At 62.8% G+C, this 57,092-nt stretch carries 54 protein-coding genes and 1 tRNA gene (1 of these 55 running past the window's edge); 35 read left to right on the forward strand and 20 right to left on the reverse strand.

What is annotated here, in order from left to right:
* Nucleotides 1-70: 70 nt before the first annotated feature.
* Complete coding sequence (locus WF331_RS10785) at nt 71-2,257, reverse strand: methyl-accepting chemotaxis protein (RefSeq protein WP_373873685.1); 2,187 nt, start codon at nt 2,255-2,257, stop codon at nt 71-73.
* 368 nt (nt 2,258-2,625) lie between these two features.
* On the opposite strand from WF331_RS10785, the gene WF331_RS10790 reads away from it, so the two are divergent.
* Both WF331_RS10790 and WF331_RS10795 read left to right on the forward strand, forming a co-directional pair.
* A complete protein-coding gene (locus tag WF331_RS10790) occupies nt 2,626-3,321 on the forward strand; it encodes a 3-oxoacid CoA-transferase subunit A (RefSeq protein ID WP_016498874.1) in 696 nt (231 codons plus the stop codon).
* An 8-nt stretch (nt 3,322-3,329) separates the two neighbouring features.
* Nucleotides 3,330-3,971, forward strand: a complete 642-nt coding sequence (locus WF331_RS10795; RefSeq protein ID WP_003251131.1) for a 3-oxoacid CoA-transferase subunit B — start codon at nt 3,330-3,332, stop codon at nt 3,969-3,971.
* Between the two features lie 32 nt (nt 3,972-4,003).
* Here the strand turns inward: WF331_RS10795 and arfB are convergent, their stop codons facing one another.
* The 3 genes from arfB to WF331_RS10810 form a co-directional block, all read right to left on the reverse strand.
* The gene (gene arfB / locus WF331_RS10800) at nt 4,004-4,417 is read right to left on the reverse strand and encodes an alternative ribosome rescue aminoacyl-tRNA hydrolase ArfB (protein WP_023047269.1); all 414 of its coding nucleotides are present in this window, start codon (nt 4,415-4,417) and stop codon (nt 4,004-4,006) included.
* A 196-nt stretch (nt 4,418-4,613) separates the two neighbouring features.
* Entirely contained in the window at nt 4,614-4,862 is a 249-nt protein-coding gene (gene trbK, locus WF331_RS10805) for an entry exclusion lipoprotein TrbK (protein ID WP_284364738.1), read from the reverse strand.
* 90 nt (nt 4,863-4,952) lie between these two features.
* Nucleotides 4,953-5,040 (reverse strand) — tRNA-Ser (locus WF331_RS10810).
* 134 nt (nt 5,041-5,174) lie between these two features.
* Here WF331_RS10810 and WF331_RS10815 point away from each other — a divergent pair.
* From WF331_RS10815 to WF331_RS10850, 8 genes are all read left to right on the forward strand, one after another.
* Nucleotides 5,175-5,846 (forward strand): Bax inhibitor-1/YccA family protein, encoded by a 672-nt coding sequence (locus WF331_RS10815; protein ID WP_003251184.1) that lies wholly within the window; start codon nt 5,175-5,177, stop codon nt 5,844-5,846.
* A 337-nt stretch (nt 5,847-6,183) separates the two neighbouring features.
* Entirely contained in the window at nt 6,184-7,563 is a 1,380-nt protein-coding gene (locus tag WF331_RS10820) for a nucleobase:cation symporter-2 family protein (protein WP_016498869.1), read from the forward strand.
* Nucleotides 7,564-7,737: 174 nt separating this feature from the next.
* Nucleotides 7,738-8,130, forward strand: coding sequence for a sulfurtransferase complex subunit TusD (tusD, locus tag WF331_RS10825; RefSeq protein WP_016498868.1), 393 nt, complete (start codon nt 7,738-7,740; stop codon nt 8,128-8,130).
* Nucleotide 8,131: 1 nt separating this feature from the next.
* Nucleotides 8,132-8,491 carry a sulfurtransferase complex subunit TusC gene (tusC, locus tag WF331_RS10830; RefSeq protein WP_016498867.1) on the forward strand — a complete coding sequence of 120 codons (360 nt, stop codon included), beginning with the start codon at nt 8,132-8,134 and terminating at the stop codon, nt 8,489-8,491.
* Nucleotides 8,491-8,787, forward strand: a complete 297-nt coding sequence (gene tusB, locus WF331_RS10835) for a sulfurtransferase complex subunit TusB (RefSeq protein WP_016498866.1) — start codon at nt 8,491-8,493, stop codon at nt 8,785-8,787. Before tusC ends, tusB begins: the two co-directional genes overlap by 1 nt.
* A complete protein-coding gene (locus WF331_RS10840) occupies nt 8,784-9,119 on the forward strand; it encodes a TusE/DsrC/DsvC family sulfur relay protein (RefSeq protein ID WP_284396147.1) in 336 nt (111 codons plus the stop codon). Before tusB ends, WF331_RS10840 begins: the two co-directional genes overlap by 4 nt.
* Before the next feature lie 11 nt (nt 9,120-9,130).
* Nucleotides 9,131-10,132, forward strand: a complete 1,002-nt coding sequence (locus WF331_RS10845; RefSeq protein ID WP_041167993.1) for a glycosyl transferase family protein — start codon at nt 9,131-9,133, stop codon at nt 10,130-10,132.
* 94 nt (nt 10,133-10,226) lie between these two features.
* Nucleotides 10,227-11,186, forward strand: a complete 960-nt coding sequence (locus WF331_RS10850; protein WP_016498863.1) for a glutathione S-transferase family protein — start codon at nt 10,227-10,229, stop codon at nt 11,184-11,186.
* A gap of 129 nt (nt 11,187-11,315) precedes the next feature.
* On the opposite strand, the gene cysG is transcribed toward WF331_RS10850, so the two are convergent.
* The 6 genes from cysG to WF331_RS10880 all read right to left on the reverse strand — a co-directional run bounded on the left by cysG (nt 11,316) and on the right by WF331_RS10880 (nt 18,960).
* Entirely contained in the window at nt 11,316-12,707 is a 1,392-nt protein-coding gene (cysG, locus tag WF331_RS10855; protein WP_049275343.1) for a siroheme synthase CysG, read from the reverse strand.
* On the reverse strand, nt 12,708-13,988 hold the full coding sequence (serS, locus tag WF331_RS10860; protein WP_016498861.1) for a serine--tRNA ligase: 1,281 nt from the start codon (nt 13,986-13,988) through the stop codon (nt 12,708-12,710).
* A 30-nt stretch (nt 13,989-14,018) separates the two neighbouring features.
* Nucleotides 14,019-14,393, reverse strand: coding sequence for a fluoride efflux transporter CrcB (gene crcB / locus WF331_RS10865; RefSeq protein WP_016498860.1), 375 nt, complete (start codon nt 14,391-14,393; stop codon nt 14,019-14,021).
* Nucleotides 14,390-15,715, reverse strand: a complete 1,326-nt coding sequence (locus tag WF331_RS10870; RefSeq protein WP_028613325.1) for a replication-associated recombination protein A — start codon at nt 15,713-15,715, stop codon at nt 14,390-14,392. The genes crcB and WF331_RS10870 overlap by 4 nt, the downstream gene beginning before the upstream one ends.
* A gap of 12 nt (nt 15,716-15,727) precedes the next feature.
* Nucleotides 15,728-16,351: an outer membrane lipoprotein chaperone LolA gene (gene lolA / locus WF331_RS10875; RefSeq protein WP_041167665.1), complete on the reverse strand. Its 624-nt coding sequence runs from the start codon at nt 16,349-16,351 to the stop codon at nt 15,728-15,730.
* A gap of 62 nt (nt 16,352-16,413) precedes the next feature.
* Complete coding sequence (locus WF331_RS10880; RefSeq protein ID WP_371321160.1) at nt 16,414-18,960, reverse strand: DNA translocase FtsK; 2,547 nt, start codon at nt 18,958-18,960, stop codon at nt 16,414-16,416.
* 382 nt (nt 18,961-19,342) lie between these two features.
* On the opposite strand from WF331_RS10880, the gene aat reads away from it, so the two are divergent.
* From aat to infA, 3 genes are all read left to right on the forward strand, one after another.
* Nucleotides 19,343-20,023: a leucyl/phenylalanyl-tRNA--protein transferase gene (aat, locus tag WF331_RS10885; RefSeq protein WP_016498856.1), complete on the forward strand. Its 681-nt coding sequence runs from the start codon at nt 19,343-19,345 to the stop codon at nt 20,021-20,023.
* Between the two features lie 56 nt (nt 20,024-20,079).
* Nucleotides 20,080-20,787 carry an arginyltransferase gene (locus tag WF331_RS10890; RefSeq protein ID WP_028613329.1) on the forward strand — a complete coding sequence of 236 codons (708 nt, stop codon included), beginning with the start codon at nt 20,080-20,082 and terminating at the stop codon, nt 20,785-20,787.
* 101 nt (nt 20,788-20,888) lie between these two features.
* Nucleotides 20,889-21,107: a translation initiation factor IF-1 gene (infA, locus tag WF331_RS10895; protein WP_002553999.1), complete on the forward strand. Its 219-nt coding sequence runs from the start codon at nt 20,889-20,891 to the stop codon at nt 21,105-21,107.
* Between the two features lie 172 nt (nt 21,108-21,279).
* Here the strand turns inward: infA and clpA are convergent, their stop codons facing one another.
* A complete protein-coding gene (gene clpA, locus WF331_RS10900; protein ID WP_016498854.1) occupies nt 21,280-23,550 on the reverse strand; it encodes an ATP-dependent Clp protease ATP-binding subunit ClpA in 2,271 nt (756 codons plus the stop codon).
* A 30-nt stretch (nt 23,551-23,580) separates the two neighbouring features.
* The gene (gene clpS, locus WF331_RS10905; RefSeq protein WP_016488124.1) at nt 23,581-23,943 is read right to left on the reverse strand and encodes an ATP-dependent Clp protease adapter ClpS; all 363 of its coding nucleotides are present in this window, start codon (nt 23,941-23,943) and stop codon (nt 23,581-23,583) included.
* Nucleotides 23,944-24,173: 230 nt separating this feature from the next.
* Between clpS and cspD the strand changes: the two genes are divergently transcribed.
* Nucleotides 24,174-24,440: a cold shock domain-containing protein CspD gene (gene cspD / locus WF331_RS10910; protein ID WP_016498853.1), complete on the forward strand. Its 267-nt coding sequence runs from the start codon at nt 24,174-24,176 to the stop codon at nt 24,438-24,440.
* 70 nt (nt 24,441-24,510) lie between these two features.
* On the opposite strand, the gene icd is transcribed toward cspD, so the two are convergent.
* Nucleotides 24,511-25,767 (reverse strand): NADP-dependent isocitrate dehydrogenase, encoded by a 1,257-nt coding sequence (gene icd / locus WF331_RS10915; protein ID WP_016498852.1) that lies wholly within the window; start codon nt 25,765-25,767, stop codon nt 24,511-24,513.
* 412 nt (nt 25,768-26,179) lie between these two features.
* On the opposite strand from icd, the gene WF331_RS10920 reads away from it, so the two are divergent.
* From WF331_RS10920 to WF331_RS10975, 12 genes are all read left to right on the forward strand, one after another.
* Entirely contained in the window at nt 26,180-28,405 is a 2,226-nt protein-coding gene (locus tag WF331_RS10920) for an NADP-dependent isocitrate dehydrogenase (RefSeq protein ID WP_016498851.1), read from the forward strand.
* Between the two features lie 204 nt (nt 28,406-28,609).
* Entirely contained in the window at nt 28,610-29,050 is a 441-nt protein-coding gene (locus WF331_RS10925; RefSeq protein WP_016498850.1) for an NUDIX hydrolase, read from the forward strand.
* 57 nt (nt 29,051-29,107) lie between these two features.
* A complete protein-coding gene (mnmA, locus tag WF331_RS10930; RefSeq protein WP_340622889.1) occupies nt 29,108-30,232 on the forward strand; it encodes a tRNA 2-thiouridine(34) synthase MnmA in 1,125 nt (374 codons plus the stop codon).
* The gene (hflD, locus tag WF331_RS10935; protein ID WP_016498848.1) at nt 30,229-30,855 is read left to right on the forward strand and encodes a high frequency lysogenization protein HflD; all 627 of its coding nucleotides are present in this window, start codon (nt 30,229-30,231) and stop codon (nt 30,853-30,855) included. The genes mnmA and hflD overlap by 4 nt, the downstream gene beginning before the upstream one ends.
* A 230-nt stretch (nt 30,856-31,085) precedes the next feature.
* Nucleotides 31,086-32,456, forward strand: a complete 1,371-nt coding sequence (gene purB, locus WF331_RS10940; protein ID WP_041167991.1) for an adenylosuccinate lyase — start codon at nt 31,086-31,088, stop codon at nt 32,454-32,456.
* A gap of 81 nt (nt 32,457-32,537) precedes the next feature.
* On the forward strand, nt 32,538-33,704 hold the full coding sequence (locus tag WF331_RS10945; protein ID WP_016498846.1) for a ribosomal protein uL16 3-hydroxylase: 1,167 nt from the start codon (nt 32,538-32,540) through the stop codon (nt 33,702-33,704).
* Nucleotides 33,697-34,125 carry a GNAT family N-acetyltransferase gene (locus tag WF331_RS10950; RefSeq protein ID WP_016498845.1) on the forward strand — a complete coding sequence of 143 codons (429 nt, stop codon included), beginning with the start codon at nt 33,697-33,699 and terminating at the stop codon, nt 34,123-34,125. Before WF331_RS10945 ends, WF331_RS10950 begins: the two co-directional genes overlap by 8 nt.
* 198 nt (nt 34,126-34,323) lie before the next feature.
* On the forward strand, nt 34,324-36,285 hold the full coding sequence (locus tag WF331_RS10955) for a DNA topoisomerase III (RefSeq protein ID WP_016498844.1): 1,962 nt from the start codon (nt 34,324-34,326) through the stop codon (nt 36,283-36,285).
* 280 nt (nt 36,286-36,565) lie between these two features.
* Nucleotides 36,566-37,855, forward strand: coding sequence for an NAD(P)/FAD-dependent oxidoreductase (locus WF331_RS10960; RefSeq protein WP_284364725.1), 1,290 nt, complete (start codon nt 36,566-36,568; stop codon nt 37,853-37,855).
* Nucleotides 37,856-38,028: 173 nt separating this feature from the next.
* A complete protein-coding gene (locus tag WF331_RS10965; protein WP_340622890.1) occupies nt 38,029-38,859 on the forward strand; it encodes an alpha/beta fold hydrolase in 831 nt (276 codons plus the stop codon).
* Between the two features lie 231 nt (nt 38,860-39,090).
* Nucleotides 39,091-39,981 (forward strand): RHS repeat-associated core domain-containing protein, encoded by an 891-nt coding sequence (locus WF331_RS10970; RefSeq protein ID WP_284396126.1) that lies wholly within the window; start codon nt 39,091-39,093, stop codon nt 39,979-39,981.
* A gap of 146 nt (nt 39,982-40,127) precedes the next feature.
* Entirely contained in the window at nt 40,128-40,907 is a 780-nt protein-coding gene (locus tag WF331_RS10975; RefSeq protein WP_016498840.1) for a TSUP family transporter, read from the forward strand.
* Here WF331_RS10975 and nudC read toward each other — a convergent pair.
* Both nudC and WF331_RS10985 read right to left on the reverse strand, forming a co-directional pair.
* On the reverse strand, nt 40,875-41,705 hold the full coding sequence (gene nudC, locus WF331_RS10980; RefSeq protein WP_016498839.1) for an NAD(+) diphosphatase: 831 nt from the start codon (nt 41,703-41,705) through the stop codon (nt 40,875-40,877). The two genes, WF331_RS10975 and nudC, sit on opposite strands and share 33 nt — an antisense overlap.
* A 36-nt stretch (nt 41,706-41,741) precedes the next feature.
* Nucleotides 41,742-42,554 (reverse strand): crotonase/enoyl-CoA hydratase family protein, encoded by an 813-nt coding sequence (locus tag WF331_RS10985; RefSeq protein ID WP_016498838.1) that lies wholly within the window; start codon nt 42,552-42,554, stop codon nt 41,742-41,744.
* 150 nt (nt 42,555-42,704) lie between these two features.
* On the opposite strand from WF331_RS10985, the gene nhaB reads away from it, so the two are divergent.
* From nhaB to WF331_RS11015, 6 genes are all read left to right on the forward strand, one after another.
* Entirely contained in the window at nt 42,705-44,207 is a 1,503-nt protein-coding gene (gene nhaB / locus WF331_RS10990) for a sodium/proton antiporter NhaB (RefSeq protein ID WP_340622891.1), read from the forward strand.
* A gap of 258 nt (nt 44,208-44,465) precedes the next feature.
* Nucleotides 44,466-45,089, forward strand: coding sequence for a dihydrofolate reductase family protein (locus tag WF331_RS10995; RefSeq protein ID WP_174370100.1), 624 nt, complete (start codon nt 44,466-44,468; stop codon nt 45,087-45,089).
* 71 nt (nt 45,090-45,160) lie between these two features.
* Nucleotides 45,161-45,706, forward strand: a complete 546-nt coding sequence (locus tag WF331_RS11000) for a lipocalin family protein (protein ID WP_016498835.1) — start codon at nt 45,161-45,163, stop codon at nt 45,704-45,706.
* Between the two features lie 69 nt (nt 45,707-45,775).
* Complete coding sequence (locus WF331_RS11005; protein WP_016498834.1) at nt 45,776-46,081, forward strand: NIPSNAP family protein; 306 nt, start codon at nt 45,776-45,778, stop codon at nt 46,079-46,081.
* 16 nt (nt 46,082-46,097) lie between these two features.
* Nucleotides 46,098-47,057, forward strand: a complete 960-nt coding sequence (locus WF331_RS11010) for a ribonuclease Z (RefSeq protein WP_016498833.1) — start codon at nt 46,098-46,100, stop codon at nt 47,055-47,057.
* A gap of 34 nt (nt 47,058-47,091) precedes the next feature.
* Complete coding sequence (locus WF331_RS11015) at nt 47,092-47,619, forward strand: AAA family ATPase (protein ID WP_284364117.1); 528 nt, start codon at nt 47,092-47,094, stop codon at nt 47,617-47,619.
* Nucleotides 47,620-47,730: 111 nt separating this feature from the next.
* Here WF331_RS11015 and WF331_RS11020 read toward each other — a convergent pair whose 3' ends face one another.
* Both WF331_RS11020 and WF331_RS11025 read right to left on the reverse strand, forming a co-directional pair.
* A complete protein-coding gene (locus tag WF331_RS11020) occupies nt 47,731-49,014 on the reverse strand; it encodes a Zn-dependent hydrolase (protein ID WP_340622892.1) in 1,284 nt (427 codons plus the stop codon).
* Between the two features lie 11 nt (nt 49,015-49,025).
* On the reverse strand, nt 49,026-50,531 hold the full coding sequence (locus WF331_RS11025) for an NCS1 family nucleobase:cation symporter-1 (protein WP_059395767.1): 1,506 nt from the start codon (nt 50,529-50,531) through the stop codon (nt 49,026-49,028).
* Between the two features lie 344 nt (nt 50,532-50,875).
* On the opposite strand from WF331_RS11025, the gene hydA reads away from it, so the two are divergent.
* The 3 genes from hydA (at nt 50,876) to preA (ending at nt 55,123) form a co-directional block, all read left to right on the forward strand.
* On the forward strand, nt 50,876-52,315 hold the full coding sequence (gene hydA, locus WF331_RS11030; RefSeq protein ID WP_340622893.1) for a dihydropyrimidinase: 1,440 nt from the start codon (nt 50,876-50,878) through the stop codon (nt 52,313-52,315).
* Nucleotides 52,316-52,480: 165 nt separating this feature from the next.
* Nucleotides 52,481-53,848, forward strand: coding sequence for an NAD(P)-dependent oxidoreductase (locus WF331_RS11035; protein WP_340622894.1), 1,368 nt, complete (start codon nt 52,481-52,483; stop codon nt 53,846-53,848).
* Nucleotides 53,849-55,123: an NAD-dependent dihydropyrimidine dehydrogenase subunit PreA gene (gene preA / locus WF331_RS11040; RefSeq protein WP_049274900.1), complete on the forward strand. Its 1,275-nt coding sequence runs from the start codon at nt 53,849-53,851 to the stop codon at nt 55,121-55,123.
* A gap of 117 nt (nt 55,124-55,240) precedes the next feature.
* On the opposite strand, the gene WF331_RS11045 is transcribed toward preA, so the two are convergent.
* From WF331_RS11045 to WF331_RS11055, 3 genes are all read right to left on the reverse strand, one after another.
* A complete protein-coding gene (locus tag WF331_RS11045) occupies nt 55,241-55,861 on the reverse strand; it encodes a TetR/AcrR family transcriptional regulator (RefSeq protein WP_026034333.1) in 621 nt (206 codons plus the stop codon).
* A gap of 154 nt (nt 55,862-56,015) precedes the next feature.
* Nucleotides 56,016-56,303: a HigA family addiction module antitoxin gene (locus WF331_RS11050; RefSeq protein ID WP_084967434.1), complete on the reverse strand. Its 288-nt coding sequence runs from the start codon at nt 56,301-56,303 to the stop codon at nt 56,016-56,018.
* Between the two features lie 256 nt (nt 56,304-56,559).
* Nucleotides 56,560-57,092, reverse strand: partial view of a glycoside hydrolase family 15 protein gene (locus WF331_RS11055; RefSeq protein WP_340622895.1) — the final stretch only. The gene runs 1,264 nt beyond the window's last position; the window shows 533 of its 1,797 coding nt (coding positions 1,265-1,797); the start codon falls outside the window, past its right edge; it ends in the stop codon at nt 56,560-56,562.

Genomic DNA, 57,092 nt, shown 5'->3' on the forward strand with positions numbered 1-57,092 from the left:
GATGCAATGCCAGAGGGCAAGGCATACCTTGTATGCATGCACGAACCCTTTCGCAGATGCGGTGCTTTGCTCAAGCTGCAGCTGCCCCCTTCTCCTCGCCACTCACCTCGAACTGCCCCACCAGCTTCTGCAACTTGCCAGCATCCACCCGCACCTTCTGCGCGCTGCTCTGCAGCACCACCGCCGTCTGGCGCATCTCGCTGGAGGACTGGTTGACCTGGTCGATGGTCTTGCCGTATTCCACGCTACGCCGGTTGAGCTGCTGGATGATCGCGAACATGCCCTCCACGGCCTGGTGCAGTTGAACGTTCTCGGACGAGGCATCTTCGGCAAGGCGCAGGCTGTTGTCGACGTCCTGTACGCCCTGTTCCATGAAGCTGACGGCCTGGCGGGTTTCGCCCTGAAGGCTCTCGACCATGTGGCGAATGTCTTCGGCGGCGCGCGCGGTTCGCGCGGCCAGGCTGCGCACCTCGTCGGCCACCACCGCAAAACCGCGGCCATGCTCGCCAGCACGCGCCGCCTCGATGGCAGCATTGAGCGCCAGCAGGTTGGTCTGGTTGGTGATGTCGCTGATCAACCCGGTGATGTTGTCGATCTCGACCATGCGGCTGTCGAGCCGCTGCACGCTGGAGGACGAACGCGCCACCACATCGCGAATCGACTGGGTGCCTGCCTGCACCGCCAGAAACTGCTCGCGGGCACGGCTGACCACCTCGTCCATGGCCTGCTTCATCTGCTCGGCACTGACCGAGGCCTGCTGCAGTTCGCCGAGCTGCTCCTCCATGATGATCATCATCTGGTGCACGGCGTCCGCCACATCGGCAGAGCTCACACTCGCCTCCTGGCTGCGCCCGAGCATCATCTGGTTGGTGCTGCCGACCGTGCGACTGGCCTTCACCACCTGCCCCACCACCGCGTCCAGGCGGTCGATGAAGCTGTTGATCCACCGCGCCATGTCGCCGCTCTCATCGTTGCCCAGGGCGCTGGTGTCCAGGCGCTGACGCAGGTTGCCTTCACCCTCGGCGATGGTGCGCAGCACGCCGCTCATGCCATTCAACCTGGCTGCCAGGCGCTTGGGCCCGAACACGCCGAACACCAGCGTGGCGCCGAGCATGCTCACGGCCAGAATCACGTCATTCAGCCCTTGCGGCAGGCCGGCATGGTGCTGCACCAGGTAGTTGCAACCGAATAACCCGGCCATGGTCGCCACGTAGGGCTTCATCAAGCCATAGCTCAGCGAGCGGCGTCGGTAGACCTCTTCCAGGTCCGCCTCGCACATCATGCCCCAGCGGTCGGGCGAACCCGGTAACTGGAACGTTACGCCCTTGCCGACCACCGGCACGTGGCGGTAGTCCGAGTAGCCCGGGTAAGTCACGAACAGGTTGGCACCACGTCTGATGGTTTCCCTTACCCCCGGGTGCAGTTCGCGTGTGGAGGGGTCGGTGAAGCGCAGTTCCAGCTCGGTATGGCGCTGGACCTGCACGGTGGTCCAGGGCGTGTGCACACCACTTTTGAGATTTTCGCCGTGGGTAAAAGTGCCGTCCTCGAAGCGCGAGCGAGACAGGGCTGTGCCAGGCTGGATGGCCGGGTCGAAACGCGACTGCGCCATGAACAGGTAGTTGTCGCCCGACTCGGCGAAAATATGCCCGGCCTCGCGCTGGATCAGGTCGCCCAGAACATCGTTGGGTACCCGACCGCACAGGCAGCCAACGACTTTACCGCCAGCCTTCACCGGCTGGTAGAACATCAGCGTCACTTCGTCGTGGAAGCGTGAAGACGACGGGCCAATGCGCAGGGTCAGCGGGTCGCTGTAAGGGCCATGCAGAAATGGCGCCTTCAGCCCTTGGGCCAGCGCTGCAGTCTGCTCGATACGTGGCGTACCACGTTGTGGCCAGGTCGAGGCGATGATGCTGCCCGCAGCATCGACGACAAACAACTCGGAAAAGTCTTCGGCCTGTGCCAGCTTGTCCCGCAGCAGCGTGCTGTCGGGTTGAGCGAACCCTTGCGCGAGTTGCTCCGCAAGTTCCGCCAAGTGCTCCCAGTGCTCGCACGCCCATTCATGCAACAAACGCATGCGGGTCTGGGCGATGGCTTCGAAGGTTTGCTCGATCTGCGGGTAATTCGCCCGGTTCAGGTGACATGCCCAGCCCATTCGGAGCTTTCCGGTTTTACCGAACCAGGGCAGCCAGCCCTTCTCGCTGGATGACAACTGCATGGAACCACTGGAAAGCGACATTATCTTCACCATACGCGACATCGGATGGCAATCTGATAGCAAGTCGCACGCCAACGGCGGGAGCGGTGATTAATGGGGAATTCAAGTCATTGAATGCACAGCACTTGTGCAAGAAAGGTTATGGCAGGCCCTGAATGCACCAACGAGGCGCGAATCACATGAAATCAGGCCCTTATCCGGAATGTGACGAATAACCACCAGAACTGCTCGCACATCGCACAACAGTTCGATAATCGGACAAATTCCGCTAAACCCCCTCTACTGTTGCCCTATCTTGCGGCACGCTATAGCGAAAGTCAGCAAACAATTTTAAGCGCTGATTGGCCCCATCGCCTCACACGCGCCGGCCAGCCCGACAACCATACTCCAGGAACAACCAGGAGCTCGCCTTGATCAATAAAACGTACGAGTCCATCGCCAGCGCGGTGGAAGGGATCACCGACGGTTCGACCATCATGGTCGGTGGCTTCGGCACAGCCGGCATGCCGTCCGAGCTGATCGATGGCCTGATCGCAACCGGTGCCCGCGACCTGACCATTATCAGCAACAACGCCGGCAACGGCGAGATCGGCCTGGCCGCCCTGCTCATGGCGGGCAGTGTGCGCAAGGTGGTCTGCTCGTTCCCGCGTCAGTCCGACTCCTACGTGTTCGACGAACTGTACCGCGCCGGCAAGATCGAGCTGGAAGTGGTGCCGCAAGGCAACCTGGCCGAGCGCATCCGCGCAGCGGGTTCGGGCATTGGTGCGTTCTTCTCGCCGACTGGCTACGGCACCCTGTTGGCCGAAGGTAAGGAAACCCGTGAAATCGACGGCCGCATGTACGTGCTGGAAATGCCGCTGCACGCCGACTTCGCGCTGATCAAGGCGCACAAGGGTGACCGTTGGGGCAACCTGACCTACCGCAAGGCCGCGCGCAACTTCGGCCCGATCATGGCCATGGCTGCCAAGACCGCCATCGCCCAGGTCGACCAGGTTGTCGAACTCGGTGAACTGGACCCGGAACACATCATCACCCCGGGTATCTTCGTCCAGCGCGTGGTTGCCGTTTCCGGCGCTGCCGCTTCTTCGATTGCCAAAGCTATCTGAGGCCCGCCATGACCATCACCAAAAAGCTCTCCCGCACCGAGATGGCCCAGCGCGTGGCCGCAGACATCCAGGAAGGCGCGTACGTAAACCTGGGCATTGGCGCACCGACCCTGGTGGCCAACTACCTGGGCGACAAGGAAGTGTTCCTGCACAGCGAGAACGGCCTGCTGGGCATGGGCCCAAGCCCTGCGCCGGGCGAGGAAGACGATGACCTGATCAACGCCGGCAAACAGCACGTCACCCTGCTTACCGGTGGCGCCTTCTTCCACCACGCCGACTCGTTCTCGATGATGCGTGGCGGCCACCTGGACATCGCAGTACTGGGCGCCTTCCAGGTGTCGGTCAAGGGCGACCTGGCCAACTGGCACACCGGCGCCGAAGGTTCGATCCCGGCTGTAGGCGGCGCGATGGACCTGGCCACCGGCGCCCGCCAGGTGTTCGTGATGATGGACCACCTGACCAAGACCGGCGAAAGCAAGCTGGTGCCCGAGTGCACCTACCCGCTGACCGGCATTGCGTGCGTCAGCCGCATCTACACCGACCTGGCCGTACTGGAAGTGACGCCTGAAGGGCTGAAAGTGGTAGAAATCTGCGCGGATATCGACTTTGACGAGTTGCAGAAGCTGAGCGGTGTGCCGCTGATCAAGTGACCTTTTGGCTTACACGGTCTTCAACATCAGCCCTAGAAATCCACCTTGCCCCGACCGGCCTTGACAGTGCTCCGCCTGGCTTTGCCCTCAAGCCGGCGGGTCTTCGAGCCCAGGGTCGGCTTGGTGGGGCGGCGTTTCTTCTCGGTCTTGCCGGCAGCGATGATCAACTCGGCAAGACGCGCCAGTGCGTCAGCACGGTTCTGCTCCTGGGTGCGGTATTGCTGGGCCTTGAGGATCAACACACCGTCGCCGGTGATGCGACTGTCACGCAGCGCCAGCAGCCGCTCCTTGTAGAACTCGGGTAATGAAGAGGCCGGGATGTCGAAGCGCAGGTGCACGGCGCTGGACACCTTGTTGACATTCTGCCCACCCGCGCCTTGCGCGCGGATATAGGTCAGTTCGATTTCGGCATCCGGCAGATGCACGTTATTGGAGATGGTCAGCATGGTATGGCCCTTGTCATTGCCGCCATTATCACAGCCTTGGCCGCGCTCCCATAGAACAACACACGATTCCTTGAATCAGCGCGGAAGTCGAGCGTTGCTGACTTGTGCACTCGCCTGGTATGCCATTGAGGCAACGCGAAATGCCCCAATCCAATGCAAAAAAGCCCCAGCATCTCTGCGGGGGCTTTCGCTGTGCTCAGAAGCTGTCAGGTGGGCTCTTTTCGAACTTCCACTTGGTCATCTTTTTGGCAGCATGGAAGCTCTTGCAGTTGGCGATGAACTCACTGCGGTCCCACTCCTTGGAGAGGCTCGCCAGGATTTGCTCATAGGTTTCACCCGAGCAATTCGCTTCGTTGGGTTCAGGCACCCTGTCTTCGGCAATGGCTGTAAGGCTCACGGCAACGCCAAGCGCTGCAACCAGACGTGCAAAAGGCACAATGGACATTCACTCACTCCTTTGAACAGACCCGCTCCAGAAGCCCGTTTTACAGGCCCTAAAAACGCAAAAAGCCCTGAATAATCAGGGCTTTGAATGTGGCGGAAGCGTAGAGATTCGAACTCTAGGATAGTTGCCCATCGACGGTTTTCAAGACCGTTGCCTTAAACCACTCGGCCACGCTTCCAGCTCGTTTTGCGGCCGCCATAATACCGTAATGAAACACGCTGTCAAACTCTCTGTGTCGCGGGTTGCAGGAGCTCTGATAGACTCCTAGCATCTGAACGTCTGAAACCACAGGTTTTACCAAGGAGTGTCGCCATGCGCGAACAGGATTACGCCGTCCACCACGGCCAGCAGGTCGAGCAGCAGGAGATCAGCAAGGTCCTGCGCAACACGTACAGCCTGCTGGCGCTTACCCTCGCCTTCAGCGGTGTCATGGCATTCGTTGCCCAGCAGATGCGCGTCGGCTACCCGAACGTGTTCGTGGTGCTGATCGGTTTCTACGGGCTGTTCTTCCTGACCAACAAGTTGCGTGATTCGGCTTGGGGCCTGGTGTCCACCTTCGCCCTCACCGGCTTCATGGGCTTCATTCTCGGCCCGATCCTCAACCGTTACCTGGGCATGGCCGGTGGCGCTGAAGTGGTCAGCTCGGCGTTTGCCATGACTGCGCTGGTGTTTGGTGGTCTGTCGGCCTATGTGCTGATCACCCGCAAGGACATGAGCTTCCTCAGTGGCTTCATCACTGCGGGCTTCTTCGTGTTGCTGGGCGCTGTCGTTGCCAGCTTCTTCTTCCAGATCAGCGGCCTGCAACTGGCGATCAGCGCTGGCTTCGTGCTGTTCTCGTCGGTCTGCATCCTGTTCCAGACCAGCGCGATCATTCATGGTGGCGAGCGTAACTACATCATGGCGACCATCAGCCTGTATGTGTCGATCTACAACCTGTTTGTCAGCCTGCTGCAGCTGTTTGGCATCATGGGTCGCGATGACTGATTGATTGCTGTGTGAGAAAGCCCGCTTCGGCGGGCTTTTTTGTGGGCGCGGGGAATTGGGGGCGCCTGGTCGCGAACGCCAGTTTAGCCATTGCCTCGCACCGCGGTGGATTCTTCGCGGGCTTGCCCGCTCCCACAGGTATTGCGCAAATTCCAAAAGGCAACGGTGTAGGCCGGGACTTTGTTTTCCCTGATAAGTCAGCATCAAATAACTGACTAAAAAGTCAGATAATCAGGCGAATGCTCGCCGATCATGCTGCCATCATGCTTTTCTCTACCGCAATCCCTCTTCACCCCGTAGAATGCGCTCCTTTTTTCTTCCGGGGCGGCTTTCAGCAATGAGCTCACACGAACACAGCCCAGGCGCAGCGGCGCCTGCCAATGAACTGGTGCTTGGCCTGGAGGACAAGCCACGGCTGCTGATCGGCCTGCTGGCTGCCCTGCAGCACCTGCTGGCGATCATCGTGCCGATCGTTACCCCTGGCCTGCTGATCTGCCAGGCGCTGGGCGTTTCTGCGCGCGATACCAACCTGATCGTTTCCATGTCGCTGGTGATCTCGGGTATCGCCACCTTCGTGCAGTGCAAGCGCTTTGGGCCATTCGGCGCCGGGCTGCTGATTGTGCAGGGCACCAGCTTCAACTTCGTCGGCCCGCTGATCGCGGGCGGCGCGCTGATGGTGAAGCAAGGCACGCCGGTAGAGGGTGTGATGGCAGCCATCTTCGGCGTGGTGATCGCGGGCTCGTTCGTGGAGATGGGCGTGTCGCGCATCCTGCCGTTCGTCAAACGCCTGATCACTCCGCTGGTGACCGGTATCGTGGTGCTGATGATCGGCCTCACCTTGATCAAGGTCGGCCTGATCAGCATGGGCGGTGGCTTCGGCGCCATGGCCAATGGCACCTTTGCCAACGGCGATAACCTGCTGCTGTCGGGCGTGGTGCTGGCGATCATCGTGATCCTCAACCGCGTACCCGTGGTGTGGATGCGCAGCTGCGCCATCGTCATTGCCCTGGCGGTTGGCTATGCACTGGCCGGCTACATGGGCCGCCTGGACTTTACCGGCATGCACGAAGCCGCGTTGTTCCAGGTGCCGACCCCGCTGCACTTCGGCCTGGGCTTCTCTTGGGCGCTGTTCATTCCGATGCTGGTGATTTACCTGGTGACCTCGCTGGAAGCCATCGGTGACGTTACCGCCACCAGCAAGGTGTCGCGCCAGCCGGTCGAAGGGCCGGTATGGATGCAGCGGATCAAGGGTGGCGTGCTGGTCAACGGTGCCAACTCGCTGCTGGCCGGTGTGTTCAATACCTTCCCTAGCTCGATCTTTGCCCAGAACAACGGGGTGATTCAGCTGACCGGCATTGCCAGCCGTCACATTGGTATGTGGATTGCCGTGATGCTGGTGCTGCTGGGGCTGTTCCCGAGCGTTGCCGGGGTGATCCAGGCCGTGCCGGAGCCGGTGCTGGGTGGTGCGGCCATGGTGATGTTCGGGGCGGTTGCGGCTTCGGGGATCAATATTCTGGCCAGCACCCGGCTGGACCGCCGTGCGCTGCTGATCATTGCCGTGTCGTTGGCGCTGGGCCTGGGCGTGGCGCAGGTGCCGGAGTTCCTGGCGCATATGCCGGCGGCGATTCGCAATGTGCTGGAGTCGGGTGTGGCTACCGGGGGGATCTGTGCGCTGGTGCTGAACTGGTTCTTGCCGGAGAGCAAGGAGCAGGCTTGAGTCTTGTGTCCTTCTGACAGGGCCATGGGGCTGCTTTGCAGCCCATCGCGACACAAGGCCGCTCCCACAGGGGCGCGTAGGGCACACGGATACATAGAAAGCCCGCGCCGCTTGCACAAGCGGGCGCGGGCTTTTTTGCTTTATCATGGCGGCATTCCTTTGCATGAGTTAGCCATGAAATTCGCTATCGCGGTGTTCTCCCCGGCCCATGCGCCCTCCTCGCGGCGCGCCTTGCGCTACGCCGAGGCGGTGCTGGCCGGCGGGCATGAGATTGCCCGGCTGTTCTTTTATCAGGACGGGGTGCACAGTGCCTCGGCCAACGTGGTCGCGCCCCAGGACGAACTGGATGTGGCCAGCCAATGGCGTGCCTTTATCGAGACTCACCAGCTGGACGCCGTGGTGTGCATCGCCGCCGCCCTGCGCCGTGGCGTGCTCGACGAGGCCGAAGCCAACCGTTACCAACGCCCGGCGGTGAACCTGCCCAAACCTTGGGAACTGTCGGGGCTTGGCCAGCTGCATGAAGCGGCGCAGGTTGCCGACCGCCTTGTCTGCTTTGGAGGCGACTGAAATGGCCAAATCCTTGTTGATCATCAGCCGTCAGGCCCCCTGGAATGGCCCATCAGCCCGCGAAGCGCTGGACATCGCCCTGGCCGGCGGGGCCTTCGACCTGCCGCTGGGCATGCTGTTTCTCGACGACGGGGTGTTCCAGCTCGCTCCCGGCCAGCAACCCACCGCCGTGCAACAGAAGAACCTGGCCGCCAACCTGCAGGCGCTGCCGATGTTCGGTGTCGAGGAGCTGTTCGCCTGCAGCCACAGCCTCACCCGCCGCGGCCTGGCAGTCGATGCCCTGGCGCTGCCGGTGCAAGTGCTGGATGACGCGGCCCTTGCCGCGCTGATCGCCCGTTTCGACCAGGTGGTAACGCTCTGATGACAACCCTGCATGTAATTGCCCACTCCCCGTTTGGCGACGAGCGCCTGGCCAGCTGCCTGCGCCTGCTCGGCACCGACGACGCGTTGCTGCTATGCGGCGATGCGGTGTATGCCCTGCGCAGCGGCAGCGAGCCGCACCGCCAGCTGCAAGCTGCCGGCCTGGCCCAGCGCCTGTTCGCCCTGGACGAGGATGTGCAAGCCCGCGCGGTCGACAACGACTTGGCCAAGGCCGTGGACTACGCCGGGTTCGTCGAACTGTCGCTGCATTACGACAAGGTCAACAGCTGGCTATGAGTACGCTCAACGTTGGCGATCAGGCGATCGCCCTGGACAAGGATGGCTTTCTGATCGACCTGCAAGACTGGTCCCGCGCCGCCGCCGAGGCTTTGGCCGAGCGCGAGGGTATCCCGTTGACGGCGGACCATTGGGAAATCCTCGAACTGCTGCGCCAGTTCTACCAGGAATACCAGCTGTCCCCGGCCACGCGCCCGCTGATCAAGTACGCGGCCCTGAAGCTGGGCCCGGAAAAGGGCAACAGCCCGCACCTGAACCGCCTGTTCAATGGCACCCCCGCCAAACTTGCCGCCAAGCTGGCGGGCCTGCCCAAGCCGACCAACTGCATATGACCCAGCCCCTCTTGAATGAAGTTCGTCCCCTTACCCTGGAGACCCCCGCCGAACACCCGTTCGCTGAATTCGTGCGCATTCTTGGCAAAGGCAAGCGCGGCGCGCGCGGCCTGACCCGCGAAGAAGCCCGCGCGGCGATGACCCTGCTGCTGGAAGGCAAGGTCGAAGACACCCAGCTGGGGGCCTTCCTCATGCTGCTGCGCCACAAGGAAGAAAGCGCCGAAGAGCTGGCCGGCTTCACCGAGGCCCTGCGCGCCCACCTGCAGGCACCGAGCATTGCGGTGGACCTGGACTGGCCCACCTACGCCGGCAAGAAGCGCCACCTGCCCTGGTACCTGCTGGCGGCCAAGTGCCTGGCCGGCAATGGCGTGCGCATCCTGATGCACGGCGGCGGCGCACACACTGCCGGGCGCATGTACAGCGAGCAACTGCTCGACCTGCTGCAGATCCCGCTATGCCGCGACTGGGCCGCCGTCGGCAACGCCCTCGACCAGCACCAATTGGCGTTCTTCCCGCTGCACGACTGGGCGCCGCAGTTGCAGCGCATGATCGACCTGCGCAACACCTTGGGCCTGCGCTCGCCCATTCATTCGCTGGCCCGGGTACTTAACCCGCTGGGCGCACGCTGTGGCCTGCAAAGCATTTTCCACCCTGGTTACCAGGCCGTGCACCGTGAGGCCAGCCGCCTGCTGGGCGACCATGCTGTGGTGATCAAGGGCGATGGCGGCGAGATCGAGGTCAACCCCGATGTCATCAGCCACCTCTACGGCACCACGGCGGGCGAAGCGTGGGACGAAGAGTGGCCAGCACTGAGCGAGCGCCGCCATGTCAAACCGGGCAGCCTGCAGGCCGAGCACCTGTGCGCGTTCTGGCGCGGTGAAGTGGAAGACAGTTATGGCGAAAAGGCCCTGATCGCGACCATGGCCCTGGCCCTGCGTGGCCTGGGGCAAGACCGCGAACAGGCATTCACGACAGCGCAGGGCTACTGGGATACGCGGAATAGATCGATTTAGCCGATAATAGCACCCCGATCTTTGCGCTATTTGTTCGAACGATTTGGCCTAGACTGGGCTCCAACGACAAACAACTTTGTTTCAGGAGCTCACCATGGGCCTTTTGATCGACGGCCGCTGGCACGACCAGTGGTATGAAAACGGCAAGGACGGTACGTTCAAACGCGAAAACGCCCAGCGCCGCAATCAGCTGCCCGCCCCGGAGGCTGGCCGTTACCACCTTTACGTCTCGCTGGCCTGCCCATGGGCCCACCGCACCCTGATCTTGCGTGCCCTGAAAGGCCTTGAGCCACTGATCGATGTGTCGGTGGTCAGCTGGTTGATGCAAGACAATGGCTGGACCTTCGACCAGCAGCAAGGGTCCAGCGGTGACCACCTTGACGGCCTGCAGTACCTGCACCAGCGCTATACCCAGGATGACCCGCATTACACCGGCCGCGTCACCGTGCCCGTGTTGTGGGACAAGCAAGAGAAACGCATCGTCAACAACGAGTCGTCAGAGATCATCCGTATCTTCAACAGCGCGTTCAACGAGCTGACCGGCAATATGCTGGACCTCTACCCCGAGCCACTGCGGCCGACCATCGAGGCATTGAACGAGCGCATTTACCCGGCGGTGAACAATGGCGTGTACCGCGCAGGCTTTGCCACCACGCAAGACGCCTACGAGGCAGCCTTCGACGACGTGTTCAACGAACTGGATCATCTGGAAGACGTGCTGAGCCGTAACCGCTACCTGGCCGGTGAGTACCTGACCGAGGCCGATGTACGCCTGTTTACCACGCTGGTGCGCTTCGATGCGGTGTACCACGGGCACTTCAAGTGCAACCTGCGCCGCCTGAGTGACTATCACAACCTGTCGAACTGGCTGCGTGAGCTGTACCAGTGGCCAGGGGTGGCGGGGACGGTGGATATGGAGCATATCCAGAAGCACTATTACATGAGCCACAAGACCATCAACCCGACCGGGATCGTGCCTAAGGGGCCGTTGCAGGACTTTGGCTTGCCGCATGATCGAGAGAAGTTGGTGGGGAAAGGGATCTGGCAGGCTTGAGATAGCCGGGGCTGCTTTGCAGCCCATCGCAGCACAAGGCTGCTCCTACAGGAATCACGCAGGGCTTCACGCGACCCCTGTAGGAGCAGCCTTGTGCTGCGAATGGGCCGCAAAGCGGCCCCGACAATTTCAGCTGTTCTGCGAACCTTCGAACCAGGCCAGCTTGTCACGCAACTGCACCACTTCCCCCACAATCACCAGGGTCGGCGCATGCACTTCATGCCGGGCCACCAGCTCTGGCAAGTCCGCCAAAGTACCGGTAAACACCCGCTGGTTACGCGTAGTCCCCTGCTGCACCAACGCCGCCGGGGTACTTGCCGCCCGCCCATGGCGAATCAGCTCGGCACAGATGGTCGGCAAACCGACCAACCCCATGTAGAACACCAAGGTCTGCGCCGGCGCCACCAGGTCATTCCACGGCAGGTTGCTGGTGCCATCCTTCAGGTGTCCGGTGACAAAGCGCACCGACTGGGCGTAGTCGCGGTGAGTCAGCGGTATGCCGCCATACGCGGAGCAGCCACTGGCCGCCGTAATGCCCGGCACTACCTGGAAGGGAATGCCATGCTCGGCCAGCTCTTCGATCTCTTCGCCACCCCGGCCGAAGATGAACGGGTCGCCACCCTTCAGTCGCAGCACACGCTTGCCCTGCTGGGCCAGATCGACCAGCAGGCGGTTGATCTGGTCCTGCGGCACGGAATGATCGGCGCGGCGCTTGCCCACGTAGATGCGCTCGGCATCACGGCGGCACATCTCGATGATTGCAGGTGCCACCAGGCGGTCGTACAGCACCACGTCGGCCTGCTGCATCAGGCGCAAGGCACGGAAGGTGAGCAAGTCCGGATCGCCCGGGCCCGCACCTACCAGGTACACCTCACCACCCTGCTGCACCGGCGCGCCATCCACCATCGCCTGCAACAGGCGTTCGGCCTCAGCGCCCTGCCCGGCCAGCTGGCGCTCGGCAATCGGCCCCTGGAACACGGTTTCCCAGAAGCCGCGACGCTGGTTGACGTCCGGGTACAAGGTTTTGACCTTGTGCCGGAAACGCGCAGCCAGCCCGGCCAGCTCACCATAGGCCGACGGAATCCAGGCCTCCAGCTTGGCGCGGATCAAACGCGCCAACACCGGGGCGTCACCGCCACTGGATACCGCAATCACCAGCGGTGAACGGTCGACAATCGCCGGGAAGATCACCGTGCACAGGGCCGGGGCATCCACCACGTTGACTGGCAGGCTGAGTGCCTGGGCATCCGCCGACACCTGGGCATTCAGCCCAGGGTCGTCGGTAGCCGCGATCACCAGCCGGCAACCGACCAGGTCGGCTGCCTGATAGCCACGCACCAGCACCTCACCGCCACCTTCCCGGGCCAACGCAGCCAACTGGCCGTCGACATCCGGCGCCACCACGCGCAGCTCGCTACCGGCATCCGCCAGCAGGCGCGCCTTGCGCAAGGCGATCTCACCGCCACCGACGACCAGCACGCGGCCGCCCTGCAGCTTGTGGAACAGCGGCAGGTAATCCATTTAGCGGATGACCTCGACGCCGCCCATGTACGGCTTCAGCACGTCTGGCACACGGATCGAGCCGTCAGCCTGCTGGTAGTTTTCCAGCACGGCAACCAGGGTACGGCCTACGGCCAGGCCGGAGCCGTTGAGGGTGTGCACCAGCTCTGGCTTGCCGGTTTCCGGGTTGCGCCAGCGGGCCTGCATGCGGCGTGCCTGGAAGTCGCCACAGTTGGAGCACGAGCTGATTTCGCGGTACTTGTCCTGGCTCGGTACCCACACTTCCAGGTCGTAGGTTTTAACGGCGCCAAAGCCCATGTCGCCGGTGCACAGGGCCAGCACGCGGTACGGCAGCTCCAGCAGCTGCAGCACGCGCTCGGCGTTGGCGGTCAAGCCTTCCAGGGCTTCCATCGACTTGGCCGGCTCCACCACCTGCACCATCTCGACCTTGTCAAACTGGTGCTGGCGGATCATGCCGCGGGTGTCACGGCCAGAAGCACCGGCTTCACTGCGGAAGCAAGGGGTGTGGGCAACCAGTTTCAGCGGCAGCTGCTTGGCGTCGAGGATTTCACCCGCTACCAGGTTGGTCAGCGACACTTCGGCAGTCGGGATCAGGTAGAAGTCAGCTTCACCTTCGCGGGTGATCTTGAACAGGTCTTCCTCGAACTTCGGCAGCTGGCCAGTGCCCTGCAAGGCAGGCGCTTGCACCAGGTACGGGGTGTAGTGCTCCTCGTAGCCGTGCTCGCCGGTGTGCAGGTTGATCATGAACTGCGCCAGGGCGCGGTGCAGGCGGGCAATCGGGCCACGCAGCACGGCAAAGCGGGCGCCAGACAGCTTGGCTGCGGCCTCGAAGTCCAGGCCACCGCTGACTTCACCGAGGGCGACGTGGTCCTTGATTGCGAAGTCAAAGGCGGTCGGCGTACCCCAACGGCGCACTTCGACGTTGTCGTCTTCGCTGGCACCGACCGGTACGCTGGCGTCCGGCAGGTTGGGGATGGTCAGCAGGATACCGTCCAGTTCGGCCTGAATGCCGTCCAGCTCAGTCTTGCCGGCCGCCAGTTCGTTGGCCATGCGCTCGACGTCGGCCATCAGTGGCGCGATGTCTTCGCCCTTGGCCTTGGCCTGGCCGATAGACTTGGAACGAGCGTTACGCTCAGCCTGCAGCTGCTCGGTGCGGGTCTGCACCGCCTTGCGGCGCTCTTCCAGTGATTCGATGCGCGCGACATCCAGGATATAGCCACGGGAGGCCAGGCGTTGCGCCACTTCCTGAAGTTGGCCGCGTAACAGTTTGGAATCGAGCATATCGTTCTCTCGTTATAGGTAGGTGTTGGTTCAGAATCGGGTCAAAGACAGGCCGGCCCAGGTCGCGAGCAGCCCGCCCACCACGCTGATACTGGTATAGCCCAAGGCAAGGGGCACTTGCCCGCTTTCCATAAGGCGCACGGTATCGAGCGAGAAAGAGGAAAAGGTTGTAAGGCCTCCGAGGAAGCCGACAATCAAGCCAGCGCGCAGCTCGACCGGCGCCAGCGGCTTGTGCAAGAACAAGCCATAGAGCAGGCCGATCAGCAGGCAGCCAACCAGGTTGACCGCCAGCGTACCGGCATAGAAGTGCCGTGGCCAGTGGGCCGCTACCCAGTTGGCGGTAGCAAAGCGCAACAAGGTGCCGACGATACCGCCCGCGCTGACGGCGGCAATGAGTGCAATCACGGCTTTCTCCGCTGGCGGGGGCTGTTGCGATCGAGGTCGGCCAGGTGGCGCAGCTTCTCGCCAATCTTCAGTTCCAGGCCACGGGGCACCGGTTGGTAGTACTGGCGTGGCTCCAGCTCATCGGGGAAGTAATCTTCACCGGCGGCGTAGGCATCGGGTTCATCGTGGGCATAACGGTACTCGTCGCCATAGCCCAGTTGTTTCATCAGCTTGGTCGGGGCGTTGCGCAGGTGCAACGGCACTTCCAGCGAGCCATGCTCGGCCGCTTCGCGCAGGGCGGTCTTGAAGCCCATGTACACCGCGTTGCTCTTCGGCGCACAGGCCAGGTAGGTGATGGCCTGCGCCACCGCCAGCTCGCCCTCGGGGCTGCCCAGGCGCTCCTGCACGTCCCAGGCGGCCAGGCACAGGCTGAGCGCGCGCGGGTCGGCGTTGCCGATGTCCTCGCTGGCCATGCGCACCACGCGGCGGGCGATGTACAGCGGGTCGCAACCGCCGTCGAGCATGCGGGCAAACCAGTACAGGGCGCCATCGGGGTTGGAGCCGCGCACCGACTTGTGCAGCGCGGAAATCTGGTCGTAGAACGCCTCGCCGCCCTTGTCGAAGCGGCGACGGCTGTCACCCAGCAGGCTCTGCAGCATCTCGACGTCGATTTCGCTGCCGTCTTCCGCCAGGTCCGAGGCGTTCTCAAGGAAGTTGAGCATGCGCCGGCCATCACCGTCGGCGGCGGCCATCAGCATCTTGAAGGCGTCGTCGCCCACCCGCAGGTTGCGCTTGCCCAGGCCACGCTCTTCGGTCAGCGCACGGTTGACCAGCTTGCGCAAGGCCGCCTCGTCCAGGCTCTTGAGCACATACACCCGCGCCCGCGACAGCAGCGCGTTGTTCAGCTCGAACGACGGGTTCTCGGTGGTGGCGCCGATGAACAGCAGGGTGCCGTCTTCCACATAGGGCAAAAAGGCATCCTGCTGCGACTTGTTGAAGCGGTGCACTTCGTCGACGAACAGGATGGTGCGCCGGCCATACTGGCCGGCCTGCTGCTTGGCCACCTCGACCGCCTGGCGAATCTCTTTGACACCGGCCAGTACCGCCGACACCGTCTCGAAGTGCGCATCGCAGAACTGCGCCAGCAGCCGCGCCAGGGTGGTCTTGCCCACCCCAGGCGGCCCCCAGAAGATCATCGAGTGCAGCGCACCCTGCTCCAGCGCCTCACGCAGCGGTTTGCCGCGTGCCAGCAGGTGCTCCTGGCCGACGTATTCGTCCAGGTTGGACGGGCGCAGGCGGGCGGCCAGGGGCTGGGCGACAGGTTCGCTTCGAAACAGGTCCATGACGAGCTCCGGTTACTCCTTGATCACGTCAGCACCTTTGGGGATGTCGAACTTGAACTTGCTGTCCGGCACCGCCTGGTTGGCCTTGACGCCATTGAACAGGATGTTGGTACGCTGGCCGACGCTGTCGACCAGTTGCATGTCATTGATCAGGCCCTTGCGGAACGACACGCGCAGCGAGTCGAACAGGGTGTCCTTGGTCTTCGGCTTGAGGGTGAAGTCCATGACTTCGCCCTGCTCTTTCGAGGCGATGTCGAAACTCTGGCTGATTTTCGACACGTCGCCGGACAGTAGCAGTGCCGGGGTCTGGTTCAGGCGCACGTCGAGCTTCTTGACGGTAGCCTGTTCCAGGTCCGGGTCCCACAGGGTAACCATCTTGCCATCAGACACCACCACCTGCTCCTGTGGCGCATTGGTGTGCCAGTAGAACAGGCCCGGGCGCTTGACGATCATCTGGCCAGCAGTCTCCTGCAGGCTGGTGCCGTCGGCCCCCAAGGTCAGCTGGGAAAAGTTCGCCTCGATGGTCTGCGACTTTTCCAGCAGCTGGGTCAGGCGTTGTACATCTTGCTCACCGGCAAAAGCCGAAACGCTGCCCAGAGCAAGGGCAGAAACCAACAGCATGCGAATCGCGCGCATGGTAATCCTCATTGAGCATTGAAAAGGCCGGGCGCCATCGTTGGCGCCCGGCAAGGTGTTCATCAGTCGCGCGGGCCGCCCGGGGCAATCACTTCCCGCGAGCCGTTGCTGTTCATCGGGGTGACCACGCCAGCCATTTCCATGGCTTCGATCATGCGGGCGGCGCGGTTGTAGCCAATCTTCAGCTTGCGTTGCACGGCCGAGATCGACGCGCGGCGGCTTTCCAGCACGAATTGCACGGCCTCATCATACAGCGCGTCGCTTTCCGAATCATCGCCATCGCCACCACCGCCGCCGCCTTCAAAGCCGCTGCCGGCCTCTTCCACGCCGTTGAGGATGTCGTCGTTGTAGTCCGGCGCGCCGCGCAGCTTCCACGCTTCCACTACGCGGTGCACTTCGTCGTCGGAGACGAACGCACCGTGCACGCGGATCGGCAGGCTGGTACCCGGCGGCATGTACAGCATGTCACCGTGGCCCAGCAGCTGCTCGGCGCCACCTTGGTCGATGATGGTGCGCGAGTCGATCTTGCTCGACACCTGGAACGCCATGCGGGTCGGGATGTTGGCCTTGATCAGGCCGGTGATCACGTCCACCGACGGGCGCTGGGTGGCAAGAATCAGGTGGATACCGGCCGCCCGCGCTTTCTGGGCGATACGGGCAATCAGCTCTTCGACCTTCTTGCCGACGATCATCATCATGTCGGCGAATTCGTCGACCACCACCACGATGGTCGGCAGGGTTTTCAGCGCAGGCGGCACGTCGTCCATGCTCTCGCGGCGGAACAGCGGGTCATGGATGACCTCGCCGGCTTCCTCGGCATCCTTGATCTTGCGGTTGAAGCCGCCCAGGTTACGCACGCCCATGGCCGCCATGAGCTTGTAGCGCCGTTCCATCTCGGCCACGCTCCAGCGCAGGGCGTTGGCGGCGTCCTTCATGTCGGTGACCACCGGGCACAGCAAATGCGGGATGCCTTCGTAGATCGACAGTTCGAGCATTTTCGGGTCGATCATGATCAACCGGGCGTCTTCCGGGCCGGATTTGAACAGGATCGACAGGATCATCGCGTTCACACCCACCGACTTACCGGAGCCGGTGGTACCAGCCACCAGCAGGTGCGGCATCTTGGCCAGGTCGGTGATGACCGGCTTGCCGCCGATGTCGTGGCCCAGGGCCAGGGTGACCGGCGATTTCTGCTCGTCGAACTGGGGCGTGGCCAGCACTTCGGAGAAGCGCACCATCTGCCGGTTTTCGTTGGGGATCTCGATACCCACGGTGGTCTTGCCAGGAATGACCTCCACCACCCGCACGCTGGTCACAGCCAGCGAACGCGCCAGGTCCTTGGCCAGGTTGGCGATGCGGCTGACTTTCACCCCAGCGGCCGGCTGAATTTCATAGCGGGTAATCACCGGGCCGGGGTGGATCGAGTCCACCGCCACTTCCACGCCGAATTCCTTGAGCTTGATTTCCAGCAACTGGCCGACACTGGCCAGGGATTCTGGCGAGTACTCGATCTTTTTCTGCTCTGCCGGGTCGAGAATGGAGATCGACGGCAGGGTGCCTTCGATGGCGCTGTCGACGAAGAGCGGCGCCTGCTTCTCTTTCATCACGCGCTTGCTCGGCTCAGGCGCCTTGGCCGCTGCCGGTGGCACGATGGTCGGGCCCGCAGGCTGCTCGCGGGGCACCAGGGCTTCACGCGCCACTACCGGCTCGCGCGGCACCACGGGCTCACGAGCAAGGGTCGGTTCGCGCTGCACAACAGGCTGGGCGGGCGCTTCTTCACGCTTGAAGATACGCTCGCGCAACGCCGGCTTGGCAGGCTCGCGCTTGTCGGCGGCCGTCGGCGGTGCCTTGAAGACTGGCTCGTCCTCACGCAGCTGCGCCTCCAGGCGTTTGCGCTCATTGCGCGCCTCCCACCAGCGGTTGGCGGCGCCCTGCACCAACTCGAACAGGTCGAGGGTGATCTTGCCGGTCAGGTCCATCACCTTGAACCACGACAAATCGGTGAACACGGTCAGGCCGAACAGGAACAGGGCAATGAACATCAGCGTACTGCCCTGCACGTTCAGCAGGTTGCGCGCCAGCTCGCCAAGGCTCTCGCCCAGCGCGCCACCCGCGGAAAACGGCATGCTCGCCGGCGGATGGAAGTGGATATGCGCCAGCGCTGCACCGGACAGCACCAGGAACACCAGGCCGATCAATCGCCAGGAGAACAGCCAGCCGCTCCAGTCCCACGGCTGATGGCGCTCACGGAAGATCTGCCAGGTCTTGACCGCCAGCAACAGCGGGAAGATGTAGGCGAAGTAACCCAGCACCATGAACAGGATGTCGGCGAAGTAGGCACCGGCCCGCCCGGCGGCGTTCTGCACCTGGTCGACGTTGCTGGTGTGGCTGAAGCCCGGGTCGGAGGTGTCGTAGGTCAGCAGCGCCATCCACAGGTACAGGCACAGGGCGCCGATCGCGATCAACGCACCTTCCTTGAGGCGGTAATGCAGCTGCTGCCGCCACAGGGGCACAGGCAGAGGAGCTGGGGTTGCGGTGGATTTCTTCAAAACGCGTCTATTCCTGCGCGTGGTGCGCGTCCAATAGTGATCGGCCGGCTGTGCGGCCAATGAACCACTACTTTTAACATTACTGCCCGCCAGCCGCCATGGCGGCACGCCGCATGGGGGTTTGCCGGGGGCGACTTTCACATGGCTGCAATTTGAGCATGCATTTTCTTTTGTGACAAAGGCTTATGCTGTGTTTTTGCACAGGTGTGACAGCAAATGTAGCGGATGGTGCCTGCGGTTTCATGAATGTGCAGGAAATTGCCTGATTTCCTGGCCTGTGCCGGCCTCTTCGCGGGCTCGCCCGCTCCCACAGGCCTGCGCAAGCCTGAAGACCGTGGGGTTTCTGTGGGAGCGGGCGTGCCCGCGAAGCAGCCAAAGAGATTGACCCTGCTTTTCACCCGCGCCATGCTGCCCTCTCCCCTCCCCCACCGCACGATAGACCATGCTCACCTGGCTGACCCGCGACTCGCTGACCTTCCCGCCCCTGGAAAAGGCCCTGCACGACCCCAACGGGCTGCTTGCCGCTGGCGGCGACCTGAGCCCCGAGCGCCTGGTGCAGGCCTACCGCCATGGCTGCTTCCCGTGGTACCAGGACGGCCAGCCGATCCTGTGGTGGTCACCCGACCCGCGCACGGTGCTGCTGCCCGGCCAACTTCACGTTTCACGGTCGCTGGCCAAGCTGATGCGCCAGGGTCGCTACCAGGTCAGCTTCGACACCGACTTTGCCGCCGTCATCGCTGCCTGCGCCGCACCACGCGACTACGCCGACGGCACCTGGATCACCGACACCATGCGCAACGCCTACTGCGAACTGCACCGCCGTGGCATCGCGCATTCGGTGGAGGTACGCCAGGACGGCGAGCTGGTTGGCGGCCTGTACGGCCTGGCCATGGGCCAGCTGTTTTTCGGCGAATCAATGTTCAGCCGGGCCGACAACGCCTCCAAGGTTGGCTTCGTGACCTTGGTCAACCACCTGCGCGAAGCCGGTTTCGTGCTGATCGACTGCCAGATGCCCACTAACCACCTCCACAGCCTGGGCGCCCACGCCATCAGCCGCGCCGAGTTCGCCGGCTACCTGGCACGCCACCTCGACCAACCCAACAGCGCAACGTGGGTTGCCTAGGCGAGTTGCCATAGCTGGCTTACACTTAAAACAAAGTCTCACCGAAGGGGTTGATCATGACAGAGTTGGCGCGGTTGAAGTTTTATGCCACTCAGCCCCACTCCTGCAGCTACCTGCCTGACGAGCAGGCGACCACGCTGTTCCTCGACCCCAGCCAGCCGATGGACGTGAACGTGTACGCCGATCTGTCGGAAATGGGCTTTCGGCGCAGTGGCGACCACCTGTACCGCCCCCACTGCCAGAACTGCAACGCCTGTGTGCCGGCGCGCATCCCGGCGGCGCGCTTCATTCCCAACCGCCAGCAACGACGCATTCTCAAGCGCAACGCCGACCTGACCGTGAGCGCTGCGCGCCCGACGTTCAAGGAAGAATACTTCGAGTTGTACCGGCGCTATATCGAAACGCGCCACGCCGACGGTGACATGTACCCGCCCAGCCGCGACCAGTTTTCTACCTTTCTGGTGCGCGACCTGCCGTTCTGCTGGTTCTACGAGTTCCGCCTGGAAGGCCGTTTGCTGGCGGTGGCAGTGTGCGACCTGCTGCCCAATGGCCTGTCGGCGGTGTATACCTTCTACGAGCCGGACGAGGAGCGACGCAGCCTTGGCCGCTTCGCGATCCTGTGGCAGATCACCGAGGCCGTGCGCCAGGACCTGGAAGCGGTTTACCTGGGCTACTGGATCAAGAACTGCAAGAAAATGAACTACAAGACGCAGTATCGGCCCATCGAGTTGCTGATAAACCAGCGCTGGGTCACCCTCAACTGAAAGCATTGGCTTGACACGCAGATTTCCGGCATAATCGGCGCCACTTTTTTGCCCGGTGCGGATATGCGTCGGGCTAACACTGGATCCGAGGGCTCAACTGCATGTCGAAAGAAGACAGCTTCGAAATGGAAGGTACTGTCGTCGACACCCTGCCCAACACCATGTTCCGCGTGGAGTTGGAAAACGGGCACGTCGTAACCGCGCACATCTCCGGAAAGATGCGCAAAAACTACATCCGTATTCTCACTGGCGACAAGGTCCGCGTCGAGCTGACGCCGTACGACCTGAGCAAGGGCCGCATCACTTACCGTGCGCGCTAAGCTCCAGCCATGAAAAAGCCCGGCCATGTGCCGGGCTTTTTTGTGGCTTCATGATTGCAGTATTGCGTCGCCTTCTGTGGGAGCGGGCGTGCCCGCGAAGCAGACTCCGCGGTGCATGGCACCGGCTTCGCCGGTGTTCGCGGGCACGCCCGCTCCCACAGGGGCCCCGCTATCAGGCAACCTCAGCCGTGGTCTCGAAGTCGAACACCAGTTCGTCATCGCGCAGGTCGATGTGCACCACACCGCCATGCTCGGCCAGTTCACCAAACAGGATCTCCTCGGCCAGCGGCCGTTTGATCTTGTCCTGGATCAACCGCGCCATCGGCCGCGCACCCATCTGCACGTCGTAGCCCGACGCCGCCAGCCAGCCGCGTGCCTCATCGCTGACTTCCAGCAGCACACGCTTGTCCTCCAGCTGCGCCTGCAGTTCGATAAGGAACTTGTCGACGATGCTTTTGATCGTTTCGTGGCTCAGGCGGCCGAACTGGATGATGGTGTCCAGGCGGTTGCGGAACTCTGGCGTGAAGCTCTTGCGGATGACTTCCATGGCATCGGACGCATGGTCCTGATGGGTGAAGCCGATCGAGGCCCGTGCCGCGGTTTCCGCGCCAGCGTTGGTGGTCATGATCAGGATCACGTTACGGAAGTCGGCCTTGCGCCCGTTGTTGTCGGTCAGGGTCCCGTGGTCCATCACCTGCAGCAGCAAGTTGAAGACTTCCGGGTGGGCCTTCTCGATTTCATCGAGCAGCAATACGCAATGCGGTTGCTTGGTAATCGCCTCGGTCAGCAAACCACCCTGGTCAAAGCCAACGTAACCAGGAGGCGCACCGATCAGGCGCGACACGGTGTGGCGCTCCATGTACTCGGACATGTCGAAACGCACCAGCTCCACGCCCAGCGCCTTGGCCAGCTGCCGCGCCGCTTCCGTCTTGCCGACGCCGGTAGGGCCAGCGAACAGGAACGAACCGACAGGCTTGTCTGGCGACTTGAGGCCAGCGCGGGACAGCTTGATGGCGGTAGACAGCGAATCGATGGCCTGGTCCTGACCGAACACGGTCAGTTTCAGGTCACGCTCGAGGTTACGCAGCAACTCCTTGTCGGAACTGCTGACATGTTTCGGCGGAATTCGCGCGATCTTGGCGACGATATCCTCGACCTGCGGCACGTCGATGCGCTTGACGCGGTTGGCCTCCGGTTGCAGGCGCTGGTAGGCACCGGCTTCGTCGATCACGTCGATGGCCTTGTCCGGCATGTGCCGGTCATTGATGTAACGCGAGGCCAGTTCGGCGGCGGCGCGCAGGGCTTCGTCGCTGTATTCGATATTGTGGTGGCTTTCGAAGCGCCCCTTCAGGCCGCGCAGAATACCCACGGTGTCTTCGACCGACGGCTCGCTGACATCCACCTTCTGGAAACGCCGTGCCAGGGCACGATCCTTCTCGAAGATGCCGCGGAACTCCTGGAAGGTGGTCGAGCCAATGCAACGGATCTCACCCGACGACAGCAACGGCTTGAGCAGGTTGGAGGCATCCATCACCCCGCCTGACGCCGCACCGGCACCGATGATGGTGTGGATTTCGTCGATGAACAGGATCGCCTGCGGGCGTTTGCGCAGCTCACCGAGCAGCGCCTTGAAGCGCTTCTCGAAGTCGCCGCGGTACTTGGTACCGGCCAGCAGTGCGCCAAGGTCGAGGGAGTACACGACACTCTGCGCCAGCAGGTCGGGCACCTGGCCATCGACAATGCGCTTGGCCAGGCCTTCGGCGATGGCCGTCTTGCCCACGCCAGCCTCACCCACCAGCAGCGGGTTGTTCTTGCGCCGACGGGCAAGGATTTGCGCCACCCGCTCAACTTCCTGCTCGCGGCCTACCAACGGGTCGATACGGCCGGCACGGGCCAGTTCGTTCAAGTTGCTGGCATAGGCGTCCAGCGGGTTGCTCGAAGAGGAGGCTTCACCGCCCTCATCGTCCTGCATTTCCTGGTCGCTGTCAGACTGCGAGCCATGCCCCGGCACCTTGGAGATGCCATGGGCGATGTAGTTGACCACGTCGATGCGGGCCACGCTCTGCTGCTTGAGCAGGAACACGGCCTGGCTTTCCTGTTCGCTGAAGATCGCCACCAGCACGTTGGCGCCGGTCACTTCGCGCTTGCCAGAGCTTTGCACGTGGAACACGGCACGCTGCAGTACGCGCTGGAAGCCCAGGGTCGGCTGGGTTTCACGGTCTTCATCGTTGACAGGAATCAACGGCGTGGTGGAATCGATGAACTCTTGCAGGTCGTGCTTGAGCTTGTCGAGATTGGCGCCACAGGCGCGCAGAACGGTCGCGGCAGCCTCATTGTCAAGGAGTGCCAGCAGCAGATGTTCGACGGTCATGAACTCATGACGTTTCGAACGGGCCTCCTTGAAGGCCAGATTGAGGGTGACTTCGAGCTCGCGGTTTAACATAGCTTCACCTCATACCCAAGTGGTCGGCGATTAACCGTCCTTCTCGATTTCACAGAGTAGCGGATGCTGGCTTTCCCTGGCGTATTGGTTGACCTGCATAGCCTTTGTTTCGGCGATGTCACGGGTAAACAATCCGCACACTGCCCGCCCTTCTGTATGGACGGTCAGCATGATCTTGGTCGCCAGCTCGCGGTTCAGACTGAAGAACGTCTCGAGCACTTCGACGACGAAATCCATTGGCGTGTAGTCATCGTTGAACAAAACCACCTTGTACATCGGTGGCGCCTGCAGGATCGGCTTGGCTTCCTGGACTGCAAGACCCGAGCCGTCGTCCTCATTCGTTTGCGGGCGATCCTGATTGAATGTTAGTCGAATCTCACTAGGTGCATGCATGGAAAGAATTTCATCATGAGCGTCAGGTTAAGGTTGTGGGTTGACGGCATAGGCCACGGCCGGCGCAGGCGCCGGGCGACCTTGACTATCGGCAAAACGGTGTTACAACCAATAAGAACCCACCGTGGTCGATAAAGATCCGCGCAGTCAACCAGATTTTTCGCAAGGTTCGTATGCGGATGAAGTGGATGATACTCCAGTGATGGAGTCCTTTGCAGAGGGACATAGGGATGGCAAGCGGTAAAGTCAAGTGGTTCAACAATGCCAAGGGCTATGGATTCATCAATGAGGAAGGTAAATCCGATGACCTGTTCGCCCATTATTCGGCCATCCGGATGGACGGATACAAAACCCTCAAGGCAGGCCAGTCCGTAGTATTCGACATCGTGCAGGGCCCCAAAGGTTTGCACGCCGTCGAAATCAAGGACGCTGCGGTGGCCGCGGCAGAGCCCGACAGAACCCTGGGCGAGCCGCAGAGCGAAACTGCCAAAGCCTGACTGCCTGCGCTGCGCCGGTATACGAAACAACCGGCCGCTTCTTTACAGGAGCGGCCGGTTTTATATTGCCTTACATATGCTTGATCATTTCGTCGCCAAAGCCTGAACTGCTCACGAGCGTGGCGCCGTCCATCAGGCGCTCGAAGTCGTAGGTCACGGTCTTGGCCGCAATGGCGCCGTTGGTGCCCTTGATGATCAGGTCGGCCGCCTCGGTCCAGCCCATGTGCCGGAGCATCATCTCTGCCGAGAGGATCACCGAGCCCGGGTTTACCTTGTCCTGCCCGGCATACTTGGGCGCGGTGCCATGGGTAGCCTCGAACATGGCCACGGTGTCGGACAGGTTGGCGCCCGGCGCAATGCCGATACCCCCCACTTCCGCCGCCAGCGCATCGGACAGGTAGTCACCGTTGAGGTTGAGGGTGGCGATCACGTCGTACTCGGCCGGGCGCAGCAAGATCTGTTGCAGCATGGCGTCGGCGATGGCGTCCTTGACGATGACTTCACGGCCGCTTTTCGGGTTCTTGAACTTCATCCACGGGCCGCCATCGAGCAGTTCGGCACCAAACTCGTCACGGGCCACTTCGTAACCCCAGTCCTTGAAGGCACCCTCGGTGAACTTCATGATGTTGCCCTTGTGCACCAGGGTCAGCGACTCGCGGTCGTTGTCCACCACGTACTGCAGGGCCTTGCGCACCAGGCGCTTGGTGCCCTCGCGCGATACCGGCTTGACGCCGATGCCGCAGTCCTGGTCGAAGCGGATCTTGGTGACGCCCATTTCCTCCTTGAGGAACTTGATCACCTTGTTCGCCTCAGGCGAGCCGGCCTTCCACTCGATACCGGCATAAATGTCCTCGGAGTTCTCGCGAAAGATCACCATGTCGACATCACCGGGCTTTTTCACCGGGCTCGGCACACCCTGGAACCACAGCACCGGGCGCAGGCACACATACAGGTCCAGTTGCTGGCGCAGGGCAACGTTGAGCGAACGGATGCCACCCCCCACCGGGGTGGTCAACGGGCCCTTGATCGACACCACGTAGTCCCGCACGGCATCGAGGGTTTCCTGCGGCAACCAGGTGTCCTGGTCGTAAACCTGGGTGGCTTTTTCGCCAGCATATACCTCCATCCAGGCGATCTTGCGCTTGCCGCCGTAAGCCTTCTGCACGGCCGCATCCACCACTTTGATCATTACCGGCGAGACATCGACGCCAATCCCGTCGCCTTCGATATAAGGAATGATGGGGTTGTCAGGAACGTTGAGCGAATGGTCTGCATTGACGGTGATCTTGTTGCCGTCGGTCGGAACCTTGATTTTCTGGTATCCCATGCTTGCACTACTCCGCTGTCGGGTGTGATTGGACATCGTGCGATCCACTGAGCCTAAACCACATCTGCCGACCTGCAAGGCATGCGACAACCCGCCACATTGCAGCTACGTCTTTGGTCTTATAAATGGGCCGATATCACTTGGCCTTGCTGATTAGCCCGAATGGTTTGGTATACTCCGCCGCGACCGTAGGGTCATCGGGGCGAATCCCAGGAAAATGCGGACCGCCCTTGGCCATGAATGGCCGAAAAGCCTGGGTTGTTACCGCAGCTCAGCATTGACGCTCGACTGATGCATCCACCATCACCGCTCGCAGCCTCTCGACTTTCCGCTCATGGCGCTGCCAGGGCGATGCGCCTACCCTGCGCACCACGAGACTCGAGCACGCTCAGCACACAGAGAGTTAACCCGCATGCCCACCCGTTCCAAGATCATCTATACCTTCACCGACGAAGCCCCCGCCCTCGCCACCTACTCGCTGCTGCCGATCGTCGAAGCCTTCACCGCTTCGGCTGACATCGCCGTCGAAACTCGCGACATCTCCCTGGCCGGCCGTATCCTTGCCGCCTTCCCGGAGCAACTGGGCGCAGAGAAGCAAGTAGGCGATCACCTGGCGGAACTGGGCCAGCTGGCTACCACCCCTGAAGCCAACATCATCAAGCTGCCGAACATCAGCGCCTCGGTACCGCAGCTCAAGGCCGCGATCAAGGAACTGCAAGGCAAGGGCTTCAACATCCCTGATTACGCCGACGAGCCGGCCACCGCGGACGAGAAAGAGTCCCGTGCCCGCTACGACCGCATCAAGGGCTCCGCCGTGAACCCGGTGCTGCGCGAAGGCAACTCCGACCGCCGCGCGCCGCTGTCGGTCAAGAACTACGCCCGCAAGCACCCGCACAAGATGGGCGCCTGGGCCGCCGACTCCAAGTCGCACGTTGCCCACATGACCCAGGGCGACTTCTACGGCAGCGAGAAGGCCGCACTGATCGAAGCTGACGACAGCCTGCGTATCGAGCTGGTCGGCAAAGACGGCACCACCACCGTCCTGAAAGAAAAGACCGCCGTCAAGGCCGCCGAAATCATCGACTGCGCCACCATGAGCCGCAAGGCCCTGAAAGCCTTCATCGCCGAGCAGATCGCCGATGCCAAGGCCGCCGGCGTGCTGCTGTCGGTGCACCTGAAAGCCACCATGATGAAGGTTTCCGACCCGATCATGTTCGGCGTCATCGTCGAAGAGTTCTACAACGACGTGCTGGCCAAGCACGCCGCAGCCCTGGCCGAAGTAGGCTTCAACGCCAACAACGGTATCGGCGACCTGTACGCCCGCATCAAGGACCTGCCAGCCGAGAAGCAGGCCGAGATCGAAGCCGACATCCAGGCCCTGTACGCCCAGCGCCCGGCCCTGGCGATGGTCAACTCCGACAAAGGCATCACCAACCTGCACGTGCCGAGCGACGTCATCGTCGACGCCTCGATGCCGGCCATGATCCGTGACTCGGGCAAGATGTGGAACACCGCTGGTGAACTGCAAGACGCCAAGGCCGTGATCCCGGACCGTTGCTACGCCGGTATCTACCAGGCCACCATCGAAGACTGCAAGCAGCACGGCGCCTTCGACCCGACCACCATGGGCAGCGTGCCGAACGTTGGCCTGATGGCGCAGAAAGCCGAAGAGTACGGCTCTCACGACAAGACCTTCCAGATCAAGGCCGACGGTGTCGTGCGCGTGGTCGATGGCAAGGGCAACGTTGTGCTGGAGCAGAACGTCGAAGCCGGTGACATCTTCCGCATGTGCCAGACCAAAGACGCGCCGATCCAGGACTGGGTCAAGCTGGCCGTCAACCGTGCCCGCCTGAGCAACACCCCTGCGGTGTTCTGGCTGGACCCGGCCCGCGCCCACGACGGCGTGATGATCGAGAAGGTGCAGCAGTACCTGAAGGATCACGACACCACTGGCCTGGACATCCGTGTTCTGCCCCCGGTCGATGCCATCAAGTTCTCCCTGGCCCGCATCCGCGAAGGCAAGGACACCATCTCGGTGACCGGCAACGTGCTGCGCGACTACCTGACCGACCTGTTCCCGATCATGGAGCTGGGCACCAGCGCCAAGATGCTGTCGATCGTGCCACTGATGAACGGCGGTGGCCTGTTCGAGACCGGCGCCGGCGGTTCGGCGCCCAAGCACGTGCAGCAGCTGGTGGAAGAGAACTTCCTGCGTTGGGACTCGCTGGGTGAATTCCTGGCCCTGGCCGCTTCCCTGGAGCACCTGGGCAACACCTACGACAACCCGCGCGCCAAAGTGCTGGCCAACACCCTGGACCAGGCCACTGGCAAGTTCCTCGACACCAACAAGTCGCCTTCGCGCAAAGTTGGCGGTATCGACAACCGCGGTAGCCACTTCTACCTGACCCTGTACTGGGCCCAGGCCCTGGCCGCCCAGGCTGACGACGCTGCCCTGCAGGCACGCTTCGCCCCGCTGGCAAAAACCCTGGCCGAGAACGAGGAGACCATCGTCGCCGAGCTCAACGCCGTCCAGGGCAAGCCAGCCGACATCGGTGGCTACTACGCCCCGGATGCCGAGCTGACCGCCAAGGTGATGCGCCCAAGCCAGACCCTGAACAGCGCCATTGCTGCCCTGTAAGGTTCGCTTGAAGTAACAGCACAAACCCCGGCCACGCACCGGGGTTTGTGCTTTTTGGACATTGGGGCTGCTTTGCAGCGCATCGCCGGCAAGCCAGCTCCCACAGATACTGCACAAGGCTCATGATCTGCACAGTACCTGTGGGAGCTGGCTTGCCGGCGATGGACCGCAAAGCGGTCCCGACCATCTGAAAGGACACCGCAAATGACCTGGCAACCCCACATCACCGTCGCCACCATCGTCGAGCACGAAGGCAAGTTCCTCTTCGTCGAAGAATTCAAAGCCAACCAGCACGTCTTCAACCAACCCGCCGGCCACCTCGAACCCTTTGAGACCCTGCCCCAGGCAGCCCTGCGCGAAACCCTGGAAGAAACCGCCTGGGAAGTCGAGCTCACCGGCGTGGTCGGCATCTACCTGTACACCGCCCCCAGCAACGGCGTGACCTACCAGCGCATCTGCTTCGCCGCCCGCCCGGTGCGCCACCACGCCGACCTGGCACTGGACAGCGACATCGTCCGCGCCGTGTGGCTGACCCGTGACGAGCTGCTGGCCGACCCGGCCCGCTGGCGCAGCGAGCTGGTGCCACGTTGCCTCGACGACTACCTCAACGGCCCCTTGCACAGCCTTACCCTGCTCCGCGACTGACGCGTCGCCACGGGTTTGATAGAATCGACGTTTTTCCCTTGATACACACCGGTACCCATGACCAGCCCAGCACTCAAAGACCCCGCCAAGACCCGCGTCATCGTCGGCATGTCCGGCGGCGTGGACTCTTCCGTCTCCGCCCTTCTGCTCATCGAGCAGGGCTACCAGGTGGAAGGGCTGTTCATGAAGAACTGGGAAGAAGACGACGGCACCGAATACTGCACCGCCCGTGAAGACCTGGCCGACGCCCAGGCCGTGTGCGACCGCATCGGCATCAAGCTGCACACCGCCAACTTCGCCGCCGAGTACTGGGACAACGTGTTCGAGCACTTCCTTGAAGAATACAAGGCCGGCCGCACGCCCAACCCGGACATCCTCTGCAACCGCGAAATCAAGTTCAAGGCGTTCCTCGACTACGCCCTGTCACTGGGTGCCGACCTGATTGCCACCGGCCACTACGTGCGCCGCCGCGACACCGACGGGCTTACCGAACTGCTCAAGGGCCTGGACCCGAACAAGGACCAGAGCTACTTCCTGCACGCCGTCGGCGGCAAGGAAATCGCCCGTACCCTGTTCCCGGTCGGCGAGCTGGAAAAACCGCAAGTGCGCGCCATCGCCGAAAAGCACGGCCTGGCCACCGCCAAGAAAAAAGACTCCACCGGCATCTGCTTCATTGGCGAGCGCCGCTTCAGCGACTTCCTCAAACAGTACCTGCCAGCCCAGCCGGGCAACATCGAAACCACCGAAGGTGAAGTGATCGGCCGCCACCATGGCCTGATGTACCACACCATCGGCCAGCGCCAGGGCCTGGGCATCGGCGGCCTGAAGGATGCCGGTGACGAGCCGTGGTACGTGCTGCACAAGGACCTGACCCGCAATGTGCTGGTGGTCGGCCAGGGTAACGAACACCCTTGGCTGTTCTCCCGCGCCCTGCTCGCCTCGGAAATCTTCTGGGTCAACCCCATCGACCTCTGCAGCCCGCGTCAGCTCACCGCCAAGGTACGCTACCGCCAGAGCGACCAGCAGTGCACCCTGGAACTTACGGCCAGCGGCTACCGCGCGGTGTTCGACGAGCCGCAGCGCGCCGTTACCCCAGGCCAGTCGGTGGTGTTCTACGACGGTGAAGTGTGCCTGGGCGGCGGCGTGATCGAAGCCGCCGAGCCGTGGAGCCCGCGCGCATGAGCAACCTGCAGGAGCAGCTGATTGCGTTGGGCGGTGTGTTTCAGGCCGCTGTGTTGGTGGACCGTATCGCCCGCACCGGCCAGGCCAGTGAGGCCAACATCGGTTGCATGCTTGGCAGCCTGCTGGTACGTGACCCCAAGGACACCCTCGAGGTGTTCGGCGGTGACGACCTGAACCTGCGCGACGGCTACCGCGCGCTGATCGGCGCACTGGAGCGCGACCCCAACAGCCTGCAGCGCGAGCCACTGCGCTACGCCCTGTCAATGCTGGGGCTGGAGCGCCAGCTGAACAAGCGTGGCGACCTGCTCGATACCATCGGCAACCGCCTGCCGCAAATCCAGTCCCAGGCTGACCATTTTGGCCTTGTTCATGAAAACGTCATTGCCTCCAGTGGCGCCTTGTACCAGGACACCCTGAGTACCTTGCGTCAGCGCATTCAGGTGCATGGCGACATGCGCTTCCTGCAGCAGGCCAGCAACGCGTCGAAAATCCGCGCCCTGCTGCTGGCCGGCATCCGCGCCGCACGCTTGTGGCGCCAACTGGGCGGTCACCGCTGGCAACTGGTGTTCAGCCGGCGCAAGCTGCTGAACGAACTGTACGACATGATGCGCAGCCCCAACTGACGGGCTGAGCTGCCCTTTGTGGGAGCGGGCGCGTCGAGGCGTCGAACCGCCGCGAAGCAGGCGACTCGGTGTATGGCACCGGCTACGCCGGTGTTCGCGGGCATGCCCGCTCCCACAGGGTCTGCCACCAGATCCAAATTGGGCCGACCTTTGGTCAGCCACCCGACCTGGGCGCAATTTTCATGTATGATATGCGCCCTTCCAAAAGCCTGACTGTCCGAGAACACCCCATGCAGCTTTCTTCGCTCACTGCGGTTTCCCCTGTAGACGGCCGTTATGCCGGCAAAACCCAGGCCTTGCGCCCCATTTTCAGCGAATTCGGCCTGATCCGTTTCCGCGCCCTGGTCGAAGTGCGCTGGCTGCAGCGCCTGGCCGCCCACCCGCAGATCGGCGAAGTGCCGGCGTTCTCCGCCGAAGCCAACGCACTGCTGGACAACCTGGCCACCGATTTCAAACTTGAGCACGCCGAGCGCGTCAAGGAAATCGAGCGCACCACCAACCACGACGTCAAGGCGATCGAATACCTCCTCAAGGAGCAGGCCGCCAAGCTGCCTGAGCTGGCCAAGGTCAGCGAGTTCATCCACTTCGCCTGCACCAGCGAGGACATCAACAACCTGTCCCACGCCCTGATGCTGCGCGCCGGCCGTGACGACGTGCTGCTGCCGCTGATGCGCCAGATCGCCGACGCCATCCGCGCCCTGGCCCACGCCCACGCCGACGTGCCGATGCTGTCGCGCACCCACGGCCAGCCGGCTTCGCCGACTACCCTGGGTAAAGAGCTGGCCAACGTCGTGTACCGCCTGGAGCGCCAGATCGCCCAGGTCGCTGCCGTACCGCTGCTGGGCAAGATCAACGGCGCCGTGGGCAACTACAACGCCCACCTGTCGGCCTACTCGCAGATCGACTGGGAAGAGAACGCCCGCGCCTTCATCGAAGACGAGCTGGGCTTGCAGTTCAACCCGTACACCACCCAGATCGAGCCACACGACTACATCGCCGAGCTGTTCGACGCCATCGCCCGCTTCAACACCATCCTGATCGACTTCGACCGTGACGTGTGGGGCTACATCTCGCTGGGCTACTTCAAGCAAAGAACCGTTGCCGGCGAAATCGGCTCGTCGACCATGCCGCACAAGGTCAACCCGATCGACTTCGAAAACTCCGAAGGCAACCTGGGTATCGCCAACGCGCTGTTCCAGCACCTGGCCAGCAAGCTGCCGATCTCGCGCTGGCAGCGCGACCTGACCGACTCCACCGTGCTGCGCAACCTGGGCGTGGGCTTCGCCCACAGCGTCATTGCCTACGAAGCCAGCCTGAAAGGCATCGGTAAGCTGGAAGTCAACGAAGCCCGTATCGCCGCCGACCTGGACGCCTGCTGGGAAGTGCTGGCCGAGCCGATCCAGACCGTGATGCGCCGCTTCAACATCGAAAACCCCTACGAGAAGCTCAAAGAGCTGACCCGTGGCAAGGGCATCACCCCGGACGCGCTGCTCACCTTCATCGACGGCCTCGACATGCCAGCCGAAGCCAAGGCCGAGCTCAAGCAGCTGACCCCCGCTACCTACATCGGTAACGCGGCAGCCCAGGCCAAACGCATCTAAGCTGACCGTCGCGTGCAACGCCCGGCCTGGCCGGGCGTTTTTATTCCCGGACGAAAATTACGTTTTTTCAATAGGTTGAACATGAATCCTGATACTCCACTGCAGCTGCTCGGCGGCATCTCGGCCCGCGAATTCATGCGCGACTACTGGCAGAAGAAGCCCCTGCTGGTGCGCCAGGCCTTCCCGGACTTCATCAGCCCGATCGACCCCGACGAACTGGCTGGCCTGGCCCTGGAAGAGGAAGTCGAATCGCGTATCGTGCTCGAGCACGGCGCCCACCCGTGGGAGCTGCGCCGCGGCCCGTTCAACGAAGACACCTTCGCCGAGCTGCCGGAAAAAGACTGGACCCTGCTGGTACAAGCGGTGGACCAGTTCGTCCCGGAAGTGGCCGAACTGCTGGAGAACTTCCGCTTCCTGCCCAGCTGGCGTATCGACGATGTGATGATCAGCTTCGCCGCCCCCGGTGGCAGCGTTGGTCCGCACTTCGACAACTACGACGTGTTCCTGCTGCAAGGCCACGGCGAGCGCAACTGGAAGATCGGCCAGATGTGCAGCAGCGACAGCCCGCTGCTGGAGCACGCCGACCTGCGCATCCTTGCCGAATTCGAGCAGAGCGAAGAGTGGACCCTGGAGCCAGGTGACATGCTCTACCTGCCACCACGCCTGGCTCACTACGGCGTGGCCGTGGACGACTGCCTGACCTACTCGGTGGGCTTCCGCGCGCCAAGCGCCGCCGAAGTGCTGACCCACTTCACCGACTTCCTCGGCCAGTTCCTGCCGGACGAAGAGCGCTACAGTGACGCCGACGCCCAGCCGGTCAGCGACCCCCACCAGATCCAGCACGACGCCCTCGACCGCCTCAAGGCCCTGCTCGATAAGCACATGGGCGACAAGGACCTGCTGCTGACCTGGTTCGGCCAGTTCATGACCGAGCCGCGCTACCCCGAGCAGATCGTTGGCGAAGAGCTGAGCGAGGAAGAGCTGGTGGACGCCCTCGAGCAAGGCGCCATCCTGATCCGCAACCCAAGCGCACGCATGGCCTGGTCGGAGTTCGAGGACGACCTGCTGCTGTTCGCCAGCGGCCGCAGCTGCCCGCTGCCAGGCAAGCTGCGCGAGCTGCTGAAGCTGGTGTGCGCGGCAGACGCCCTGCACATCGACAACCTCGCAGACTGGCTGCAGGACGAAGATGGCCTTATGCTTCTACAGCAGCTGGTCAAACAAGGGAGCCTGGGATTCGCCAATGAATAAGATCAGCGTTCGCCTCGCCGACTGGCAGAAAGACAACGCCGACATCCGCCGTATCCGTGAAGCGGTGTTCGTCGCCGAGCAGCACATTCCGCCAGAGCTGGAGTTTGATTCGGAAGACCAGGACGCCCTGCACTTCCTGGCCATGGAGGGTGACTATCCGATTGGTACCGCGCGCCTGCTGGCGGACGGCACCATCGGGCGCATCTCGGTGCTCAAGGACTGGCGCGGCCTGAAGGTGGGTGACGCGCTGATGAACGCAGTGATCGTCGAAGCGCAAAACCGCGACCTGAAGCAGCAGATGCTCAGCGCCCAGGTGCACGCCACGCCGTTCTACGAGCGCCTCGGCTTTCGCATAGTCAGCGAGGAATTCCTCGAAGCCGGCATCCCGCACGTGGACATGGTGCGCGACTCGCGCGTCTGATCCATCACCTCCCCACAGGCGCCCCACACATTCTGAAAAATGTGCGGCCCTGTGGGAGCGGGTTTATCCGCGAAAGGGCCGTACAGCTCAAAACACTTCCCCTGACAAAAACCTGTACATCCATCCAGATAAAACTTGCCTCCGCGCCCCCGCTTGCGCATCCTAGTGCCCATCACCTCCGATGAAGCGTCCCCGGCCATGCGCCTGTTCCTCTGCGAAAAACCCTCACAGGCAAAAGACATCGCCAAAGTGCTAGGCGCCACCCGCAAGGGCGACGGCTGCTGGCAAGGCACTGACGTCTGCGTAACTTGGTGCATCGGCCATCTGCTGGAAACCGCCCCGCCCGACAGCTACGACGAACGCTACAAGCGCTGGAACCTGGCCGACCTGCCGATCATCCCGGACAAGTGGAAGATGCTGGTCAAGCCCAAGACCGCCAGCCAGTTCAAGGCGGTGAAGCGCCTGCTGGGCGAAGCGCGGGAGCTGGTGATTGCCACCGACGCCGACCGCGAAGGCGAAATGATTGCCCGCGAGCTGGTCGAGCATTGCCGCTACCGCGGCCCGGTGCAGCGCCTTTGGTTGTCGGCGCTCGACGACACCTCCATCCGCAAGGCCCTGGCACGCCTGCTGCCAGGCCACGAAACGTTCAACCTTTATCACTCGGCGCTGGGCCGCTCTCGCGCCGACTGGCTCATCGGCATGAACATGAGCCGGCTGTTCACCCTGCTTGGCCGCCAATCCGGCTACCAGGGTGTGCTGCCGGTGGGCCGGGTGCAAACCCCCACCTTGCGCCTGGTGGTCGACCGCGACCGCAGCATCGCCGACTTCGTGCCGGTGCCGTTCTGGGCCATCGACGTACAGCTTGAACATGCAGGACAAGCTTTCAACGCCCAGTGGCGTGCGCCCGAGGACGCCTGCGACGACCAGGGCCGCTGCCTGAACCAGAGCTTGGCGCAACAGGCCGCCGCCGCCATCGGTAACGCTGGCACGGCACGGGCCGTAAAAGTGACCACCGAGCGCGTGCGTGAAGCCGCGCCCTTGCTTTTCGACCTTGGCACCCTGCAAGAGCTGTGCTCGAAAAAGTTCGGCCTCGGCGCCCAGGAAACCCTCGACATTGCCCAGGCCCTGTACGAAACCCACAAGCTCATCACCTACCCGCGCAGCGATTGCGGCTACCTGCCGCTGAGCCAGCACGCCGAAGCACCGGCCATCCTCGCCGCCCTGCAACGGGCCGATGCCGGCCTCGCGCCGCTGCAGCCCCACCTGGAGCCGCAGCGCCGGTCGCGGGTGTGGAACGACGCCAAGGTCAGCGCCCACCACGGCATCATTCCTACTGCCGCCGCCAGCGACCCGTCGCGCCTGCCGGCCAAGCACAAGGCGGTGTACACCCTGATCCGCGCCCGCTACCTGGCGCAGTTCCTGCCCAACCACGAATATGATCGCACCCAGGCCGACTTCGACTGCGCCGGCCATGCCCTGCGCGCGGTGGGCAAGCAAATCGTCGAGCCGGGCTGGCGCCGCGCCCTGCCCGAAGCGCTGACCCCGGCCAAGGGCCGCGAAGCACCACCGGCCCAGGTGCTGCCAGCGCTGAGCGAAGGCCAGGACTGCACCGTCCAAGGCCTGCAACTGAAAGACCTGTGGACCCAGCCGCCCAAGCCGTTCACTGAAGGCGACCTGATCAAGGCAATGAAAAACGTGGCCAAGCTGGTGGACGACCCGCGCCTGAAGCAGAAGCTGAAAGAAACCACCGGCATCGGCACCGAGGCCACCCGCGCCAGCATCATCCAGGGCCTGCTCGACCGCGGCTATCTCGTAAAAAACGGCAAAGCGCTGGCGGCCACGCCTGCGGCCTTCAGCCTGATTGATGCCGTCCCCCGCGCCATCGCCGACCCTGGCACCACGGCGATCTGGGAGCAGGCGCTGGACATGGTGCAAAGCGGCGAGATGAGCCTGGAAGAATTCGTGGCCCGACAGTCGGCGTGGATGGGCAAGCTGGTCGAGCGTTGCAGCGGCATGCGCATGACCATCAGCGGGCCGGCAGCCGGTGCAGCGCCGCCCTGGAAGAAGAAGCGTCGCGGTGGAGGTGGGAAAAGCAAAGCAGCCGGAAGCAAGTCAGCAGCAAGCAAGCCGCGTCAGCCCCGAAAAAAAGCGACAACCTGAAGCTTCTGCACTGGCATTACAGGCCCTATCGCCGGCAAGCCAGCTCCCACAAGTACCCAATTGGCATCAGCACCTGTGCAAGACTTAGGCTCTCAAGACATGCACTGGCTTCAGTCCTTCTACAAGACTTGTGGGAGCTGGCTTGCCGGCGATAGAGCCAGCTCAGGCAGCATATTGATAACGGGTAAACTACCAAACCCTGCCTGACGCATTGGCACCATGAAATTTCCCTGCTAAGTTTTCATGAAAATAATCACAATAATTTTCACGAGGCTTCTGCATGTTCAAACAATCCGCCCAGCACGTCGCCAGCTACTACACCCAGACCTACCCCGCCAACATCCCGCTGCGCCCTACCCTGCAAGGCACCCACGACACCGACGTGCTGATCATCGGCGCCGGTTTCAGCGGCCTGCATACCGCCCTGCGCCTGACCCAGGCAGGCAAACGCGTGACACTGCTGGAGGCCAGCCGGGTAGCCTGGGCTGCGTCCGGGCGCAACGGTGGCCAGGCACTGCTGGGCTGGTCATGCGACATGCCGCCACTGGAAAAGGCCTTGGGCGTGGAACGCACCCGGCGCCTGTGGGCCAGCATGTGCTGGGCCGCCGACGAGATGCGCGAACTGCCACAACGCCACGGCTTCGATATCGACTACCGGCAGGGCAGCCTGTGGACTGCGGTATTGCCGCGCCGGGTGAAAATGCTCGAAGAAGCCCTGCACGACGCCGAACACAAATGGGGCTACGACGCCCTGCGCCTGATCGGCCGCGACGAGCTGCCACAATGGATCGACAGCCCGCGCTACCAGGCTGCGCTGTATGACGCCAAAGGCGCCCACCTCAACCCGCTGAAGCTGGCACAAGGCCTGGCCAGCACCATCGAAGCCAGTGGCGGGCATATCTATGAACAGAGCCAGGTACTCAGCTATCAGCAAGACGGCAACGGCTATACCGCCCGTACCGAAAATGGCGAAGTGCGCTGCCAGGTGTTGGTGCTGGCCTGTAACGCCTACATCGACCGCCTCGACCGTGGTCTGTCGCGCCGCCTGTTGCCGGTCGGCTCCTATCAGGTGGCAACGGCGCCACTGGACGCCGACTTCGCCCAGTCGCTGCTGCCGCGTAACAGTTGCGTGATCGACAACCAGTTCGTGCCGGACTACTTCCGCCTCACCCCGGATCACCGCCTGCTGTTCGGTGGCGGCTGCACTTACCTGGGCGGTATTCCCAAGGACGTCGCCAGCGCCACCCGTCCGTACCTGGAGCGGGTGTTCCCGCAGCTGGCCGGTGTGGCCATCGACTATGCCTGGGGCGGCCATATCGATTGCAGCATCCAGCGCACCCCGGACGTCGGGCGCGAGGGCCAGCGCTATTGGTTGCAGGGTTTCTCCGGGCATGGCGTACTGCCAACACTGGCCGCAGCGCGAGCCGTCAGCGATGCCATTCTTGGCGATGAAGACCTGTTGGCGCTGTACCAAGGCATCGACAATGGACGCTTCCCCGGGGGAGATCTGCTGGCTGCGCCTTTGGAAGCTGCGGCAAAAGCCTGGTACCGCATGCGCGACCGCGTCTGAAGGGCATCAGTATTGCCTGTGCGGGCCGCTTCGCGGGTGAAAGGGAGCTCACAGTGTAAGAGCGGGTTCACCCGCGAAAAGGCCCGCACAGGCAACACAACTTCCTGATGCCCGACAAAATCCCTCCTATTCTCAATAGCTCCCTTCGCTTCCTGCACCCAGGAGATACGACCATGAGCTATGTAACCACGAAGGACGGCGTACAGATTTTCTACAAGGACTGGGGCCCGCGCGATGCACCGGTGATCCACTTCCACCACGGCTGGCCGCTCAGTGCCGATGACTGGGACGCGCAGATGCTGTTCTTCCTCGCCCAGGGCTACCGCGTGGTGGCCCACGACCGCCGAGGTCATGGCCGCTCCAGTCAGGTATGGGACGGCCACGACATGGATCACTACGCCGACGACGTAGCCGCCGTGGTTGGCCACCTGGGCACCCAAGGCGCCGTACATGTCGGCCACTCGACTGGGGGTGGCGAGGTGGTGCGTTACATGGCTCGGTACCCTGAGGACAAAGTGGCCAAAGCCGTGCTGATCGCCGCCGTACCGCCCTTGATGGTGCAAACACCCGGCAACCCCGGCGGCCTGCCCAAGACGGTGTTCGACGATTTCCAGAACCAGGTCGCCAGCAACCGGGCGCAGTTTTACCGGGATGTGCCAGCCGGGCCGTTCTATGGCTACAACCGACCCGGTGCCGAAGCCAGCGAAGGCATCATCGCCAACTGGTGGCGCCAAGGCATGATCGGCAGTGCCAAGGCCCATCACGACGGCATCGTGGCGTTTTCCCAAACCGATTTCACAGAGGACCTCAAGGGCGTAAACCAGCCGGTACTGGTGATGCATGGGGACGATGACCAGATCGTGCCCTATGAAAACTCCGGGGTCCTGTCGGCCAAGTTGCTGCCCAATGGCACGCTGAAAACCTACAAAGGCTACCCGCATGGCATGCCGACTACCCATGCCGATGTGATCAATGCGGATTTGCTGGCGTTTATCCGTAGTTGATGTAATTAGCCTGCACTGGCCCTTTCGCGGGCACGCCCGCTCCCACAGGTACTGCACAATTCTTCAGATGTGCATATAACCTGTGGGAGCGGGTTCACCCGCGAAAGGGCCGGCACTGTCAACACACTTATTTTATGTGCGTACGCAACTGGCAGAACTGCCAGTTGCGCGCCTGTCTGTTTTGCATGAAGGTAATTTAAATTCATTACTACTCGCACCAGCAGGCTGACCATGGCACAGAACAGGAAGCAGCGCTTATTCTACAAAAATGGCCAACTGTCCTCAGAGATTGGCAACGGCCAAAGCGTGACGCTATTTTCAGCCTCTAACACTCCTCTGGCGGAGCGTTCTGCCGAGACAACGCTATTGGCAGAAAACTCGCAGAGTTCCATAGTTAACAGCTCACCTCGCAACAGCAGGAAATATCTTAGCTATACAGCTTATGGGCACGGCCATACTGACCTGATCCTGGGATACACCGGGCAACGTTATGATCGGCTCACAAACTGCTATCACCTAGGCAACGGTTATCGTGCATTCAGCCCGCAGATAATGCGGTTCCTTTCGCCCGACAGCCTCAGCCCCTTCAGGAACCGTACGCTTAACGCTTACGCTTACTGCATGGGAGACCCTATAAATCGCCATGATCCTTCGGGACACACGTGGAAAGCCATCAAGGCGTCGATTACGCAAGCAGGCACAGCGGTAAGGACTCTTTTCAAAAAACAGGAGCCCGACTATCGCGCCGCAGCCACCGCGGCAATTGAAACAAACGCAGAGCTGAAGGCGCAATACGGCTTTATACTTGGTCATCCGGACGCCGAGCAAAAACATTTTAAAGCGCTCGCAAGAATCCCCGAGCACAACCAAAACATCAAAAGCATTAAAGACGCTGGCACTGACACCCGACGCCACTTTGAAGGGCCGGAGTCCTTACCAATAAACGTCGACGAACTCGATAACACAAAATACCTAGCCTTCGAAGAGCAACTAAGACTAGAGGGCTCGTATGCAAAGATTGCAAGGTACACCCAAAGGCTAGATAAGCTTAAACCCCAACCACTCAACCCACAGGAGGCAGGTCCGGCGATACGAGAGTCATGGGAAAAATTTGATGACTGAGCCGTTCGAGCCGGTAAACGCATGAGGTCTGGATGTTGAGTCAATTAAACAAATCGAGAGACTGACAACCGCAGGCACCAAGTATTACCATGGCGGTTCTTTTGCGGCCATTTGACGCAACCTGCCCTTCAGCTTGAAAGCCTCCCATGCCCTTCGAACTCACCGTAGAACCCTTAACCCTGCTGATCCTGGCCCTGGTCGCCTTCGTCGCCGGTTTCATCGATGCCATCGCCGGTGGCGGGGGCCTGCTCACCACCCCGGCCTTGCTCACCGCCGGCATGCCACCGCACCTGGTGCTGGGCACCAACAAGCTCAGTTCCACCTTCGGTTCGGCCACCGCAGGTTTCACCTACTACAAGCGCAAACTGTTCCACCCCGCGCAGTGGCGCCCGGCGTTGTTCGCTACCCTGACCGGGGCGTTGCTAGGTGCGGTCATCGCCCACTACATGCCAGCCGAATGGCTGAACAAGATGCTGCCGGTGATCGTCTTTGCCTGTGGCATCTACCTGTTGTTCGGCGGCACACCCAAGGCGCCGCTGGATGCCGATGCGCCGATCAAGAAGAAGTGGCAAGTGCCGCAGGGCTTCACCCTGGGCTTCTACGACGGCGTGGCCGGCCCGGGTACCGGGGCGTTCTGGACGGTCAGCACCCTGCTGCTGTACCCCATCGACCTGGTCCGCGCCAGCGGCGTGGCGCGCAGCATGAACTTCGTCAGCAACATCGCGGCGCTGACGGTGTTCATCATTTCCGGGCAGGTGGATTACGTCGTCGGCCTGTGCATGGGCCTGTCGGTCATGGTTGGTGCCTTTTTTGGCGCACGCACGGCGATCAGTGGCGGCAGCAAATTCATCCGCCCGGTGTTCATCACCGTGGTGCTCGCCTTGACCGTGCGCCTAGCGTGGCAGCACTGGTTCGGGCAAGCGTAAGCGCCTGGCCACATAAAGATCGATCAGGTACCGGGCAATCGACCGCCCGGCCGGCAACGGTGGCAGGTCGTGGACGCTGAACCACTGGGCGTCCTCGATCTCGTCCGGCTGCATGACGATATCGCCCCCCGCGTATTCGGCATGAAAGCCCAGCATCATCGAGTGCGGGAATGGCCAGCACTGGCTGCCGACGTACTGGATGTTCCGCACGTCCACCGCCACCTCTTCACGCACTTCGCGCACCAGGCAGTCTTCTGCCGACTCACCCGGCTCGGCAAAGCCCGCCAAGGTGCTGTACACGCCGGTGACGAAGCGCGGCGAGCGCGCCAGCAAGATTTCATCGCCACGGGTCACCAGCACGATCATGCTCGGCGAAATACGCGGATAGCTGCGCAGGTCGCATGGCTGGCAGTACATCGCCCGCTCCCAGCGAATTTGCGTCATCGCCTGGCCGCAGCTGCCGCAGAAACGGTGCTCGCGGGCCCAGGTGCCGATCTGCGCGGCATAACCCAGTATTTTGTAGGTGTCGAAGTCGCCTTCGAGCATGAATGCCCGCAGGCCACGCCAGTGGCAACCGGGCACGTCGGTGGCGCTGCGCAGCTCCAGCAGGAACACCGGCTGGCCGTCGAAATGGCCGATGCCGTGCTCGCATAACACGTCGAGGTCCTGGCGTTTGAGCCAGTCGCGGGGAAACAGCGCGCCGTTGTCGTCCACCAGAAACCCTTCCGGGCTGCGGGCCACGGCCACGCCCCCGGTGATCTGCGGGTCGAGTACTGCAGTAGTCCAGCGTGCTGACATGTCGGGGGTTCCTTGACTGCGCGTCCCCCGGCCCGATCAGTCGGCGAACGTCGGTTTCTGTTTGCTCATGTGCGCCGCCACGGCCACGCGCAGGTCTTCGGACTGCAGCATCGCGGCGTTCCAGGTGGCGATGTAGTCCAGGCCATCGTCGATGCGATGGTCACGCATGTAGCTGAGCATTTCCTTGGTGCCGGCCACGGCGATCGGCGATTTTGCAGCAATCTCCCGGGCGATGGCAAAGACACCGTCCAGCAGTGCGGCCTGATCATCATAGACCCGGTTGACCAGGCCGATGCGCAGGGCCTCGTCGGCCGCAACGTTGCGACCGGTGAAGGCCAGCTCACGCATGATGCCGTCGCCAATGATACGTGGCAAACGTTGCAGTGTGCCGACGTCGGCGGCCATGCCCATGTCGATTTCCTTGATCGAGAACTGCGCGTCGCTGCTGCAGTAACGCATGTCGCACGCCGAGATGAGGTCGATGGCGCCGCCGATACAGTAACCCTGCACGGCCGCCAATACGGGTTTGCGGCATTTGTCGACGGCGGTGAACGAGGCTTGCAGGCGCTGGATGGTGCCACGCAGAAAGCGCGCATTGCGCCCCACGTCCTTGCCCATTTGCCCGGCCAGCGAAGCCAGCATCATCAGGTCGATGCCTGCGGAAAAATGCTTGCCGGCACCACTGATTACTACCGCCCGCACGGCATCGGTGTCGTCGACCCACTGGAAGATAGTGATGATCTCTTCCCAGAAGGCCGCGTTCATCGCGTTGACCTTTTCCGGGCGGTTGATCTGAACGTGGGCGATGTTGTCGGTCAGTTCAACCTTGAACGCACTGTACTCGGTCACGGGCGGCACTCCTGCGGGTGAAGGATTCATGGCGTGGATGTTAACCCAGCCCGATGGCCGTACTTGTGCCAAAAACGGGACTGCACGCCTTGCCTAAGACGCGCCAATCCGGCACCGTGCGCCATCGCCGAATCATAAGGATACATATTCATGTCACGCTCCCTGTCCGGCGCCCTCGCCCACGGTTTTCTGGGCCAGTCGCCGCTTTGGTACAAGGCGGTCATCTGCCTGTTCCTGGTGCTCAACCCGCTGCTGCTGGTTACCGTTGGCCCGGTTGCAGCCGGCTGGGCGCTGGTGCTCGAATTCATCTTCACCCTGGGCATGGCGCTTAAGTGCTACCCGCTGATGCCTGGCGGCCTGCTGCTGATCGAAGCCTTGCTGTTGCAGATGACCACGCCACAGGCGCTGTACGAGGAACTGCAGCACAACTTCCCGGTGATCCTGCTGCTGATGTTCATGGTCGCCGGTATCCATTTCATGAAGGAGCTGCTGCTGTTCCTGTTTTCGCGCATTTTGCTCGGGGTGCGCTCGAAGGCCGTTCTGGCGTTGCTGTTCTGTGTGCTGTCGGCGTTTCTGTCGGCGTTTCTCGATGCGCTGACCGTGACGGCGGTGATCATCAGCGCTGCGGTCGGCTTCTACGCCGTGTACCACCGCGTCGCGTCCGGCGCCAACCCGCGCGAGGAAAGCGCGGTGGACAGCGACCAGCAGATCGCCCACCTGCACCGCGAAGACCTCGACCAGTTCCGCGACTTCCTGCGTAGCCTGCTGATGCACGGCGCAGTGGGTACCGCCCTGGGTGGCGTGTGCACCTTGGTGGGCGAGCCACAGAACCTGCTGATCGGCCACGAGATGGGTTGGCACTTCGCCGACTTCTTCTTCAAGGTGGCACCTGTGTCGCTGCCAGTGCTGGGTGCCGGCCTGCTGACCTGTGTGCTGCTGGAAAAACTGCGCCTGTTCGGCTACGGCACCTTGATGCCCGATCCGGTGCGCCAGGTGCTGGCCGCCTACGCGGCCGAGGACGACGCCGCACGTACCCAGGCCCAGCGCATCGCGCTGTGGGTGCAAGGGTTTGCAGCGCTGATATTGATCGTCTGCCTGGGGCTGCATGTGGCTGAAGTCGGCCTGATCGGCCTGATGGTGATCGTGCTGATCACGGCGTTTACCGGTATCACCGATGAACACCGGCTAGGCCGCGCCTTCCAGGACGCCATGCCGTTCACCTCGTTGCTGGTGGTGTTTTTCGCCGTGGTCGCGGTTATCCATCAGCAGCAGCTGTTCAGCCCATTGATCAGCTGGGTGCTGACGCTGCCGGCCGAACAGCAACCGGGCATGCTTTACCTGGCCAACGGTTTGCTGTCGGCGATCAGCGACAACGTGTTCGTCGCGACCATCTACATCACCGAGGTGAAGCAGGCGTTTCTCAATGGCAGCATGAGCCGCGAGCATTTCGAAACGCTGGCGGTGGCGATCAACACCGGCACCAACCTGCCCAGCGTGGCAACGCCGAATGGGCAGGCAGCGTTCCTGTTCCTGCTCACCTCGGCGATTGCGCCGCTGATCCGGCTGTCGTACGGGCGTATGGTGTGGATGGCCTTGCCCTATACCGTGGTGATGGGTGGGCTGGGTTGGTGGGCGGTGACCTACTGGCTGTGATGTAAACCTGCACGGGCCCCTTGTGATCGGCTAATTCAGTCTCTTGTAGGAGCGACCTTGTGTCGCGAACGGGCTGCGAAGCAGCCCCGGCAATTTGTGCATTTGCGCTGAAATCCTGGGGCTGCTTCGCAGCCCGTTCGCGGCACAAGGCCGCTCCTACACAGGAACTGCATCACTTTCGAGGCCTGTGTCGATTCTGCCTGGTGCCATTCGACTACCCATGAAAGCAGCCACCGGGCTGCCAACAGGAGAGTCCCCATGCGCAAACTCATCGTAGCCGCCTTCATCAGCCTCGACGGCGTGATGCAAGCTCCCGGCGGCCCGCAGGAAGACACCAGCGGCGGTTTTGCCTACGGCGGCTGGATCGTGCCCTACGCCGAGGAAGTGTTTGGCCAGGCGATGCAGGCATTGTTCAGCCAGCCCTTTGAGCTGCTGCTGGGCCGGCGCACCTACGACATTTTTGCCGGCTATTGGCCAAACATCAAAGACAACGCCGAAGACTTCTCCATCGCCAACCTGTTCAACAGCGTGCCCAAGCATGTGGCCACCCACACCCCTGCCACCCTCGACTGGCACAACAGCCACGCTCTCGGCACGGACATCGCCGCTGCGGTACGCTCGCTCAAGCAACGGGACGGCGCCAACCTGCTGACCCAGGGCAGCGCCGACCTGGTGCAGCAACTGCTGGCGGCAGACCTGGTCGATGAACTGCAACTGCTGACCCACCCGCTGCTACTCGGCCACGGCAAACGCCTGTTCGGTCATGACGCAGCAGCAGCGGCCTTTACCTTGCTGCAGTCGCAAGTCTCGCCCAAGGGTGTGATCATCAGCCGCTACGTGCGCGCAGGCCAGGTGCAGACCGGTTCATTCGACGTGGTGTGATCCCATACAACTTTTGCCCCGCGCAGGCATCGAAACACAGGAAGCCCCTATCCGCTCCAAGGAGGTCAACCATGGCGCTGCGCACTACGCTGCTGCTTTCCTGCATGACCCTGGCGCTGCTCGGCTGCGCCGGCAACGATCAACCGGCACCACCGCACACCCAGCAGGTGGACCTGCAACGCTACCAGGGCACCTGGTATGAACTGGGCCGGCTGCCGATGTTCTTCCAGCGCAACTGCGTGCAGTCCGAGGCACACTATGGCCTGCGCCCGGATGGCCGGATCGACGTGACCAACCGCTGCAAGGAAAAGGACGGCCAGTGGAACGAAGCCAAGGGCATCGCCGAGGCCCAGCAGCCGGGCAGCACCGACAAGCTGTGGGTGCGCTTCGACAACTGGTTCAGCCGCCTGGCACCGGGCCTGACCAAGGGCGAGTACTGGGTGCTGTACCACGACAAGGACTACCGCGTGGCGTTGGTAGGCCACCCCAACCGCGAGTACCTGTGGCTGCTTTCACGCACGCCTGCGGTCACCGACCAGCAGCGCGAGCAACTGCTGACCATCGCCCGGGAGCAAGGGTATGACACCAGCAAGCTCATATGGCGGCAGGGAGACTAGCAGGCCGTCGACGGCTGGCGGCAATGCGGCTAAGGTGTGCGCCCGTCATACCTCGAAGGAGCGAGCACATTGATCACCTGCCACGTCAAATACATCGTCGACCCTTTCCAGCTGCCTGCGTTCGAGGCCTATTCACGCCAGTGGATAGGCCTCGTCACGCGCATGGGCGGCCAGCATCACGGCTACTTCCTGCCTGCTGAAGGCGCTAACAACATCGCGTACTGCCTGTTCAGCTTCCCCAGCCTGGCGGCCTACGAGCAGTACCGCAGGCAGGCCGAAACCGACCCGGAATGCGTCGCTGCAGTAGCCACAGCTACAGAGCAACGCTTCATCCTCAGCTACGAGCGCAGCTTCCTGAAACCGCTGCTGGGCTGAATCAAGGAGGTTGCACATGGACCTGCTGTTCCTGGGCACCTGCGCCGGGGTGCCCACCAAGGCACGCAATGTTAGCGCCACCGCGTTGATCGAAGCCAGTGGCAGCCACTGGTACCTGGTCGATTGCGGCGAAGGCACGCAGCATCAGCTGCTGCGGACCCCGCTGTCGATCCGCGACCTGCGCGCCATTTTCATCACCCACGTGCACGGCGATCATTGCTTCGGCCTGCCCGGCCTGCTGGCCAGTGCCGGCATGAGCGGGCGTACCCAACCGCTGGAGCTGATCCTGCCGGCTGCGCTGCATGACTGGGTACGCCAGGGCCTGGTAGCCAGCGACACCTTCCTGCCATTCGAACTGCGCCTGCTGGCCGTGGAAGAGTTGGTCGAATGGCGCAACGATACCCTGCAGGTGACCACCGTTCAGCTGTCACACCGCGTGCCGAGCGTCGGGTTCGTGTTCACCGAACTCAACCCCGAACCGCGCCTGGACATCCCCCGCCTGGAAGCCGAAGGCATACCGCGTGGCCCGCTGTGGGGCGAGCTGGCCAAGGGTTTGACGGTACAGTATGGCGAGCAGTTGCTGAACGGCAACGACTACCAGCGCCCTTCCCGGCCACCGCGGCGGGTGATCGTCTGCGGCGACAACGATACCCCCGAGCTGCTGGCCGACGCTGCCCAAGGCGCGGATGTGCTGGTGCACGAAGCCACGTTCACCCAGGCCGTGGTCGAACGCACCGGGGTCACCTTCGGCCACAGTACCGCGGCGGCGGTGGCGCGCTTTGCCGAAAGCGCAGGCGTGCGCAACCTGGTGCTGACGCACTTCAGCGCCCGTTACCAGAACGACCCGCGGCGCAGCCCGAATATCGACAACGTGCGTGACGAAGCCCTCGCCCACTACCACGGGCAACTGATCCTGGCGCAGGACCTGCAGCGCTATCGCATTGGCCGTGATGGCTGTCTTGAGCCAGCCGGATGAATTAGCATGGCCGGTTTTCCAAAAGGACTTGGCCATGCAACGCATCGTGATTCTGGGCAACGCCGGCAGTGGCAAATCAACCCTGGCCCGGCAGATCGGCGCCCGCCTTGGGACGTCGGTGGTACACCTCGACACGTTGTTCTGGGAGGCCGGTTGGGTAGAACCGGATGCCGAGACCTTTCGCAGCCGGGTACGCGATGCGGTTAGCGGGCAAGCGTGGGTATGCGAGGGCAACTACAGCCGCCGCACCTTCGACCTGCGCTTGCCACGGGCCGACCTGGTCATCTGGCTGGATACACCGCGGCTGACATGCCTGAAGCGGGTCATCCTGCGCAGTGTGATGAACAAGCCACGGCCAGACCTGCCGGCCGGGTGCACAGAGCGGCTGGACCGGGCGTTTCTGACCTTCCTGAAGTTTGTGTGGACGTTCGACCGGGGCTATCGCCCAGGTATCGAAGCAAACCGCCAGGCAATCGGGCCGCAGGTGCCGGTTGTGCATCTGCGTGGTGAGCGGCAGATCGCGGCGTTTCTGGCGAGCCTTTCATTGCCTGTTCCGGCCTGATCGCCGGCAAGCCAGCGCCCACAGGGGTATCACCGGGCCTGAGGGCGGCGCTGTACCTGTGGGAGCTGGCTTGCCGGCGATAGGGCCCGTGCAGGCAACACCGATCTCTGGCTAGGCCGCCAAGCGCCCGCTGGCAATCGCTTCCGACGCCTCCAGCATCGCCCGCAGCAACACTGCGCAGCCCGCCGCCAGGTCATCGGGCGTGGCGTTCTCGATTTCGTTGTGGCTGATGCCGTTTTCGCAGGGCACGAAAATCATCCCCGCTGGCCCTAGTTCGGCCAGGAAGATCGCGTCATGCCCCGCACCGCTGACGATGTCCATGTGCGGCAACCCCAGCGCCTGCGCCGAGGCGCGCACGGCATCGACACAGCCTTTGTCGAAGTACAACGCCGGGAAGTTGGCCGTAGGCACCAGTTCGTGGCTCAAGCCATGCTTGGCACAGGTTGCCTCGATCACCCCGCGCACCTCGGCGATCATCGCATTCAGTTGCTCGCCCTCCAAATGGCGGAAGTCCAAGGTCATGCGCACCTCACCCGGGATCACGTTACGCGAGCCTGGGTACGCCTGCAGGCAACCCACAGTGCCACAGGCATGGGGCTGGTGGCCGAGGGCGGTACGGTTGACCGCCTCCACCACGGCGGCAGCGCCGACCAGGGCGTCCTTGCGCAGGTGCATGGGTGTCGGCCCCGCGTGGGCTTCGACACCGCGCAGGGTCAGGTCGAACCACTTCTGTCCCAGCGCCCCGAGCACCACGCCGATGGTCTTGGCCTGGTCCTCAAGGATCGGGCCCTGTTCGATATGGGCCTCGAAATAGGCCCCGACCGGGTGACCCAGCACCGCGCGCGGGCCCGCATAGCCGATAGCGTTCAAGGCTTCGCCAACGCTGACGCCCTGGGCATCACGCTTGGCCAGGGTTTCCTCCAGGGTGAACTTGCCGGCGAATACCCCTGAACCCATCATGCACGGTGCAAAGCGCGAGCCTTCTTCGTTGGTCCACACCACCACTTCCAGCGGGGCTTCGGTTTCTACGCCCAGGTCGTTCAGGGTACGTATCACCTCCAGCCCGGCCATCACCCCGAAGCAGCCATCGAACTTGCCGCCCGTGGGCTGGGTGTCGATATGGCTGCCGGTCATCACCGGGGGCAGCTTGGGGTTACGCCCCGGGCGGCGGGCGAAGATGTTGCCGACGGCGTCGATGCTGACCGTACAACCGGCAGCTTCGCACCACTGCACGAACAGGTCGCGGGCCTGGCGGTCGAGGTCGGTCAGGGCCAGGCGACAGACGCCGCCCTTGGCGGTGGCACCGAGGCGGGCCAGGTCCATCAGCGATTGCCACAGGCGGTTGCTGTCGACATGCCGAGCGGTGGTCTTGAGGATCTCTTTGACTGGGGTCACGGGTTTCTCCTTCAGGCTTTTTTTGTTGTCGGTGCGGGCCTCTTCGCGGGTGAACCCGCGCCCACCGCCAAGCTGGCGAATACGTAGTACAGCGCGCCGCCCAGCAGCGAGCCGGTAAACCAGCCGTAGTCGTAGAACCAGCTGAAACTGCTGTTGCCAATCGCCATGACCGTCAGCGCCACCGGCAAGCCGAAGGCGGCAAACCCGGGCCAGTTCCACGCCGGGTAAACGTCGTCGCGGTACAACCCGGCCAGGTCCAGCTGCTGCCGACGGATCAGGAAGTAGTCCACTACCATGATCCCGGCAATCGGCCCGAGCAGGCTGGAATAGCCCAGCAGCCAGTTGGAATACACGCTCTCCAGGCTCAGGTCGGAGACGATCAGGCCCAGCTTCTTCAGCAGCTCATGGCCCATCAGCACCAGGCCGATAAAGCCGGTCAGCCATACCGCGCGGGTGCGCCCGATCAGGCGTGGGGCGATGTTCTGGAAGTCGTTGGTCGGCGACACGATGTTCGCCGCCGTATTGGTCGACAGGGTGGCAATCACGATCAATGCCATGGCCAGGGCTACCCAGAACGGGCTGTGGATCCTGCCGATCAGGCTGACCGGGTCGGACACCGTCTCACCCACCAGCGACGCCGAGGCGGCGGTCAGCACCACACCCAGCGAAGCGAACAGGAACATGGTCAGCGGCAGGCCAAAGATCTGCCCGAGAATCTGGTCCTTCTGGCTGCGGGCGTAGCGGCTGAAGTCGGGAATGTTCAGCGACAAGGTGGCCCAGAAGCCGACCATGGCCGTAAGCCCTGCGCAGAAGTAACCGACCACGCTCGCCCCTTCCGGGCGCTTGGGTGGTTGCGCCAGCAGTTCGGTCATCGACATGTGTGGCAAGGCCCAGAACAGCAGGCCGACGCCCACCGCCACCAGCAGCGGTGCCGACAGCGTTTCCAGCCACTTGATCGACTCGGCGCCGCGCAGCACCACCCAAAGGTTCAGGCACCAGAAAATCATGAAACCAATCACCTCGCCCGTGCCGGCCAAGGCCTTCCAGCCATCGAACACCGAGCCAAGGAACAGGTGAATGGCCAGCCCGCCGAACATGGTCTGGATGCCAAACCAGCCACAGGCAACCACGGCGCGGATCAGGCACGGTACGTTGGAGCCGAGGATGCCGAACGACGAGCGCAGCAGCACCGGGAACGGGATGCCGTACTTGGTGCCGGGGAAAGCGTTGAGGGTAAGCGGGATCAGCACGATCACGTTGGCCAGCAAGATCGCCAGCAGCGCTTCGCCGACACTGAGGCCGAAGTAGGCGGTGAGCACGCCGCCCAGGGTGTAGGTGGGTACGCAGATGGACATGCCCACCCACAAGGCGGTGATGTGCCATTTGTTCCAGGTGCGCTGGTGCACCTTGGTCGGTGCGATGTCGTGGTTGTAGCGCGGGCTGTCGAGGACATCACTGCCCTCGGACAGCTCAAACAGGCCATCCTGCTCGACCACTTCCGATCTGCTCTGTTGCATGGGCCCTTCTCCAGATTTTCTTGTAGTTGTTTGCTCATCGGGCTAATTCGATGGCCGGAGTACACACGCGTATTTGTGCTTAGAAATCTTGACCAGAATTCCATCTTGTCAAGTCAGTCAACAACCCCTGAAAGGCCCGAAGTCAGCGGGTCTTTAAAAATTAATCCTTAAATATCAGATAGTTAAAAACCATAAAATTTATAGGAAAATTTTCTTGAAGATTCCCAGATCAGCATCTAGCCTCGAATCTTGTCAGGACTGACAGGATTAACCACCCTGCCTGGCCTGCACCCGAAACAATTCCAAGAACCGGCCCAGACCGGTCAGCCTGCGAGGAAAACGGCATGTCCCTGTTGATCCGTGGCGCCATCGTGGTTACCCACGAAGAGAGTTACCCCGCCGATGTCTTGTGTGCCGATGGCCTGATCCGTGCCATCGGGCCAAACCTCGAACCGCCCACCGACTGCGAGATCCTCGACGGCAGCGGCCAGTACCTGATGCCCGGCGGCATCGACCCGCATACCCACATGCAGTTGCCATTCATGGGCACGGTGGCCAGCGAGGATTTCTTCAGTGGCACCGCTGCGGGCCTGGCCGGTGGCACCACGTCGATCATCGACTTCGTCATCCCCAACCCGCAGCAGTCGCTGCTGGAGGCCTTCCACACCTGGCGCGGCTGGGCGCAAAAGAGCGCCAGCGACTACGGCTTCCATGTGGCCATCACCTGGTGGAGCGAGCAGGTAGCTGAGGAGATGGGCGAACTGGTGACCAGGCATGGAGTGAACAGCTTCAAGCACTTCATGGCCTACAAGAATGCGATCATGGCCGCCGACGACACCTTGGTGGCCAGCTTCGAGCGCTGCCTGCAACTGGGCGCGGTGCCCACCGTGCATGCCGAGAACGGCGAGCTGGTTTACCACCTGCAGAAAAAACTGCTGGCCCAGGGCCTGACCGGGCCAGAGGCACACCCGCTTTCGCGCCCTTCGCAAGTGGAAGGTGAAGCGGCCAGCCGCGCCATCCGCATTGCCGAAACCATTGGTACGCCGCTGTATGTGGTGCACATTTCCAGCCGTGAAGCGCTGGATGAAATCACCTATGCGCGCGCCAAGGGCCAGCCGGTGTACGGCGAAGTCCTGCCCGGCCACCTGCTGCTGGACGACAGCGTCTACCGTGACCCGGACTGGGCCACTGCCGCCGGCTACGTGATGAGCCCGCCCTTCCGCCCGCGTGAGCACCAGGAGGCGCTGTGGCGCGGCCTGCAATCGGGCAACCTGCACACCACGGCCACCGACCACTGCTGCTTCTGCGCCGAGCAGAAAGCCATGGGCCGCGACGACTTCAGCCGCATCCCCAACGGCACTGCCGGCATCGAAGACCGCATGGCGGTGCTGTGGGATGCCGGGGTCAACAGCGGGCGCCTGTCGATGCATGAGTTCGTGGCGCTGACCTCAACCAACACGGCAAAAATCTTCAATTTGTTCCCGCGCAAGGGCGCCATCCGCGTGGGTGCCGACGCCGACCTGGTGCTGTGGGACCCGCAAGGCACCCGCACCATCTCGGCCCAGACCCACCACCAGCGGGTGGACTTCAATATCTTCGAAGGCCGCACGGTGCGCGGCATCCCCAGCCACACCATCAGCCAGGGCAAGGTGCTCTGGGCCGATGGCGACCTGCGCGCCGAGGCCGGTGCGGGGCGGTATGTGGAACGGCCGGCGTATCCGTCGGTGTACGAGGTGCTGGGGCGACGCGCCGAACAGCAGCGCCCGACGCCCGTTCAGCGCTAAGGCCATGGGGGCTGCTGCCCAGCCCATCGCCGGCAAGCCAGCTCCCACCTCGACCGCGCAGCTCTCAAGGCCTGTGGGATTCCTGTGGGAGCTGGCTTGCCGGCGATTGGGGCGTACATCGCCCCCCGTTTCAAGCCAAATATAATAAAGAGAGAGGCTACAACCGTGATCGACGCCCTGAACCACTTGCCGCGCCCCCGGGCCGGTGCCGACCAGTTGGCCGAGCGCTTCAGCGACCTGGCCCCACCCCTCACCGCCCGCCAGGCCGCCGTCGAAAGCGCGCGCTGCCTGTACTGCTACGACGCCCCCTGCGTCAACGCGTGCCCCAGCGACATCGACATCCCGTCATTCATCCACCGCATCAGCGACGAAAACCTGCAGGGCGCCGCCGAGCGCATCCTCTCGGCCAACATCCTGGGAGGCAGTTGCGCCCGCGTCTGCCCCACCGAAATCCTCTGCCAGCAAGCCTGCGTGCGCAACAACGCGCAGGAGTGTGCACCGGTACTGATCGGCCAGTTGCAGCGCTACGCCCTGGACAACGCCCACTTCACCGAACACCCGTTCAAGCGCTCACCGGCTACCGGCAAACGCATCGCCGTAGTCGGCGCCGGCCCTGCCGGGCTGTCCTGCGCACACCGGCTGGCCATGCACGGGCATGACGTGGTGGTGTTCGAGGCCTGCGACAAGGCCGGCGGGCTTAACGAGTACGGCATCGCCCGCTACAAGCTGGTCGACGACTACGCCCAGCGTGAAGTGGAGTTCCTGCTGGGCATTGGCGGCATCGAAGTACGCCATGGCCAGCGCCTGGGGGGCAACCTCAGCCTGGGCGAACTGCGCGATCAGTACGACGCGGTGCTCCTCGGCCTCGGTCTGAACGCCGTGCGCCAGCTTGGCCTGCCCGATGAAGAATCCCAGGGCGTGCTCGCCGCTACCGAATACATCCGCGAGTTGCGCCAGGCCGATGACCTGAGCCAGCTACCCTTGGCCGACCGCTGCCTGGTGATCGGTGCTGGCAATACCGCCATCGACATGGCCGTGCAGATGAGCCGCCTGGGGGCCCGCGACGTCAACCTGGTGTACCGCCGTGGCCACACCGACATGGGCGCCACCGGCCACGAGCAGGACATCGCCAAGGCCAACCAGGTGCGGCTGCACACCTGGGCCCGCCCCGACGCCGTGCTGCTGGACGACGCCGGCAAGGTGCGCGGCATGCGCTTCGCCCGCACCGAGCTGGCGGACGGCCGCCTGCGCGACACCGGCGAAACCTTCGAGCTGGCCGCCGATGCCATCTTCAAGGCCATCGGCCAGCGCTTCGACGATGCCTGCCTCGTCGACCCGGTGGCGGCGCAACTGGCCCGCGAGGGTGAGCGCATTCGCGTTGACGAAACTCTGCAGACCAGCCTGCCGGGCGTGTATGCCGGCGGCGACTGCACCGCCCTGGGCCAGGACCTTACCGTCCAGGCCGTGCAGCACGGCAAGCTGGCCGCCGAAGCCATCCATGCCCAACTCATGCTCAACGTGGAGGCAGCGTAAATGGCCGACTTGTCTATCGTATTTGCCGGCATCAAGGCACCCAACCCGTTCTGGCTGGCGTCCGCACCGCCAACCGACAAGGCCTACAACGTGGTCCGCGCCTTCGAGGCCGGTTGGGGCGGCGTGGTCTGGAAAACCCTGGGCGAGGACCCGGCGGCGGTCAACGTGTCGTCGCGCTATTCGGCGCACTACGGCGCCAACCGCCTGGTGCAGGGCATCAACAATATCGAGCTGATAACCGACCGTTCGCTGGAAATCAACCTGCGCGAAATCACCCAGGTGAAGAAAGACTGGCCCGACAGAGCCTTGATCGTGTCGCTGATGGTGCCGTGCGTGGAGGACTCTTGGAAGTTCATCCTGCCGCTGGTGGAAGCCACCGGTGCCGATGGCATCGAGCTGAACTTCGGCTGCCCGCACGGCATGCCGGAACGTGGCATGGGTGCGGCAGTCGGCCAGGTGCCGGAATACGTGGAGCTGGTCACCCGCTGGTGCAAGACGTACTGCTCGCTGCCGGTGATCGTCAAGCTCACGCCGAACATCACCGACATCCGCCAGTCGGCTCGCGCTGCGCACCGCGGCGGGGCCGATGCGGTGTCGTTGATCAACACCATCAACTCCATCACCAGCGTCGACCTGGACCGCATGGTCGCCCACCCCATCGTCGGTGACCAGAGCACCCATGGCGGTTATTGCGGCTCGGCAGTGAAGCCGATTGCCCTGAACATGGTGGCGGAAATTGCCCGCGACCCGGAAACACGCGGCTTGCCGATCTGCGGCATTGGCGGCATCGGCAACTGGCGTGATGCGGCGGAGTTCATCGCCCTGGGCAGTGGCGCCGTGCAGGTGTGCACGGCGGCGATGCTGCACGGGTTCCGTATTGTCGAGGACATGAAGGACGGCCTGGCGCGCTGGATGGACCAGCATGGGCATCACACTGTCGAAGCGTTCCGCGGGCAGGCGGTGGGGCACACCACTGACTGGAAGTACCTGGACATCAACTATAAATCGGTGGCGCACATCGATCAGGAGGCGTGCATTGGCTGTGGGCGCTGCCACATCGCCTGTGAGGATACCTCGCACCAGGCCATTGCCAGCACGCTGAAGGCAGATGGCACACATGCCTACAGCGTGATCGAAGAGGAATGCGTGGGCTGCAACCTGTGTCAGATCACCTGCCCGGTTGAAAACTGCATCGAGATGCAGGCGCAGGATACCGGCAAGCCGTACCTGAACTGGACACAGGACCCGCGTAACCCCTACCGCGAGGCCAGTTGAAGCAATGGGGGCTGCTGTGCAGCCCTTCGCGGGCTTGCCCGCTCCCACAGGTTTTGCGCGGCCCCTGTGGGAGCGGGCAAGCCCGCGAAGGGCCGCACAGCGGCCCCCATCGCCGGTTCAAGGCTCCAGCCCGATCCCCCTCAAGATCACGCTGGTCACCGTCTGCACCGCACTCTCGAACGCCATGTCCGACAGCATCTCGCCACCATTGAGCAACTGCACCTGGTAACCAAAGTCGGCATAGTGCTGGGTAGACGCCCAGATCATGTACAGCAATGCCGACGGCTCTACCGGCAGAATACGCCCCTCCTCCACCCAACGGCGGATCTTGGCTTCCTTCAATTTCGCCCAAGGCACCAGGCTGTCATCCAGGTTCACCCCAAGCACCGGCGCCCCGTGCAGCATCTCTTCGGCCCAAATCTTCGAGCCCAGGGGCCGCGAGCGCGAATGGCCCATCTTCGCCCTGATGTAGCTGGTCAGCACCACGCGCGGGTCGTCGAAGTTCTCGAAACACAGTGCGTCCTGCTTCCATACATCCAGCAAGTCCTGCAGCACCGCGCGGAACAACTCGTCCTTGGTGCTGAAGTAATAGTGCAGGTTGGAGCGTGGCAATTCGGCCTGCTCGGCGATGTCCCCCATGGAGGTGGCGCCGTAGCCTTTCTCGGCAAACACCTTTTCCGCCGCCTGCAAGATTTTCTCGATATTGCGCCGGCGAATTTCGATCTTGTGATTGGCCATCAGGCTTGGGCCGCCCACACCGCCAAGCCACCGGTCAACCGGCCGTCACTTAACTCGATATTGTCGATTTGCCGGTCAGTACCGCGAATGCCCATGTGTGCTCCGTGCCGAAGGGGTTTGGCCTAGTCTACTCCGCTCGGTTCACACTTTTATATCAGGCGGCCTGAAACAACCGGGTAATCACGGGCTGATGGCGGTGGCGCGCCTGCCAGATATCGTAATCAGCCTGAATGGCCAACCAAAGGCGGGCGGTACTGATACCCGCCATCTCCAGGCGTACCGCCAGGTCCGGAGACAGTGCCGCGCGGCCATGCAGTACCCGCGAAAGCGCTTCGCGGGAAAACCCAAGGTGCGACGCGAAGGCTTTTACCGTCAGGCCAAGCGCTGGCAAAACATCTTCGCGCAAGGTTTCGCCAGGATGTGGCGGATTGTGCAAAGGCATGAACAGCTCTCCGAAGTAGGTGTACGCAGCTAGTGTGACCCTACACATCACGCTCATACAGACAATATATGTGACGCAATGCGTCACAATTGACGGAGTACCAAGCCTATCGCGCACCTTGTGGGAGCGGGTTCACCCGCGAACACCGGCGAAGCCGGTGCCATGCTGCGCGTTGTATTCTTCGCGGGTAAACCCGCTCCCACAGGGATCTCACGCGATTCTAGATATTGAGCAAGGCAGTTGCTACGTTCATCCGCTACCCGCACCTCGCCCGATCACGCACCGGGCACTGTGCGCGATGAAGATTGAGTGCGGTGTTGATGATGCCGATATGGCTGAACGCCTGGGGGAAGTTGCCGAGCATGCGCTGGCCGGCCGGGTCGTATTGCTCGGCCAGCAGGCCGAGGTCGTTGCTCAGGCCGGTCAGGTGCTGGTACAGCGCTTCGGCTTCAGCCTGGCGGCCCAGCAAAACATAAACGTCTGCCAGCCAGAACGAACACACCAGGAAGGTGCCCTCCCCCGGCGTCAGGCCGTCGCTGCAGCTGTCGCTGTCGTAGCGCATCAGCAGGCCGTTCTTCAGCAGGCGCTGTTCGATCTGCTCCAGCGTGCGCAAGAAGCGTGGGTCATCAGCCGGCAGGAAGCCGGTCAGGGCGATCTGCAGCAGGCTGGCGTCCATTTCGGTCGAGCCATAGGCCTGGACGAAAAACCGGCCGCTGGCGTCCAGGCCGTGCTTGCACACTTCGCGGTGGATTTCGTCAGCCACCTGGCGGTAATGGTGCCCGCGCTCGC

This window comes from Pseudomonas sp. YNh (assembly GCF_037993085.1).
Classification (GTDB): Bacteria; Pseudomonadota; Gammaproteobacteria; order Pseudomonadales; family Pseudomonadaceae; genus Aquipseudomonas; species Aquipseudomonas putida.

Bases quoted from the DNA above. Each gene is read 5' to 3' on its own strand.
- WF331_RS10785 (WP_373873685.1), bottom strand. From the start codon at position 2,257: ATGTCGCGTATGGTGAAGATAATGTCGCTTTCCAGTGGTTCCATGCAG.
- WF331_RS10795 (WP_003251131.1), top strand. From the start codon at position 3,330: ATGACCATCACCAAAAAGCTCTCCCGCACCGAGATGGCCCAGCGCGTG.
- arfB (WP_023047269.1), bottom strand. From the start codon at position 4,417: ATGCTGACCATCTCCAATAACGTGCATCTGCCGGATGCCGAAATCGAA.
- trbK (WP_284364738.1), bottom strand. From the start codon at position 4,862: ATGTCCATTGTGCCTTTTGCACGTCTGGTTGCAGCGCTTGGCGTTGCC.
- WF331_RS10815 (WP_003251184.1), top strand. From the start codon at position 5,175: ATGCGCGAACAGGATTACGCCGTCCACCACGGCCAGCAGGTCGAGCAG.
- WF331_RS10820 (WP_016498869.1), top strand. From the start codon at position 6,184: ATGAGCTCACACGAACACAGCCCAGGCGCAGCGGCGCCTGCCAATGAA.
- tusD (WP_016498868.1), top strand. From the start codon at position 7,738: ATGAAATTCGCTATCGCGGTGTTCTCCCCGGCCCATGCGCCCTCCTCG.
- tusC (WP_016498867.1), top strand. From the start codon at position 8,132: ATGGCCAAATCCTTGTTGATCATCAGCCGTCAGGCCCCCTGGAATGGC.
- tusB (WP_016498866.1), top strand. From the start codon at position 8,491: ATGACAACCCTGCATGTAATTGCCCACTCCCCGTTTGGCGACGAGCGC.
- WF331_RS10840 (WP_284396147.1), top strand. From the start codon at position 8,784: ATGAGTACGCTCAACGTTGGCGATCAGGCGATCGCCCTGGACAAGGAT.
- WF331_RS10850 (WP_016498863.1), top strand. From the start codon at position 10,227: ATGGGCCTTTTGATCGACGGCCGCTGGCACGACCAGTGGTATGAAAAC.
- cysG (WP_049275343.1), bottom strand. From the start codon at position 12,707: ATGGATTACCTGCCGCTGTTCCACAAGCTGCAGGGCGGCCGCGTGCTG.
- serS (WP_016498861.1), bottom strand. From the start codon at position 13,988: ATGCTCGATTCCAAACTGTTACGCGGCCAACTTCAGGAAGTGGCGCAA.
- WF331_RS10870 (WP_028613325.1), bottom strand. From the start codon at position 15,715: ATGGACCTGTTTCGAAGCGAACCTGTCGCCCAGCCCCTGGCCGCCCGC.
- lolA (WP_041167665.1), bottom strand. From the start codon at position 16,351: ATGCGCGCGATTCGCATGCTGTTGGTTTCTGCCCTTGCTCTGGGCAGC.
- aat (WP_016498856.1), top strand. From the start codon at position 19,343: ATGCTCACCTGGCTGACCCGCGACTCGCTGACCTTCCCGCCCCTGGAA.
- WF331_RS10890 (WP_028613329.1), top strand. From the start codon at position 20,080: ATGACAGAGTTGGCGCGGTTGAAGTTTTATGCCACTCAGCCCCACTCC.
- infA (WP_002553999.1), top strand. From the start codon at position 20,889: ATGTCGAAAGAAGACAGCTTCGAAATGGAAGGTACTGTCGTCGACACC.
- clpA (WP_016498854.1), bottom strand. From the start codon at position 23,550: ATGTTAAACCGCGAGCTCGAAGTCACCCTCAATCTGGCCTTCAAGGAG.
- clpS (WP_016488124.1), bottom strand. From the start codon at position 23,943: ATGCATGCACCTAGTGAGATTCGACTAACATTCAATCAGGATCGCCCG.
- cspD (WP_016498853.1), top strand. From the start codon at position 24,174: ATGGCAAGCGGTAAAGTCAAGTGGTTCAACAATGCCAAGGGCTATGGA.
- icd (WP_016498852.1), bottom strand. From the start codon at position 25,767: ATGGGATACCAGAAAATCAAGGTTCCGACCGACGGCAACAAGATCACC.
- WF331_RS10920 (WP_016498851.1), top strand. From the start codon at position 26,180: ATGCCCACCCGTTCCAAGATCATCTATACCTTCACCGACGAAGCCCCC.
- WF331_RS10925 (WP_016498850.1), top strand. From the start codon at position 28,610: ATGACCTGGCAACCCCACATCACCGTCGCCACCATCGTCGAGCACGAA.
- mnmA (WP_340622889.1), top strand. From the start codon at position 29,108: ATGACCAGCCCAGCACTCAAAGACCCCGCCAAGACCCGCGTCATCGTC.
- hflD (WP_016498848.1), top strand. From the start codon at position 30,229: ATGAGCAACCTGCAGGAGCAGCTGATTGCGTTGGGCGGTGTGTTTCAG.
- purB (WP_041167991.1), top strand. From the start codon at position 31,086: ATGCAGCTTTCTTCGCTCACTGCGGTTTCCCCTGTAGACGGCCGTTAT.
- WF331_RS10945 (WP_016498846.1), top strand. From the start codon at position 32,538: ATGAATCCTGATACTCCACTGCAGCTGCTCGGCGGCATCTCGGCCCGC.
- WF331_RS10950 (WP_016498845.1), top strand. From the start codon at position 33,697: ATGAATAAGATCAGCGTTCGCCTCGCCGACTGGCAGAAAGACAACGCC.
- WF331_RS10955 (WP_016498844.1), top strand. From the start codon at position 34,324: ATGCGCCTGTTCCTCTGCGAAAAACCCTCACAGGCAAAAGACATCGCC.
- WF331_RS10960 (WP_284364725.1), top strand. From the start codon at position 36,566: ATGTTCAAACAATCCGCCCAGCACGTCGCCAGCTACTACACCCAGACC.
- WF331_RS10965 (WP_340622890.1), top strand. From the start codon at position 38,029: ATGAGCTATGTAACCACGAAGGACGGCGTACAGATTTTCTACAAGGAC.
- WF331_RS10970 (WP_284396126.1), top strand. From the start codon at position 39,091: ATGGCACAGAACAGGAAGCAGCGCTTATTCTACAAAAATGGCCAACTG.
- WF331_RS10975 (WP_016498840.1), top strand. From the start codon at position 40,128: ATGCCCTTCGAACTCACCGTAGAACCCTTAACCCTGCTGATCCTGGCC.
- nudC (WP_016498839.1), bottom strand. From the start codon at position 41,705: ATGTCAGCACGCTGGACTACTGCAGTACTCGACCCGCAGATCACCGGG.
- nhaB (WP_340622891.1), top strand. From the start codon at position 42,705: ATGTCACGCTCCCTGTCCGGCGCCCTCGCCCACGGTTTTCTGGGCCAG.
- WF331_RS10995 (WP_174370100.1), top strand. From the start codon at position 44,466: ATGCGCAAACTCATCGTAGCCGCCTTCATCAGCCTCGACGGCGTGATG.
- WF331_RS11000 (WP_016498835.1), top strand. From the start codon at position 45,161: ATGGCGCTGCGCACTACGCTGCTGCTTTCCTGCATGACCCTGGCGCTG.
- WF331_RS11010 (WP_016498833.1), top strand. From the start codon at position 46,098: ATGGACCTGCTGTTCCTGGGCACCTGCGCCGGGGTGCCCACCAAGGCA.
- WF331_RS11015 (WP_284364117.1), top strand. From the start codon at position 47,092: ATGCAACGCATCGTGATTCTGGGCAACGCCGGCAGTGGCAAATCAACC.
- WF331_RS11025 (WP_059395767.1), bottom strand. From the start codon at position 50,531: ATGCAACAGAGCAGATCGGAAGTGGTCGAGCAGGATGGCCTGTTTGAG.
- hydA (WP_340622893.1), top strand. From the start codon at position 50,876: ATGTCCCTGTTGATCCGTGGCGCCATCGTGGTTACCCACGAAGAGAGT.
- preA (WP_049274900.1), top strand. From the start codon at position 53,849: ATGGCCGACTTGTCTATCGTATTTGCCGGCATCAAGGCACCCAACCCG.
- WF331_RS11045 (WP_026034333.1), bottom strand. From the start codon at position 55,861: ATGGCCAATCACAAGATCGAAATTCGCCGGCGCAATATCGAGAAAATC.
- WF331_RS11050 (WP_084967434.1), bottom strand. From the start codon at position 56,303: ATGCCTTTGCACAATCCGCCACATCCTGGCGAAACCTTGCGCGAAGAT.